Source organism: Streptomyces sp. NPDC049879, from assembly GCF_044461265.1.
In the GTDB taxonomy this organism is placed as follows: Bacteria; Actinomycetota; Actinomycetes; order Streptomycetales; family Streptomycetaceae; genus Streptomyces.
The window spans coordinates 51571-107165 of the sequence record NZ_JBITKT010000010.1; the positions used below are offsets into that span (position 1 = coordinate 51571).

A 55595-nucleotide genomic window follows, 5' to 3' on the forward strand; every position below is an offset into this window, starting at 1 on the left:
GGCCTGACGGCGGCGCTCGTCGTGTACGGCCTCGGCCTGGCGGTCAGCGCGTTCGTGGGGCGCGTCGGGGGCGGGACGGTCGTCATGGCGGGCCTGACGGCGGTGCTGCTCGCCGGTGCCTCGGCGCTGCCCGACAACATCGCGACGGGCTGGACCGAGCCCGTGTGGCGCGTCGAGTCGGCGGACGCGCTGCGGCCCGCGTACAGCATGGGCACGGGCGACGCGCGGCTGAACCTGACCGGGCTCGACCTGGCGGCCGGCGAGCGCGTCACCACCTCGGTGGACGCGGGCGCCGGGCAGGTGACGGTCCTGGTGCCGCCGGACGTCACGGTGGAGGTGCACGCGGAGATCGACGTGGGCGCGTTCTCCTACGACCCGCTGACGACCGTGGACGACCCAGGGCCGGTCCGTTCGTTCGGCGGCGTGAGCCAGGAGCGGACCATCACCTACGGGCCGCAGGACGGGGACACGGCGGGCGGGACGGTCGAGTTGTGGCTGGACATGGGCATCGGGCACCTGGCGGTGCGGCGGGTCGCGGAGGGGGCGGCATGAGCGGCGGGAGCAGCGGGATGCGGAGGCACCGTTTCGAGCCCTGGCGGCTCGTGCTGGGCCTGACGATGATCGGGATCGCCGTCGTGCACCTGGTGCGGCTGCGGGGCGACGGGGACGGGGTGCCGCTGATCGCGGTGTTCGTGCTGGCGCCCGCGGCGCTGCTGCTGAGCGGGGCCGTGGCCGCGGTGACGTTCACGGCCCGGCGTACGGCCTATGCGTGGCGCGTGCGGCGCGGTTACGTCGCGGCGGTCAGCTCGGACGGGCGAAAAGGCGCTGGCTCCGGCGGTCCTGGCGGCGGCTGAGGGCGGGCCCGAGGGCGTGGGTCCCGGCGCCGGTGAGCAGCAGGGTGACGAAGCCCAGCGCGTACGGCAGGTCGTGGCCGAAGTAGTACGGGTCGGTGTGCCAGCCCGTCGTCAGCCAGAACGCGAGCGTCAGCAGCACCCCCGCGGCCGCCGCCCAGCGGGTCAGCAGCCCGAGGAGCACGGCGACGCCGATGGTGATCTCGGCCGCGCCCAGGCAGCCGGCGACGAGGTCGGGGCGGTCGAGCACGAGGTCGGTGAGGCGCGGGACGGCGGCGTCGCCGCGGGTGAACGACACCATCCGCGCGATGGCGTCCCCGTTCATCGCCGCGCTGAACGGGCGGACGTCGGCGAACGTGTCGATCCCGGCGTACAGGAACGTCGTCCCCAGGAACAGGCGCAGGGGGAGCGGTGCCCAGCGCGCCGTGCTCTCGCGCGCCTGCTCCTGCCGCCCAGGGACGGGGACGCCGGGCAAGTGGGTGTGGACGGGGGGCGGGCCGCCGATTCGGGGCGTGACAGACATGGCGGGAACCTTCCGTGATGTCGCCCTTGGGGCATCTGTGAAGGCGGTCAGTCTGCCACGGTGATCACATAGCGTCCCGACTCCGTACCGGCCGCGGTGATCACCCGTACCTCAACAGGGCCCGCGTCAAGCTCCACCGGGACCGGCACGCGCAGCCGCGTATCACCCGGATTGCTGAACCCGCCCGTCACCGGCACGAGGGGTACGGGCACCTCCACGCCGCCGATGCGCACCACCGTCTCGGCCAGCCGGTCGGGGGCGGCGGCGCCCGCCGGGACGAAGCCGGAGCCGCGGATCTCCAGCTCGTCGCCGTGCCGGATCGGGGCGTGCAGGTCGCCCGGCTCGCGGACGCGCACGATCGACTGGATGACGGGCCTGCCGCCCTCGGTGTAGCGGGCGGCGGCGTACGCGAGCGCCGAGGCGGCGCCGAGCAGCACCAGCGGCCAGGGCGGCGCGGGGATGTGGCCGGGGTCGCGGGCGAGGGCGGCCGCCGTCCAGACGACGCCGGTGGCGGCGACGGCCGCGTACTGGGTCTCGGTGAAGCTGCCGCGTCCGCCGTCGTCCGTCAGCAGGTCGGCGGCGCGGGGGCGGTCGGCGCGGATCTTCTGCATGCGGAAGCCGCGTACGCGCGTGGCCACCGTGTGCCGCACCCAGACGGTGACGGCGAGGGCGACGGCGGCGGCGGTCAGCAGGCCCGCGCCGTCCGCGAACCCGGCGGCGCCGCCGGTGAGGGCGAGCGCGAGCAGGCTGTGGCAGGCGACCAGCAGCCAGGCGGCGGCGACGGCGCGCGAGGTGGACAGCCGGTTGTCGTCGCCGATCAGGGGCGCGAGGACGCCGCCGCGCGCCCGTTGCCGCCGCCCGAGCGCGGCGTACGCGACGGCCGCGCCCGGCGGGAGCAGCGCGACGAGGGCGGCGGTGCGGCCGGTGGACCAGCCGTCGCCGAGGAGCGCGGCGACGGGCTGGGCCAGGGCGAGGAGCGCGAGCAGCGCGGCGGCCGTCCAGGCGGCCCGCGCCGCGAGCCCGGCGAGGCGGGCGGCGTCACCGGCGCGGTCGCGGGCCGCCGCGTCGCGGGCGGCGCGGGTCAGCTCGTCGGACACCCACTGCCGCGATGCCTCGGGCGAGTGGGCCAGGGCGTCCGGTATGCCGCGCCCGGCCGCCAGTTCGTCCCGCAGGCGCGCGAACTCCCGTGCCGCCGCTTCCTCCCCGCTCACGACACTCCCGGCTCCTCCCGCGTACGGTGACGCGACCCGTGCCGCCCGTCCTGGTACCGGCGGCTGCTGCTGGGGGGATTGTGCCCTACGGAGCGGGCGGGGTGGTGATTTCCGGGCAGCGGCGGCCGGGGAGGCGGTCGCTCAGGCGTACTCGCCCGAGGAGATGCTGATCGGGCCCGCCTCGGCGCTGCACCGCTGGTCGGTGCCGTTCTCCCCCTTGCGGACGCACACCCTGATGTAGATGTAGTCGTTCTCGGGGAAGTTGTAGTCGCAGATGACGGTGAAGTTGTTTGCTCCCATGGCGTTGTGGCAGGTGCCGCTGCGGAGGTTGGTGGTCTGCCACTTGACGACGACGCGCATGCCGTCCGCCTTGAGGTCCTGCACGGTGATGTCGTCGCCGTAGCCGACGAAACAGCCGCGGCCGATGGCCGCGCCGGACGCGGCGTACACGGTGCGGCACGTCTCGCCCATGGCGGCGCTCGCCTGCGGGGCGGACAGACCGCCCACGACGAGGGTGCTGGCGCCGGCGAGGGTGGCTATGCGGGTGGAGGTTCTCATGACTGTCCTTCTGCGGAGAGAGGGGTTACGGGGAGGGGTGGCGGAGCGCTGTGGGGGCGGTCCTGATCAGGAGTAGTCGCCCGTGGAGACGCTGATCCAGGCGCTCCAGAAGGTGCAGCGGTGGTTGGCGCCGTTCTCCCCGTTGCGCGTGCAGACGCGGAAGCTGATGCGGTCGCTCTCCGGGAGGTTGTAGTCGCAGATGACGGTGAAGTTGCCGGCTCCCATGGCGTTGTGGCACTCGCCGGTGCGGCCGTTGACCGTCTTCCAGTCGACGACGACGCGCATGCCGTCGGCGGCGCGGTCGTCGACGGTGATCTTGTCGCCGTGGCCGACGAAGCAGCCGGTGCCCGCGACCGGGCCGGGGTTCGAGACGTAGACGGACTGGCAGGTGGAGCCGTCGGCGCTCGCCTGCGGCACGGACATGCCGCCCACGATCAGGGCGCTGACACCGGCGACGGTGGCCATGCGGGTGGTGGTCCTCACAAGTGTCCTTTCTGCGAAGGGATATGACGCGGTGATGATAGCCGTCGCAGATCACTGAGGCGGATAAGGGCCGTTCACCCGTTCCGGAGAGCGAAGACGCGAACGCGGGGCGGAGTTGGCGGACGGCCGGGGGCGCCCGTTCACCACCGCTCGATGAGCGGCGTGTCCGGCACGTGCCGCCGCCAGGCCCCGGCGAGGCGGGCGAGGCGGGCGGGGGCGGCGATCCCGCGCAGGGTCGCGACCCTGCCGTCCGCGAGGTCGAACGTCACGGCGCCCGCGACCCCGCCGGCCGGCACGAAGAGGAGGGCGGGGGCGCCGTTGACGACCGCGTAGTGGATGGCGGAGGTCCCGCCGACGAGCCGCTGTTTCACGGGTGTGGACTGGAAGCCGGCCCGCACGAAGGTGGCGACGCGCGGCGCGGAGTCGTACCGCACCAGCCTCCTGGCCAGTCCCGCGCCGTCGGAGAGCGCGGTCGCGTCGTCGGTCAGCAGCGCCACCAGGCGTTCGGTGCGGCCCGACGCGGCGGCCGCGAGGAACTCCTCGACGATCCTGCGCGCGGCCGCCGGGTCGGCCTCGCCGCCGCCGCGGCGCGCGGCGGCGAGGTGCCGCCTGGCGCGGTGGAGGTGCTGCTGGCTCGCGGCGTCGGTGATGCCGAGGATCGCGGCGATCTCGGCGTGGCGGTGGGAGAACGCCTCGCGCAGGACGTAGACGGCCCGTTCCAGCGGTGACAGGCGTTCCATCAGGGTCAGCACGGCCAGGGAGACCGACTCGCGCTGCTCGAACGTGTCGGCGGGGCCGAGCATCGGGTCGCCGTCGAGGAGCGGTTCGGGCAGCCAGGCGCCGACGGCCCGTTCGCGGCGGGCCTGTGCCGAGCGGAGCCGGTCGAGGCACAGGCGGGTGACGACCGTGGTCAGCCATGCCTCCGGCACCTCGATCCGCCGCCGGTCGGCGGCCTGCCAGCGCAGGAACGCGTCCTGCACGGCGTCCTCCGCGTCGGCGGCGGACCCGAGCAGCCGGTACGCCAGCGAGGCGAGCCGGTCGCGGCTCGCCTCGAACCGTCCGGCGTCGAAGCGGTCGGCGGCGGCGCTGTCCACGCGGGCCACTCTAACGGGACGGCCGCGCCGGGGAGTTCGCGGCGGACGCGTCCCGCGCGGCGGTCAGGCGGTGCGTGCGCCTCGGCAGGCCGAACGTCGGGTGCTCGGTGCCCCACAGCGACATCCTGACGATGCCCGCCTTGACGCGCGCCGCCTTCCGGCCGCCCACGTACCCCCGCTTCGCCCGCCCCTCGCCGTCCACCGGCTGCAGGATGCCGTCCCGCCGCCCGAGGCTGATGTGGTTGCCCACGTACCTCAGCCCGACGGTCGCGGGTTCGCGGCCGGTCAGGCGCCCCACGATCGCGTTCACGGCCACGCGGGCCGTGAAACCGGCCGAGGCGCAGGACATGGGCAGCGGCCTGCCGTTGTCGCCGATGACGAAGGCGCTGTCCCCGGCGGCGTGGACGTCCGGGTGCGTGACCGACCGCATCAGGCGGTCGACGACGATCCGGCCGCCCGCGGTGACCTCAAGTCCGCTCGCGGCGGCGACGGGACCGGCCGCGAACCCGGCCGCCCACACGGTCGCGTCGGACGCCAGGACGCCGCCGTCGGCGCACAGCGCCCCCGTCGCCTCGACGGCCTCGACGGTGGTGTGCTCCAGGACCGTGATGCCCAGCCGGTCGCAGGCCCGGCGCAGGTGGTCGCGCGCTCCGGGTGAGAGCGGCGCGGCCAGTTCGCCGCGCGCGACCAGCGTCACCGACAGGCGGGGCCGGGACTCGGCGATCTCGGTGGCGGTCTCGATGCCGGTCAGCCCGTCGCCGACGACGAGGACGTGCCCGTCCCCCGACCGCCTGCCCAGGCCGTCCAGGCGCTCGCGCAGGCGCAGCGCCGAGGGCCTGGAGGAGACGTCGAAGGCGTGCTCGGCCACGCCGGGGACGCCGTGGTCGGCGCCGTGGCTGCCGAGCGCGTGGAGGAGGGTGTCGTAGCCGAGGTCGGCAGGGGCGCCGGTGGCCGTGTCGGCCAGGGTGACGACGCGGCGGGCGGGGTCGAGGGCGGTGACGCGGGCCACGCGCAGCCGTATCCCCGTGCCCGCGAAGACGTCGGCGAGCGGCGGGGCCGCGATCGCCTGCCCGGCCGCGAGCTGGTGCAGCCGCAGGCGCTGGACGAAGTCGGGCTCGGCGTTGACGACGGTGATCCCGGTGTCCTCCGGGGAGAGGCGGTGTGCCAGGACCCCGGCCGCGTAGGCGCCGGCGTACCCCGCGCCGAGGACGACGATGCGGTGCTTCACGTGGTGCTCCTGTCGGTTCGCTGGTTCCCTGTCGGTGACTTGAGCGGGGCGGCGGGCCGATTCCTGACAGGAGCCGTGTGTGATGTGGGTCACGGGCTGACGGGTGGTCGGTTCGGTGAATTTCATTGGCTGATCGAGTTTTTGCGTGATGCTGCGCAGGTTATTGCTCGCCCGGGGGATCGGTGGTTGAGTGTGCGCCACTTCCCGGGTCCACCACCACGCCTCTCCCGTGCGCGCCGCGGCCATCGCGCCGTCCCCATCGGGGCGCAGCCAGTCCCCCGAGCGAAAGAACAGGTCGACGATGACACGCACCGGCGAACGGCCCCCCGCCGCGCCGCACCCCGGCAGACGCCTGGCCGCGGCGCTCCTGGCCGCGGCCACCTCCCTCACCCTGCTCGGCGGCGCCGCCGCCGGCACCGCCCAGGCGGCGGGCGGCCGCGCCCCGGCGCCCGCGCCCGTCGTGACGCGCGCGGCGCTCGACCCCGCGCTCGTCCAGGGCCGGGGCGCGGACGTGGACTTCCTGGAGCAGGAGGCGGAGCACGCGGTCACCACCGGCACGGCGATCGGCCCGGACCGCACCCCGTACACGCTGCCGTCCGAGGCGTCGGGACGGGAGGCCGTACGCCTGGAGCCGGGCGAGTACGTCGAGTTCACGCTCCCCGCCACCACGAACGCGATCACCGTGCGCTACAGCATCCCCGACGCACCCGGCGGCGGCGGGATCACGGCGCCGCTCGACGTCACCGTGCGCCGCGACGGCCAACGCACCGGGCCCGCCCGGCAGATGACGCTGACCTCCGAGTACTCCTGGCTCTACAACCAGTACCCGTTCACCAACGACCCCCAGGCCGACCTGCTGCACCCGGACTGGTGGATCACCGAGTGCGACTGCGTGCCCGCCGCCACCGACCCGGCGCCGGTCGTCGAGAAGCCCTTCAGGCCCACGCACATGTACGACGAGCAGCGGCTGCTCCTCGGCAGGACCTACCGCGCGGGCGACACCGTACGGCTCACCGCGCCCGCCGGGACGGACGCCGAGTGGACCGTCATCGACCTGATCGACACCGAGCAGGTCGCCCCGCCGCGCGTCCTGCTGCGCGCCGCCAACGTGCTGGCGTTCGGCGCCGATCCGACCGGGCGGCGCGACGCGGCGCCCGCCATCGAGCGCGCCATCGCCTTCGCGCAGCGCACCGATCTGCCGGTCTACCTCCCCCCGGGTGTCTTCCGGGTGGACCGGCACATCGTCGTGGACGACGTGACGATCCGCGGCGCGGGCAGCTGGTACACGGTCGTCCGCGGTGAGGAGGTCGAGCTGGACGAGCCCCTGCCGGACGGCTCGACGCACACCGGCGTCGGCTTCTACGGCCGGTACGCGGAGGACGGCGGCAGCAGCGACGTGCACCTGGCGGACTTCGCCATCGAGGGCGACGTGTCGGAGCGGATCGACACGGACCAGGTGAACGGCATCGGCGGCGTGCTCAGCGACTCCACCGTCCGCGGCCTGTACATCAGCCACACCAAGGTCGGCCTGTGGTTCGACGGGCCGATGGAGAACTTCCTGATCGAGGACACGGTCATCGTCAACCAGATCGCGGACGCCCTCAACTTCCACCGGGGCGTGACCGATTCGGTGGCGCGCGGCAACTTCGTCCGCAACACCGGGGACGACGGCCTCGCCATGTGGTCCGAGCCGGGGAACACCAACGCGCGCAACACGTTCGAGTCCAACACCGTCCAGAGCCCCACGCTGGCCAACGGCATCGCGATCTACGGCGGTACGGACACCACCGTCCGGGGCAACCTCGTCGCCGACCCGGTGCGGGAGGGGTCGGGGCTGCACGCGGGGTCACGCTTCGGCGCCGATCCGTTCGGCGGGCGGCTCGACTTCACGGACAACACGGTGGTGCGCGGCGGCACGCTCGACCTGAACTGGGACATCGGCCTCGGCGCGATCTGGTTCTACGCGCTGGAGCGCGACATCGACGCCGACATCCGCGTCACCGGCGACCACTACCTCGACTCGACGTACAACGCGATCATGCTCGTCACGGAGTTCGCGCAGCGCGACGAGCACGTGATCGAGAACGCGCGCTTCCGCGACATCCGGGTGGACGGGACCGGCACTTCGGTGCTGAGCGCGCGGACGGCGGGGTCCGCGACGTTCGAGAACGTGGACGCGCGGAACGTCGGCGCGGTCGGCATCAACAACTGCGGCGCCTTCCACTTCCCCGGCACCGGCTCGGAGTTCACCGTCCTGGACGGCGGCGGGAACGACGGCGGCGGCACGACGGGGCCGTGGTTCGGCGCCTGGCAGCTGCCCAACACGATCACCTGCGACGACCGCCCGCCCGTGGTGCCGCCCCCGGCGCCCGCCCCCTGGTGACGCCCCGCGCCACCCCCTGAGACGGCCCCCGCCGCCGGGACGCCCGAGCCCGGCCGCGGGGGCTTTTCCACGCCGTCTCGCTAGCGGCGCTAGACAAAGGAGCAATGTATTGGTTAGCATCGCCACATCAGCTAGCGGCGCTAGAAGAAGTGCCGGGGACCTGGGGAGTGGACATGGAGAACGTACTGGCCGCCGGCACCACGGTGATCGTCGGACTGCTGGTCGGGGTGGAGTTCGCGGTGGCGGTCTTCCTCAACGCGATATTCGGCCGGCTGCCGGGCGACGCCGGGCTCCGCGGCCGTATCGAGGGGGCGCGCATCCTCGGGTTCGTGATGCCGTTCTGGTACATCGGCTCGGTCGTGCTCGGCTCGGTGGTGACCTGGCAGTCCCGGGGCGACGGGGGGACGGGCGCGTTCGGCACGGCGACGGCGCTGCTCGCGCTGAGCGTGCTGATGTCGGTGACGCTGCTCGTCCCGATCAACTCGCGGGTGAAGCGCTGGACGTCGGAGAGCGTCCCGGCGGACTGGCACCAGCAGCTGGGGCGGTGGGACCGGTTCCACTACCTGCGCGTCGCGGTGCTGGTGGCGGCGTTCGCCCTGCTGGTCGCGGGGATCGCCTGACGGACGGGCCGCCTGACGGCCGGGATCAGCGCGCGGCGGGCGGAACGGGCCCGAGCGCGCTGATCGCGGCGTCGACGGCCGTGGCCAGCCGCGCCGGGTCGTGCCCGGCGCGCTCCCGTACGCGCAGGCCGAGCACCGTCGTGAACAGCAGCTCGACGGCGGCCTCGATGTCGAGACCGGCGGGCAGTTCACCGTTCTCGCGCGCCGCGTCCAGCCGGGAGCGCAGCGCCTCGCGCGTCACGTCGAACGCGGCCTCGGTCCTGCCGCTCACCTGGGCGTCGGCCGTGCCCAGCTCGGTGGCCGTGTTGACCACGAAGCAGCCGCGGCCCGGCTCGGCGCCGGGCGGGCAGGTGACCAGCTGGAGCAGCCACGCGCGCAGCGCCTCGCGGACGGGGCGGCCGTCGGCGCCCAGCGACTCCTCGGCCTGGGCGGACTCGGTGGCGCGGTAGTGGTCGAGGGCGCGCAGGAACAGCGTGTGCTTGTCGGTGAAGGTGCGGTAGAGGCTGCTCGGCGTGAGGTGCAGCTCGGCGCCGATGTCGCGGACCGAGGTGGCGTGGTAGCCGCGGCGCCGGAAGAGTCCGGTCGCCCGCTCGATCGCGTCCTGCTCGTCGAACTGCCGGGGGCGTGCCATGGGGGCCATCCTACCCGACTTGTGGAGCGATCGTTCCCATACTAGGGTCCGCCGTTGTGCGGGAGCGATCGCTCCCGAATGGTGGAGGAGGTACGTGGTGGCGACCACGGAACAGACGGCCGATCCGGCCGCCGGGCAGCGGAGTCACTGGCCGGCGGTGGGCGCCGTGGCCCTGGGGACGTTCCTGCTGGTGACGGCCGAGCAACTGCCGATCGGGCTGCTGACCGCCGTGGGGTCCGCGATGGACGTCTCGGAGGGCACGGCCGGGCTGATGGTGACGGTGCCGAGCCTGGTCGCGGCGGTCTCCGCGCCCGTCGTCCCGGTCCTCGTCGGCGCGCTGGACAGGCGGCTGCTGCTGCTCGGGCTGATGGCGCTGATGACGGTCGCGAACGTCGGCTCGGCCCTCGCGCCCGGCTTCGGCGTCCTGGTGGCGTCGCGCGTGCTGGTCGGGGTGGCGATCGGCGGCTTCTGGGCCGTCGCCAGCGGGCTGGCCGTCCGGCTCGTGGCACCCGCACACGTCCCGAAGGCCACGGCGGTCATCTTCGGCGGCGTCGGGGCCGCGAACGTCTTCGGCGTCCCCCTCGGCACCCTGCTCGGCGAGTTCACCACCTGGCGCATCGCCTTCGCGACGCTGAGCGGCCTCGCGCTCGTCGCGCTGCTCGGCCTGCTGACGGTGCTCCCGCCGCTGGCCGCGTCCCAGCCGGTACGGCCCCGCCTGCTCGCCGCGCAGCTCCGCAACCCGGGCGTGCGCGTCGGTATCCTCGCCACGTTCTTGCTGGTCACGGGCCATTTCTCGGCCTACACCTTCGTCAGCCCGCTCCTCCAGGACCTCTCGGGGATCGACGAGCGGTACGTCGGCCCGCTGCTGCTGTGCTTCGGCGTCGCGGGCATGGCGGGCAACTTCGCCGTCGGCGCCCTCCTGGCGCGCGGCGTGCACCGGACCGTGCTCGTCATCGCCCTGACGCTGACGGCCGCCATGCCGCTGTGGGCGCTGCTCGGCGGGGGAGCGGCCGGCGGGATCGTGCTGCTGATCGTCTGGGGCCTGGCCTTCGGCGGGGTGTCGGTCGGCCTCCAGACGTGGATGATCAAGACGGCGCCCGACGCGGTGGAGGCGGCCTCGTCCCTGTGGGTCGCGGTCTTCAACCTGTCGATCGGCCTCGGCGCACTGACCGGCGGCCTCGTCGTGGACTCCCTCAGCCTCCAGGCCGTCCTGTGCCTCGGCGGCGTCTGCGCGCTGGCCGCGGCACTGGCGATCCTCCCCTCACGCACACACCCGCACCTGCGCTGAGGACACCCCACGGCACCGGCCCGGACACGGAGACACATCCGGGCCGGTGCGGCCCACGGTCCGTGCCGCCGGTGAGCGCATCGCCGTCCGGGCTCGGGGCCCGGGTGGAAGACGTTGTCGTGGACAGCGCGGCGCGAGGGGCGAACCGGCTGTACGAGCGGCTGGGTTTCCGCGCCCGGGAGCCGACGGTCCACCGGTTCGCCGTGGACGGACGGCGGCTCCCGCCATGCGCGCCCGGTCTACGCGGGGCGGGTCGCCGCGACCAGGGGCATGGAGTCCACGGGGGCCATGCGTACCGGGGTGCCGGAGCGTGCCGCGTGGATGATCTGGCCGTCTCCGACGTAGATGCCGACGTGGCTCACGCCCGAGTAGTAGAAGACCAGGTCGCCGGGCGCCAGTTGGTCGCGGGAGACGCGGGTGCCCGCGCTCACCTGGCTGTAGCTCGTGCGGGGGAGCGAGACGCCCGCGGTGCGCCACGCCGCCTGGGTCAGGCCCGAGCAGTCGAACGCGTCGGGGCCCGTGGCGCCCCAGCCGTACGGCTTGCCCAGCTGCGCGTAGGCGAACGCGACGGCCGCTGCGGCGCGTGCGCTCGGCGAGGCGTCCTGCGCGGCGGCCAGCGGCACGGCGCCGGTCGCGGCGTCGGCGGGTTCGGCGGGTTCGGCCAGCGCCGCGGCGCGCTCCTGCGCGGTCAGCCCGGCGAGCAGCTCCTCGGCCTCGGCGAGCCTGCGTTCGATCGTCTCGCGGTGCTCCGCCGCCTCGGACCGCGCGTCGGCGAGGACGTCCGACTCCTCCTCGGCCTCGGCCCTGAGGCGCTCGACGGCCAGCAGCTCGTTGCCGAGGACGGCGACGGCGTCGGCCCGGCGGCTGCCCGCGCGGTCGAGGGCGGCGGCGCGCTCCAGGTACTCGTCCGGGTCGGCGGCGAGGGCGAGCTGGAGGGAGGCCGGTAATCCGGCGGCACGGTACTCGGCCGCGGCCTGGGCGCCGAGGTCGCGGCGCAGGGCGTTGAGCTCGTCGGTGCGGCGGGCGGCCTGGTCGCGCAGCCGGTCGAGGTGCTCCTCGGCGCGCCCGGCGGTCTCCGTCGCCGCGTTGTACGCCTCGGTGGCCTCCTCGGCCTCGTGGTGCAGCTCGTCCACCTGCTGCCTGACCTCGGCCGCGGTGGTGCCCGGAGCGGCGACCGCCGCGCCGCCCGCGGCCAGCGGCGCCCCGGCGAGCGTCAGGGTCGCGGCCGCCGTGCGCAGCGACACGGTCCGCTGCGCGACGCTCCGCGGTCTCTTGCGATGTTGAGCCATGGGCCGGAACGCTAAACCGTGACGAGGCGGGCACTTGACCGCCCGACCGGGATTGGTGGCAATCCCCCGCACGGTGAGAGAAGCTGATCGGCCCGGTGACGGATTGTCCGATGGTTGTGACGGTTTGTTTCCGGCGGGGTCAGCCTGGCCCGCCGGGTCAGTCCGTCGCCGCCTCGTACGCCTCGTCGAGCACGTCGCGGAACGCGTCCTGGTCCTGCGCGCTGCCGACGAACGCGCCGTTCGCCAGGAACGCGGGCACCTGCGTGACCCCGGCCGACAGCGCCTCCTCGGCGTCCCGGCCCACCGCCTCGCCCGCCGCCGTCGAGTCCAGGTCCCGGCGGAACGCGTCCAGGTCGGGCACGCCCGCCTCCTCCGCCAGCGCCAGCACGCCCTCGTCGGAGAACCGGCCGCTGTCCATGTCGAACTCCTCGTCCATGGCGGCCGAGTAGAACTCCCAGAAGCGGTCCTGCCGCCCGGCCGCCCACGCGGCCCGCGCGGCGGTGTCCGACTCGGGGCCGTAGATCGGGAAGTTGCGGAACTCGATGCGGACCTTGCCGGTGTCCACGTACTCGTCCACCAGCCACGGGTGCGTCTCGCGCGCGTGGATGCCGCAGTAGGCGCACTGGAAGTCGAGGAACTCGACGAGCACCACGGGCGCGTCCACGTCCCCGACCGCCAGCGGGTCGTCCGGGTCGCGGTGCGCGACGTCGGCCAGCGCCGGATCGCCGAACTCCTCCTGGCTCGCGTCGTCACCCCCGCCCCCGCCCCCGCCCCCGCCCGCGCTGCCGAGCGCGGCGAGCACGCCCGCGCCCAGCGCGCAGACCAGCAGCACGGCGATCACGACCGCCCAGGGGCGCCGCCGGTCGGCGCTCCGCGTGGGCGCGCGCCCCCCGCCGGAGGGGCGGCCGCCGCCACGCTGCGGCGTGCGGCCGGACTTCTTCTGCGGCTTCCTGGTGCGCGACACGGGCATGTGGCCAAGCGTAGGCGGCGTCCCGCGCGCCCGGTCCGGGGGTGCCGCGCCCCCGCGCGCTCCCGTGCCCCGGCTCAGTCCGCCAAGGGCTCACCCCCCATCCCCCGCCGCCGCGCGTGCCGGGCGCGGGCCGCCTCGTGGGCGCCGCGCAGCAGCCCGAGGACGGTGACCGTCGTCAGCGGTCCTGGGGTGACGACGCAGATCCAGCCCAGGGCCCCGTACACCGGGTGCGGCACCACCTGGTCGGCCGCCGCGTGGTCGCGGGGGAGGGCGAGGGCGCGCGGCTCCTCGCCGGTGAGCCGCCGGAAGGTGTCGCGGTCCACATGGACGTTGACACGCCAGCGTCCCGGCGGATCGAGGTCGGACGCGGTGTCGTCGGGGTAGTCCTTGGTGACGATCGTCCCGTACGGCTGCCCGGTGCGGGGCAGCCGGCCGTCGGGGGCGTAGTAGAAGAAGGAGTCGCCCCACGTCAGCTCGGGGAAGGCCGGCTCCTGGGACGTGCCGCCGGGCCCGGGGGCGACCACGAGCGCGCCGTCGAAGCCGCGCACCGCCGCGATGATCTGCTCCATACTCATGGTTCAAGCGTCACCTTCAAGTGCTTCTGTGGGGTTGGACGATGGGTGAACCGGCCGGGGGAGCGGGAGAGACGTCCCTGCGGACCGCGCAGGTCGCCAGGGCGACCGGGTATTCGGTGCAGCAGGTGCGGGACCTGGAGGTGCTCGGCGTCATCCCGCCCGCCGCCCGCTCGGCCGGCGGCTACCGCTCCTACACCCCTCTCCACGTGCGCGCCCTGGCGGCGTACCGGGGGATCGCCGGGGCGGTCGGGCCGGTGGAGGCGCGGCGGCTGCTCAGGGAGGCGTGGTCGGGGACGCGGGCGGACGCGGCGGCGGTGATCGGAGGGGTGCACGTCCGGCTGGCGCGGGAACGGGAGGAGGTGCTCGCCGCCCAGGCCGCCGTCCGCGCCGTCCGCGCCGAGGTGCGGACGGCGGGGGCCGTCGTCCGGGAGGCGGACGCCATGACCGTCACACAGCTCGCGGAAGCGCTCGGCGTGCGGGCGTCCACCCTGCGCTTCTGGGAGGACGAGGGGCTCGTCCACCCCGAGCGGGTGACGTCCCTGCGCGCCCGCCGCTACGGGACGGCCGCCATCGGGGAGGCCCGTATCGTCGCCGCGCTCCGGGCCGGGGGATACGGCGTTCCCGCCGTGCGCGAGGTCATGGGCTCCCTCCGGACCTTCGAGGGCCTGGAGGAGGCCGAGCGCGTCCTGCGGCGGCGTCTCGACCGGATCGCCGCGCGGTCCGTGGCACTGCTCACGGCGGGCGCGGACCTGGCGGCGGTCATCGCGACCCTCGCGACACCGGGGGAATGACCCCACCCGCTCCGGCACCTGTCGTCCGAGCGGCCGGGAAGGGGGCTGAACCCGGCCAGGGCCGGAGCGTCCCCGGGCGGGCGGGGGGCGCGTACCGGGGTACCCCGCTCCGGCACCTGTCGTCTCCCCTCCTTGCGGTCCTCGTGCCCGACAGGGGAGGGGGAGCGGCCGTACCTTGCGCCGGGGCAGAAGTGTCCCCGGGCGGGCGGAGGGAGTGGGCGACCGAGCCGGGGCGCGTACCGGGGTACCCCGCTCCGGCACCCGTCGCCCTCCCCTGTCGGCCCGGTGGGCGAGGGCCGGAAGTTCCGCCGAATGGTGGGACTCGTCGCTCGGACGGACGGGCCGTCCGGTCCGGGTGCGGCTGTTCGTGCCTCGGACGCGGTCGTACGGAGAGGCGGTCCCGACCCGATGCCTCGTGACGGGTGGTGGGCCGGAAGGTCGAGCCGCCGGATTCGTGACACTGAGTAGCCGTTCATGGAGCCACCGTAAGCGCTCCGTAGTCGGCCCGGTATCGCTCGTACGGGTGAATCCCGGCGCCCGTCAGGGAGCGGCCGACGGTTCCACGTCGAGGACGACCTTGCCCGCTATACGGCGGTCGAGCAGGGCCCCGGCCGCGTCGGCGACGTCGGCCCAGCCCGCGCGGCGGTCCACCTCCGCCGACAGGCGGCCGGAGGCGACGAAGCCGAGCAGCACCGCCAGATCGGGCCCCACCTCCCGCGTGTCCCCGAACGAGGCCAGGGTCTTGGCCGGCCCCGGCGAGAACAGCGAGTGCGGCGGGAACACCGCCGGTTCGCCCGACGCCCAGCCGATGTGCTGGATGCCGCCCCCCGGCGCGAGCAGCGACCAGGCCGCCACCAGCTGCGCCCCGCCCACCGTGTCCAGGACGAGATCCACCGGCCGGTCCACGCCGTCGAGGCCGATCACCACCTCGTCGGCCCCCAGCGCGGCCAGCCCCTCGCCCCGCGCCGCCGACCCCACCGACGCGATCACGTACGCCCCGCCAAGCGCCGCCAGCTGCACCGCGTACCGCCCCACGCCCCCCGCCGCGCCCGTGACCAGCACGCGGCTGCCCAGGATCGGCCGCGAACGCAGCGTCCGCAGCGCGGTGAGCCCCGCCATCGGCAGCGCGGCGGCGTCCGCCAGCCCGACCCCCTCCGGCACCTCGGCCACCGCGCCCGTGTCCACGGCCATCCGCTGCGCCCACGCCGCCTCGCCGAAGGCCGCGACCCGCGCGCCCACCGCCGGGCCGCTGCCGTCCGCCGCCGCCCGGACGACGACACCGGCCGCGTCGTACCCGTGCACCGTCCCGGCCGGGCGCTGTCCGGCGAACGCCACCTCGCCGCGGTTGAGCGAGATGTGCCGGACGTCCAGCAGCAGTTGATGCCGCTCGGGCCGCGGTTCCGGCACGGTGCCCAGGCGCAGGGAGCCGGGGGCGGCGGGGTCGACGACGAGCGCGCGTATGTCCATCGGGTGTCTCCTCGCAAGATATCCGGACCGGCGGTCCGGATGCTGCACGGTAGTATCCGGACCGTCAGTCCGTCCAGTCCCGAGGGGAGGCGCGATGCCCGGGCAGCGCCCCGAGCGCGCCGACGCCGCCCGCAACCGCGGCGCCGTCCTCCGCGCCGCCGAGCAGCTCCTCGCCGAGGGCGGCGGCGACCATGTCTCCCTCGACCGCGTCGCCGCGCTCGCCGGAGTCGGCAAGGGCACCGTCTTCCGCCGCTTCGGCAGCCGCGCCGGACTCCTCCAGGCGCTCCTGGAGGAACGGTCCAGCGCCCTGCGCGCCGCCATCGCCGACGGCCCCCCGCCCCTCGGCCCCGGCGCGCCCGCCCCCGAGCGGATGCTCGCGTTCCTCGACCGGCTCGGCGCCATCGCCGAGGGCAACGCCGCGCTCCTGTCCGCCCACGACGCCGCCTGCGCCGACGAGCGCTACGACGACCCCAGCTACCGGCTCTGGCACGGCCACCTCGCCGCGCTGTTCGCCGAGGAACGCCCCGACCTCGACGCCGCGTTCCTCGCCCACACCCTGCTCGCGGTCTTCGACGGCGCCCTGATCCGCCACATCACCCCGCCCGGCGACCCGCGCCGCTTCACCCGCTCCGTGCAGCGCACCGCCATGGCGCTGCTCGGCCGGGACGACTTCAGCCCCGGCGTCTGAACGCGACCGGGCCCCGGGGGAAGTCCCCCCGGGGCCCGGACCGTTCTGCCCGTGCGACGTCAGCCGACGTCGCACGCCTGACCGTTGAGCGTGAACGCGGTCGGGTCGGCCGCCGCGCCCGTGACCGTCCCGTTGAATCCGAAGTTCACCGAACCGCCGGGCGGGATCGACCCGTTCCACGCCGCCGGGCGCGCCGTCACATCACGCCCGTTCTGGGTGACGGCCGAGTTCCAGTGCTGGGTGATCCGCTGCGCGTCCGCGAAGGACCAGCGCAGCTCCCACGGACTGACCGCCGCGGAACCGGTGTTGGCGACCGTCACCTGCGTCGAGAAGCCGCCCTGCCAGCGGTTGGTGGTGTACGACACCTCGCACTCGGCCGGGTCGCCCGGCTCGCCCGGGCCCTCCCCGTCGTCGCCCGCGACGCTGTCCGCCCAGGCGGCGGCCCAGGCCAGCGGCGCGTTCCAGTTCACCGTGACCTCGTTCGTCGCGTACGACTCGATGTGGTCGACGTAGCACATCGCCGGGGCGCAGCCCTGGAGCAGGTCCTCGGCGATCGGGTCCTGGAGCGCGCTGTTCGGGCCGCCGGCCAGGGACCCGGCGGGCGGGTGCGGCAGCGACGCGTTCAGCTGGTTGGCCCAGAAGCGGTGGTGCTGGTTCTCGACGTCGCGCTCGCCGTAGCCGGTCACGTACGAGAGGTTGAGCGGGTTGCGGCCCAGGATGTAGTCCAGGCCGGTCAGCGCCGCGTCGCGGTAGGCGGCGTCCTCCGTCAGGTCGTACGCCGTCGCGAGGACCACGACGTTGTTCAGCACCTGGCTGTTGGAGCCCCACACGAAGTCGTCCTCCGGCGCGAGCGGCAGACCGTACGCCGCGCCCTGCGCCGAGTCCGCGAAGCCGTCGGCCGCGCCGGTCACCGCCGAGCGTACGGAGGCCAGTTCGGACGCCGACAGGCCGTTGTCGACCGTCGCCAGGTCGAGCGCGCCGAGCGCCGCCGTCGAGCCCCACGAGAAGCCGCCGGACGGGAACAGCGCGTCGCCGTCGCCCCACAGTTCCGAACCCGTCACCGCCTGGCGGTAGTCGGCGCCGCCGGTCGTGATGAACAGCTCGGCCGCGGCCCAGAAGAACTCGTCCGAGACGTCGTTGTCGCTGTAGGCGCCGCCGCCCGTCGCGTCGTTCGGGTCCGCGTAGACCGCCGGGTGGGCCACCGCCGCGTCCCAGGCCGTCTCCGCCGCGTCGAGCAGCTCGGCCGCGTACGCCGCGTCGTACGGCTCGAACAGGCGGGCGCCCTGGGCGGCCGCCGCCGCCAGGTTCAGCGTCGCCGCCGTGGACGGCGGGTGCAGCTCGCGGAGCTGGGTGTCCTGGTCGGGGCGCGTCGGCAGCGCGGTCCACTGCCGGTCGTGCAGCTTGTGGTGCGCCATCCCGGCCAGTTCCTCACCGGCGGGCACCTGCATGGCGGTCAGGAAGTCCAGCTCCCAGCGCGCCTCGTCCAGCAGGTCGGGGACGCCGTTGCCGCGCTCGGGGACGGCGAGGGAGCTGTCGCCCAGCTCGGCGCCGTCGCGCTCGAAGGCGGACAGCAGCTGCGCGACGGAGATGCCGCCGTTGACCACGTACTTGCCGTGGTCGCCCGCGTCGTACCAGCCGCCCGCCGCGTCGAGGCGGTAGTCGCAGACGCCGGGCTGGCAGGGCACGTTGTCGTCGCCCTGGTTCGGCGCGACGTTGGCGTGCCCGGCGGGCCGCGCGTACTCCTGGCCGACGAGGGCGGCGTCGATCGCGATGCCGCTGCGCTGGTGGTAGAAGAACGCGAGGGCGTCGTCGCGCAGGCCGTCGTAGAGGCCGTCGCCGATGGAGAACGGCTCGCTCACCGCGTCGCCGATCACCACGGTGTAGCCGTCACCGGCTTCAGTGACCGAGCTGAAGTCGAACGTGTGGACGTTCTGCTCGGAGATCGGGTCCACGCCGCGCGGCGTGGTCGTGCCGGTGGCGACCTGGGTGCCGTCCGCGTCGCGCAGCGACCAGCCCTGGGCGGCGGTCGCCTCGGTGACGAACGTGCCCTCCTTCGGGCCGGTCGTGAGGTAGCCGACCTGGTTGACGCGCACCGGGGAGCCGGTGTCCGGCTCGTACACCGGCGGTTCCGCGCCGCCGGTCAGCGACACGTCGTCCACGCAGAAGGTGTACGCGCCCGCGTTGCCGCCGATCTGGAAGGCCAGCTGCGCGGCGGTGTTGTCGGCGCTCGCGGTGAACGTGTGGGAGACGGTCTCCGGGGCGGTGCCGATCTGGTCGGGCGAGGCCAGCTCGGTCGTCCACGGGTCCACGGCCAGCTGGACGTTCGTCCTGATGGTGATCGGCGCGGTCGAGGAGGCGGTGTACGACAGCTCGTAGCTCTCGCCGGCGGTGAGCGGCAGGCCGTCCTGGCCGAGGATGGCGTCCCAGGGGTTGGCGGTGCCCGCCGGGACGTCCACGCACAGCCGTCCGTCCACGACGGTGGCGGGGCTGCCCTCGGTCCACCACCAGGAGTCGGTGCCGCCGGAGAAGTCGCCGTTGTCGATCAGTTCGGGGCCCTCGGCGGCGGCCGGGGTGGCGAGCGCCGGGACGGCGAGCGCCCCGGCGGCGAGGCCGGTGCTGAGGACGATGCCCAGCAGGCGGGAACGGGAGCGGGGTCGGGAGCGAGGGGGGTGGGCGTGCGCGGAGCGGGAAGGACGTGGTGTCACGGCTCGATCCTTCTTCGGCAGGGCGGACGGTGGGTGTGGGAGCGCTCCCAAAGCATCCTGTGGGCATGGCAGGGACCCGTCAACCCCTGCGTACCCCCCAACAGCGCCGGATTTCCCCGTCGCTAGGCTCATGTCCCATGGACGTCCTCATCAACATCCTGGTCGCCTTCCACATCATCGGGATCGCCGCGCTGCTCGGCGGGTTCCTGACCCAGATGAAGGCCCTGCGCACGGGCGGCGCCCGGATGACGCCCGCGATGCTGCACGGCGCCCTCACCATGCTGGTGACGGGCGTGGCGCTCGTCGGGCTCAACGAGGCGGACGACCAGTCGGTCAACCACGTCAAGATCGGCGTCAAGCTGGCCGTCCTGGTCGTGATCCTCGTGCCCGTCTACCTCAAGCGGGACGACGAGAAGGTCTCCAACGGGCTGTTCGGCATGGTGGGCGCGCTGACCATCGCCAACATCTTCATCGCCACCGTCTGGACCTGATCCCGCGCTCCGGCGCCCGGGAGGACGGGGTGCCCCCCGTCCCGGAACGGCGCGGGCGCGGGGGGTGTGGCCCGCCTGTCCACCGGTGCGCCGGTTGACGGCGGTTGACGGCGGAGGGTGTGCGTACCGTGTCTCAGCGGGCGCCGGACTCCTTCAGCACGCCGATGAATTCCCGCCACGCGGACGAGGTGAACACCACGGGGGCTGCCGCGGGATTCTTGGAATCCCGGACCGGGGCCGCCCCGGGAAAGCCGAAAGCCAACTCGACGCAATCGCCGTTCTCCGAACCGCTGTGGCTCGACTTGCGCCAGTCGCCGCCGCATTCCGCGGGCGCGGCACGATCAACTGTCATCGCTGAACTCTTTCAGGTATGTGCGGATCAGTTCGAGAGACTCGTGTACCGGGGACGCCAGGGACCTGGCCGTGTCGAATCGCTGCGCGAGGCTGATGACCCGCTCCGGCGACTCTCCCTCGTCGCCCGAATTGAAACTCTCGACCAGCGCGTCGGTCCGTCCGTCCTTCGAGGTGAGCAGTGTCAGGCTGCCGCCCAGCATCGGGTGGAATCCCTGGTCGAAGGGGAGGATCTGCACGGTCACCCGGGGATGGGCCGCGAACTGCAGTATGTGCTCCAACTGCCGCCGCATCACCGCCTTGTCGCGCGGCGGCCGCTTCAGCGACGCCTCGTCGATGACGGCCCAGTAGTACGGCGGGTCGGGGCGTTCGAAGATCCGCTGCCGTTCCATCCGCGCTTCCACGCGGGCCTCGATCTGGTGCTGCGACGGCGCCAGCAGCCCCGTCCTGAACAGTTCCGTCGCGTATTCCCGCGTCTGCAGCAGCCCCGGGATCAGGCTGCTGGTGAACACCTGGATGCGCACCGCGTCCCGTTCCTTGCGGACGAAGTTGCGGCTGTACCTGGCGATCAGCGCGTCCTGTGCGAGGCCGTGCAGTTCGGCCAGCGCGCCGTCCGTCTCGAAATAGGTGTCGAGCGCGGTGATGAGCGCCGCCGACGCCGGCTGCTTCCCGAGTTCGACCCGTCCGAGGTAGCTGTGGGAGTAGCCCGTGACCGCCGCGGACAGCCCGCGCAGGGAGAGTCCCCGCGCCGTACGGAAGCCCCTGATGCGCCGCCCGAGGCGCGCGTCCGGGCTCAGCTCCCCCTCTTCACCGGTCAGCTCCACGGCAGTTACCCGTTCCCTTCGTGAACCCCTCGTCACCGACAGTGATGTGGTGACACCCGGGATGTGTACCCCACCCGGTCGGAGGGTCATGCCTGGGAACATGCACACGGACGGCATCCGGCCGCGTGCGCGCCGTCACCGGCCGGTGCGGCCGCCGGCCGGGGTCAGCGCGGTGTCAGCACGCTGTCGCGCAGCGCGGCCCACTGGAGCGAGTGGCGGATGCCGTCGGTCAGCGAGTACCGCGCCTCCCAGCCGAGGAGGTCGCGCGCCCGGTCCGTACGGGTCCAGGCCCCGGCCACGTCGCCGGGGCGCGCGGGCGCCTCGACCGCCTCCACGGGCGTGTCGAGCAGGCTGTTGAAGGCGGCGAACAGCTCGCGGACGGTGGTGCCCCGGCCCGTGCCCAGGTTGACGACGAGGTGGGGCCGCTCGTCCGTGAGGTTCTCGTCGAAGGAGCGCAGCGCCGCCACGTGCGCCGTCGCGAGGTCCCAGACGTGGACGTAGTCGCGGATGCCGGAACCGTCCCTGGTCGGCCAGTCGGTGCCGGTGATCTCGAACGGGACGCCGTCCTCCGCCGCCTGGATCATCTTGCCCAGCGCGTGGCTGGGGCGCGGGTGCTGGATGCCGGTGCGCATCCGCGGGTCGGCGCCGATGGGGTTGAAGTAGCGCAGGGACAGGACGCGCAGCGGCTGGGTGGCGGCGATGTCGGCGAACATGCCCTCGCACACGGCCTTCGTCCGCGCGTACGGGCTCTGCGGGTCGAGCGCCGAGTCCTCGTCCACGGTCAGGTCGTCGTTCGCGCGGTAGATGGAGGCGGAGGAGCTGAAGACGAGGCGGTCGCAGCCGTTGCGCAGGAGGTGGCCCGCCAGGTCGAGGCTCTTCACGACGTTCGCCCGGTAGTAGCCCACCGGGTCCGCCACCGACTCGGGGACGACGATCAGCGCGGCGCAGTGGACGACCGCGTGGATGTCCGGGTGCTCGGCGAAGATCCGGTCGACCAGCGCGCCGTCGGAGATGTCGCCCTCGTAGAACGCGCGGTCCGCCGTGAACTCGCGGCGGCCCGTCACCAGGCTGTCCAGGACGACCGGGGTGATGCCCGCGTCCAGGCAGGCCTGCGCGACCGTGCTTCCGATGTACCCCGCGCCGCCTGTGATCAGGACCTTCATGCCCGCTCCTTCAACGTGCCGAGCCAGTCAGCCTACCCGGCGGCCCCGACGGCGGGCCGGGGGTGGTGGGCGGGCGCGTGGGGCCGCCAGCCGGTCGCGGCGGCCCATGGCTCGGCGACGGTGACGACGAGGTCCACCACCGGGTCCTTCACCTCGACGTACGGGCGCAGTTCGCCGACCGTGGCCGCGAGGGTCTGCTTGAAGCGCGCGTAGGCCGGGACGGCCTCGGGGTGTGCCCTGAACCAGTCGCGGAAGAGCAGGGCGAGGCGTTCGTTCGGCGAACCGGTGCGGCGGACGTGCAGGTTCACGTCGGGCCCGGGGTGGTCGCGGCGCAGCCACAGGCGCTTGGACCACAGCGCCGGGTCGTCGTCGCTCCCGGCGGGCACGTGGTCCTGGCGGTAGGGGGAGGGCGTGAAGCCGCGTGCGGCGAGCGGCTCCGCGAACGCCTCGGCGGCGGCGTCGAGGTCGGGGACGCTCAGCTGGAGGTCGAGCACGGGCTTGGCCGCCATGCCGGGGATGGAGGTGCTGCCCATGTGCTCGGCGTACTGGACGTGCGGGGCCAGGGCCCGCGTGAGGTCGTCCGTCAGGTCGCGCGCGAGCGCGGGCCATTCCGGATCGGCGGGAACGACGAGGAGGTCGGGCTGGGAGGGCATGGGCACGATGCTAGGGGCGGGCTGCGGCGGCCGTCCTGGCAGGTCAGGCTTCGGAAGGCGGGGGACGAGGGGACGCGGTTCACGGCGTGCCCGGGGTCGTTGCCACTGCCGTTCCGGTGGTGGGTTCCGCTGCCGTGGTCGGCTCATGGCGGTACGGCGCCTGCCCGGTCCGGTCGGGTGGGACGCCGGTGAACGGCGGCCTGATGCGTGCGCGGGGGAGCGGCCGAGGCGGTCTTCGAGTGCGGCCAGGGTCCACGCGAGGTGAACTCGCCTGCCCTGGCGCCATCCCGCAGTGGGTCAACGGGCACGGCCCCCTCCCAGGCCGCACAGACCGGTGACCTCCACGGTGGGCGTTCCCGCCGCTGACGCGGGCGCGTCACATGTCTTCCGGAGGCGCTCCCTCCGCCGTGTCCCGCAGCAGTTCCGCCCGCCAGCGGGGTGTGGGGGGTATGGCGAAGACGTGGTCCGCCGCCTCGCGCGGCGGGAGCGCGGCCGCGGCGAGCAGCGCCTTCGCGGCCGTGCCGCGCTGCTGCCAGGCCAGGCGCTCCCGCCCCGTCGGCATCCGTTCCACGTCGCGCCGGTCCACGTGGCGCGGTGCCGCCGCCTCCGCCAGCACGCGCCGCAGCCGCAGCCCGAGGGGCGAGTCGTCGGAGACCGGCACGGGCCGCCCCGCCCGCAGGTCCGTGAGCGCGTCCGCCACCTCCCGGTGGCCCCCGAGCCCCGTCGCCTCCGCCAGCCGCGCCGTCGCGGTGACCAGCGCCGGGCCGAGCCGCTCGCCGGGTATGCCGTCCACGACCTCGGCGACCAGCGGCATGGGACGCGGCACCGGCGCGATGTCCGGCAGCACCGGCAGCACCGGCACGGGCGGGGCGGCGGCCATCGTCCCGGCCAGCACCCCGGGGGTGATCCCCGCATCGACCGGCAGGGCCGCGAGCCGCTCGCACAGCGCCGACAGCTCGGCCCGCTCGGACGGCACGCGCATGTCCGGCGCCCCGGGCGGCAGCGTCCCGGCGCCGCCCGCTATCAACCGGAGCCCGCCGTGCCGTTCCGGCGCCTCCGGTCCGGCGGGCGCGGGCGGCGGCGGGACCCGGTGCCCGTCCTCGTAGATCAGCGGCGCGATCCTGTCGTTCGGCGTGACGGCCACCGCCACCGTGCCCCGCGACACCCGCCGCAGCACCTCGGGGCGTACCGCCTCCCAGTGCCCCTGCGCCACCGCGAACGCCCACTCGCCCTCCCGGCCGACCCGCACCTGCGGCAGCGCCGCGTTCGGCTCGGGCACGGGACCGCCCGCCGGGGCGGCGGGCGCGCCCATGCGCCCGAGCAGGGCGGTGGGCGTCAGACCGCGCGCCACGATCAGCGTGCGCACGCCCCACGAGGGCTCGGTGGGCGCGATCCCCGCCGCCAGGTCGAGCAGCGACCCGGGATCGGGATGGGGCGTCCACACCTTCTCCCACAGCAGCCGCCCTGCGAAGGCGACGGGCAGCGACTCGCCCAGACCGCGCAGCGGCCGGTCCGCCTCCAGGGCGTCCGCCAGCGCGCCGAGCATCGCCGCGAACGGCAGTCGCGGTCCGAAGTACGGCTCCCCGCCCTTGATGTGCCAGCCCACGACCCCGTACCGCTCGCCGGGGCGGCAGTCCACGAACATCGCGTCCGCCGCGTTCGTCCCCGCGACCGTCAGGAACGACGGGTGCCAGTACGAGCCGTCCCGCAGGTTGGTCGCGTCCTCCCGCTCCGCGAGCCGACGCCACATCGCGCAGTGCTCCCGTATCGCCGCGACGTCCAGCAGGTAGAAGCGCCCCGGCAGCGCGAACGCCGCCTGCCCCGGCCACGTCACCCCGTCGTGCCGCAGCAGCGACGCGACGAGGTCCCCCGGCAGCCGTATGCCGAACTCCTCCTCCAGCGCCGCCACATCGTCCCGCGCGGCGGGCGGGCGCAGCGTGGCGTACGTCGCCGGTGCGTGCCGTGCGAGCCAGCGTTCGATCCTGTCCCAGGTCCGGCCGACCCCGCCCTCGTTCACCTTTTCGACCATGACCCTAGGAGAGCACACGCCACTGACAGTGACGCCTGGCATCGCCCGGGGCGGCCCCGTCACAGCCGTCGCGCGTCCGCCAGCCAGGCCGTCCAGCGCTCCGCCGACCGCAGCACCCGCCGCAGTTCCGCCAGGTACTCCAGCACGTGCCCGTACGAGGCGGCCCGCTCCGCCGCCGACACCGGCCGGTGCCCCAACGCGCGCCACAGCAGCCACGCCGCCCCGCCCACCCGCCGGTCCACCTCCCCGGCGAACGTTGCCGGCGCCGCCTCCACCGGCGCCCCGCCCGCCTCCCGGTACGCGCCCAGCACGTCGAGGAACCCCGCCCGCCCCGGCCCCCGCGCCGTCCGCCCGAACGCCAGCCCGGCCCGCACCACTTCCCAGGCCGCCAGGTCGGCCCTCGCCCCGTCCCAGTCGAGCAGCACGGGCCCGCCCGCCGTCACCAGCACGTTGTCCGGCTTCACATCGGCGTGCGTGAACACCGGCGCCGCCCCCGGCCGTTCCAGCGCCGCGCCGACCAGCCCGACCGCCCGCGCCACGTCCGGCAGGAACCGCCGCACCGCCCCGACGAAGCCGTCCGGCACGTCCCCCGGCGCCCCGTCCAGCGCCTCCCGCCACTCCGCCACCGCGTGCGGCCGCCGCAGCACCGGCGCGCCGCCGACCCCCGGGGGCGCGGGCAGCGCGTGGAGCGCCGCGAGCGTACGCCCCGCCCACCGCCGTACGGCCCGCGGCACGCCCGTCTCGGGGACCTGCGCGCCGTCGCACCAGGCGTGCACGAGGAAGCTGCGCAACTCCCCTTCCCCGTCCCGCAGATCCGCCAGCAGCGGCGCCGCCGGACGCAGCGGGTGCACGGGCCGCGGCATCGCGATCCCATGGCGGAACGCGTTCTCCTGCACCGCCGCCGCCACCGCGTACTCCGCGTCCCACCACGCCTCACGCGGCCGGTTCAGCCGCTTCACCGCCCACACCCCCGAGCCGGTCCGCAGCCGCCACAGCGGGTGCGACCGCCCGCCGGGCACGGGCACGGGCGGCTCCCGCACGTCCCCCAGACCGAAAGCAGCGGCCACCGCCGCGGCGTCGAGCCGCGGGGTGGCCGGTGTCACATCCATGCCGCGTGTGGTGAACGCCATACAGTCATACGCGGCAGGGTACGGGCGGGGGCCCGCCTCAGTCGCGCGGGATCTTCGCCGCCATGTCCAGGTAGAACGCGTCGATGCTGCGCACCGCGTCGGTGAAGTCGTCCAGGTTGACCGGCTTGGTCACATACGCGTTCGCGTGCCGCCGGTACGCCGCCGACACGTCGTCCGGCGCGGCCGACGTGGTGAGGACCACGACCGGGATCATCTTCAGGTCGTCCTCCTGCTTGAGGACGGTCAGCAGCTCGCGCCCGTTCATCCGCGGCATGTTCAGATCGAGGACGATCAGGTCGGGGCGCGGATTGGCCGGGTTCTGGAGGTAGTCGAGCGCCGCGACACCGTCGTCGACCTGCGCGAGCGCCCGTGTGGCGCCCCGTTCGCGCAGCGCGTCCTCGATGAGCATGGCGTCGGCCGGGTCGTCCTCGACGAGGAGGATGTCGTAGGGCGGGGCGGGGGTTGCCATGGGGGTGGTCATTCCGAATCAACTCCGGTCGCTGACGGGTCGATGTGGCGCGGGCCGGTGGCGGGATGCGCACCGGTCGCGGGGGACGCACACACCGGGCTCGGGGTGGTGGCCGCCGTCGACGGGAGCGCGCGCGTCCCCGTGTCCGCCGTCCTGTCCACCGCGCACCGGGACTGTGCCTGGCGTGCCGGCCCGTTGATCATCGCACCCGCGCCGACCGCGCCGTCCCCCGAGGGACGACGTGAAGCGGAACGGATACCGGGCATGGGTACGAGCGTAAGGTTCCCGGTCACAGGCTGACAACCGCCGTCCCGCGTTCCCCCTGTATCGTGACTGGGCGCGCCGGAACCGGAAGGTCATCCCAGACCCCCGGACCGGCGCAGTGTCGTGGGGGGACAGGAGGACTCTCATGCAGGCCGTTGCCGCAAACCGGTCAGCGCGGTGGACCACGCGCCGCTGGCTGCTCGTCGGAGTGACGACCACACTGGCCGTCTTCACCGTGCTCGGGGCCATCGGCACCTGGGCACTGGTCCGCACCTCCGACTCGACCCGGCAGCTGACCGAGGTCTCGTCCCCCGCGCTGGTGCAGGCGGTACGCCTGGAGAGCGCCCTGATCGACCAGGAGACCGGCCTGCGGGGCTACGCGCTCTCCGGCCGTGACGACTTCCTCGACCCCTACCGCCAGGGCCGTGAGGACGAGGAGGCCACCGCGGAACGCCTCCTCGGCCTCGTCGCCGGGAACCGGAAGGCCGAGGACGACCTGGCGACCGTTCTCGACCGGGCGGACGAGTGGCGCGAGGATCTCGCCGAGCCGATCGTGAACGCCCCGCGCGCCGACCTCGCCCAGCTCACCGCCGACTACACGGAACGCGGCAAGGCGACGTTCGACGCCGTGCGCGCCGCGCTCACCGACCAGCAGCGGTACCTGTCGGACACGCGCGCCGCCGCCCGCGAGGACCTGCACGACGCCGAGGTCGTCCGCAACGTCGTCTTCGCCGCCATCGCCCTGCTGATCGTGACCGTGACCGTCCTGGCGTTCGACGCCATGCGGCGCAGCGTCACGCGCCCCCTGGAGCTGCTGTCCCGGGACGCCCGCCAGGTCGCCGAGGGTGATTTCGGCCACGCCATCACCACCCCCGCCGGGCCCGCCGACCTGGAGCAGCTCGGGAAGGACGTGGAGGACATGCGCCGCCGCCTCGCCGACGAGCTGGACTTCACCGAGCGCGCCAGGATGCGCCTCGACGAGCAGGCGATGGAGCTGCGGCGCTCCAACGACGAGCTGGAGCAGTTCGCGTACGTCGCCTCCCACGACCTGCAGGAGCCGCTGCGCAAGGTCGCGAGCTTCTGCCAGCTGCTGCAGCGCCGGTACGGCGGGCAGCTGGACGAGCGCGCCGACCAGTACATCGGCTTCGCGGTGGACGGCGCCAACCGGATGCAGGTCCTCATCAACGACCTGCTGCTGTTCTCGCGCGTCGGCCGGATGAACACCGAGTCCCGCGCCATCGACCTGAACGAGACGCTGGCCTCCGTGCTCGACGCGATCAGCGTCGGCCTGGAGGAGACCGGCGCCGAGATCACGCACGACCCGCTGCCGCACGTGACCGGTGACGCGAGCCAGTTCGTGATGCTGTTCCAGAACCTCATCACGAACGCCGTGAAGTTCCGCGCGCCCGACCGCGCGCCCCGGGTCCACATCGGGGCGGAGCGCGACGGCGACCGGTGGCGGCTGTCCGTCACGGACAACGGCATCGGGATCGAGCCCGAGTACGCGGAGCGTGTCTTCGTGATCTTCCAGCGCCTGCACACCCGCGACGCCTACCCGGGCAGCGGCATCGGCCTGGCGATGTGCAAGAAGATCGTGGAGTACCTCGGCGGCACCATCTCCGTGGACCAGGCGCACACCGGCGGCGCGCGCATCGTCTTCACGCTGCCGGGCGCGCCGGGACACGACGATCCGCCGGAACCGGAGGCCACGGACACAGCCGGCGCCGCGGACGCGGCGGACGGCACCGAGGACGGCACCGAGGACGCGCCCCGCACGGACGGCGCGGAGGACAGCACGGCAGGCACGGACGACGTGGACGGCGCGGACGCCGGAAAGGTGCCGCTGAGATGACCACCCCTGCGCCGCGCGGCCCCGTCCCGCCGTCCGAGAGCACCGTCCCCCTGCGCCTGCTCCTCGTCGAGGACGACGACGGGGACGCACTCCTCGTCGAGGAGATGCTGCTCGACACGGGCCTCCCCCACGACCTGCGGCGCTGCAAGACGCTCGGCGAAGCCCTCGGCCACATCGGCCCAGGCCGCCCGCCCGGCTCGGGCGGCGCGCCCGAGTGCGTCCTGCTGGACCTGCACCTGCCCGACGCGTCCGGCGTGGACGCCGTCAGGTCCCTGCGCCAGACCAGCCCGGGGACGGCCGTCATCGTCCTCACCGGCCTCGCCGAGTCCGACGCGGGCGCCGAGGCCGTCGCGGCGGGCGCGCAGGACTACCTGGTCAAGGGCAAGGTCGAGGCCGAGCTGCTGCGCCGCGCCCTGCGCTACGCCATCCACCGCAAGCAGGCCGAGCGCGCCAACGCCGAGCTGCGCGAGAACCGCATCCTCGCCGCCGAGAACGCCCGCCTGGAGCACAGCCTCCTCCCCACGCCCCTGCTGGAGGCGCCCTCCGTCGGCGTGCTGAGCCGCTACGTCCCCGGCCGCGAGCGCGCGCTGCTGTCCGGCGACTTCCTGGACGTCGTCCAGACCGGCGACGGCCTGATCCACGCCGTCATCGGCGACGTCAGCGGCCACGGCCCCGACCAGGCGGCCCTCGGCGTGTGCCTGCGCATCACCTGGCGCGCCCTCACGCTCGCCGGGACCGACGGCATCGCCCTGCTCGACCTCCTCGAACGCATGCTGGTCGCGGAGCGCACCGGCGGCGACCTGTTCGCCACCTGCACGCTGCTCACCGTGGACCCGGCCGCCCGCCGCGCCACGCTGTACCTGGCCGGTCACCACGAGCCCCTGCTGCTCACGGGCGAGGGCGCCGGCCGGCGGACACGGGAGGTCCCCGGGCAGCACGGCCTCGCCCTGGGCATCGTGCCGGGCCTGCGGCGCTGGTTCCCGACGACGTTCGACCTGCCGCCCGAGGGCACCCTGCTGCTCTACACGGACGGCCTCATCGAGGGCCACCGCGACGCGAGCGGCGAGCGGCTCGGCGCCGAGGGCCTGATCGAGCTGATCGAGGCCTCCCGCGCCGCCGACCCCGACGCGCGGCTCGACGAGCTGCTGGCGACCGTGCGCAGCATGGACGCCGGGCGGCACACCGACGACATCGCGATCCTCCAGCTCAGCTGGCCGTTCGGCGCGCACGGCGCGATGACACCCACCGGCGTCGTCGGGTCACGGCGGGTCACGGGCCCCGGGGGCGCCTGACCGGTACGCCTGGCATGTCCCGTCCCCGGGCGGGTACTCCGGAAGGTCCGTGCCCGCGCCCCGGCGGGCAGGGGACCCGAGGAGGACGGCGTGACCCAGGCAGCCCGTACGGACACGGCGGACGCGACGACGACGGCGGCGGACGGCCGCGTCGCGGACGTCTTCGTCATCGGCATGGACGAGGCGAACGAGGCGGCGCTGCGGGAGGTCCCGGACGCGTCCTCGTACCGGCTGCACCCCCTGCTGACGATCGAGGAGCTGCAGCACGGCGAGGTGGACTTCCCGGCCCTCGTGCGCGAGGCGGAACGGCAGCTCGACGCGTTCGACGGCACGGTGGACGCGATCGTCGGCTACTGGGACTTCCCGGTCTCCACGCTGGTGCCGATCCTCGCCCGCCGCTACGGGCTGCGGAGCACCAGCCTGGAGTCGATCGTGAAATGTGAGCACAAATATTGGACGCGTCTGGAGCAGCGAAATGTTACAGACGCCGTGCCGCCCTTCGCCCTCGTGGACCTGTCGGCGGACGACCCCGAGCCCCCGGAGGGCGTGCGCTTCCCCATGTGGCTGAAGCCGGTGACGGCCTACTCGTCCGAGCTGGCCTTCGGGGTGAAGGACCGCGAGGAGTTCCGCGCGGCGGTGGAGGAGATACGTGCGGGGATCGGCCGCGTGGGCCGCCCCTTCGAGTTCGTGCTGGAACGGCTCGACCTGCCGCCGGAGATAGCCGAGGCGGGCGGCGCGGCCTGCCTGGCGGAGGAGGCGATACGCGGCGAGCAGGTCGCCGTGGAGGGCTACGTCCGGGACGGCGAGGTGACGGTCTACGGGACGCTCGACTCGCTGACGTACGAGGACAGCCCGTGCTTCCTGCGGCACCAGTACCCCTCGCGGCTGCCGCGCGACGTCGTGGACCGGCTGGAGGACATCTCGCGGCGCGTGATCAAGCAGATCGGAATGGATCACGCGACGTTCAGCATCGAGTTCTTCTACGACCCGGAAACGGACAGGATCAATATCCTGGAGGTCAATCCGCGTCACTCCCAGTCGCACGCGGAACTCTTCGCCTACGTCGACGGCGCGCCCAACCACCACGCGATGCTCGCCCTCGCCCTCGGCCGCGATCCCCGCCTGCCCCACGGCGAGGGCCCGTACAAGCTCGCCGCCAAGTGGTACCTGCGCCGCTTCGAGGACGGCATCGTCACCCGCGCCCCCAGCGACGAGGAACTCGCCGAACTGGCCCGCCGCGTCCCCGGCACCGCCGTCAACCACACCCCGCCCGCCGGCGCCCGCCTCTCCGAACTGCCCGAGCAGGACAGCTACAGCCACGAACTGGCCCACATCTTCACCGCCGCCGACACCGAGGCGGAACTGATCGCGAAGTACGAGGAGTGCGTACGCTCCCTCCCCTTCGCGTTCGAGGAGCCGCCCGGCGCCGCCCCGGAGGGAGGCACCGCCTGATGCGCGTCACGGACGACCTGCCGTACGAGATCCGGCGCGAGGAGCACGTCACCGTCCGCGCCTCGGACGGCATCCGGCTGTCCGCCCGGATCTGGCGCCCCGTCTCCTCCGACGCCGAGCCCGTCCCGGCCGTGCTGGAGTACATCCCCTACCGCAAGCGCGACCTCACCTCCGTCCGCGACTCCGTGCACCACCCCTACATCGCCGGCCACGGCTACGCCTGCGTCCGCGTGGACCTGCGCGGCACCGGCGACTCCGAGGGCGTGCTGCGCGACGAGTACCTGGAACGCGAGCAGACCGACGCCGAGGACATCCTCGCCTGGCTGTCGCACCAGCCCTGGTGCGACGGGCGCACCGGCATGATGGGCCTGTCCTGGGGCGCCTTCAGCGCGCTCCAGGTCGCCGCGCGCCGCCCGCCGAGCCTGCGCGCCATCGCCATCGCGTCGTTCACGGACGACCGGTACGCCGACGACATGCACTACATGAACGGCTGCATGCTGTCCGACAACCTCGCCGAGGCCGGCACCATGTTCGCCTACGCCACCTGCCCGCCCGACCCGCAGGTCGTCGGCGACGAGTGGCGCCCCATGTGGTTCGAACGCCTCTCCGCCGCCCGCCCCTGGGTCGAACGCTGGCTGCGCCACCAGCGCCGCGACGCGTACTGGCGCCACGCCTCCGTCTGCGAGGACTACGCCGCCGTGCAGGTCCCCGTCCTCGCCTCCAGCGGCTGGGCCGACGGGTACTCCAACGCCGTCACGCGCCTGCTGCAGCACCTGGACGTGCCGCGCAAGGGCCTCATCGGCCCGTGGTCCCACAAGTTCCCCCACCAGGGCGAGCCGGGACCCGCCATCGGCTACCTCCAGGAGGTCGTCCGCTGGTGGGACCACTGGCTGAAGGACGCCGACAACGGCGTGATGGACGGCCCGATGCTCCGCGCCTGGATGCAGGAGAGCGTGCCGCCCTCCACCGCGTACGAGGAACGCCCCGGCCGGTGGGTCGGCGAGCCGTCCTGGCCGTCCCCGCACATCGAGGAGACGGCGTACCCGCTGCTCGGCCCGCGCATCGGCGCGCCGGGCGACGAGCCGCTGCGCGCGCACCCGGAGCCGACGGTGCGCTCGCCGCTGTCGGTGGGCCAGTTCGCCGGGAAGTGGGCGTCGTACAACGCGCCGCCCGACCTGCCGTACGACCAGCGCGAGGAGGACGGCGGCTCGATCGTCCACGACAGCGACCCGCTGGAGGAGCGCCTGGAGATCCTCGGGTCGCCGCTGGTCGATCTGGAGGTGTCGGTCAACCGCCCGGTCGCCATGGTCGCGGCGCGCCTGTCCGACGTCGCCGAGGACGGCAGCGCCACCCGCGTCACCTACGGCCTGCTGAACCTCACCCGCCGCGACAGCCACGACGCGCCCCAGCCGCTGGAGCCGGGCCGCCGCTACCGGGTCCAGCTGCGGCTGAACGGGGTGGCGCAGGCGTTCCCGCCCGGCCACCGCGTACGCCTGTCGCTGTCCACGTCCTACTGGCCGCTGGCGTGGCCGCCGCCCGAGCCGGTCCTGATGACGGTGCACCGCGGGGGCCGCCTCGTCCTGCCGGTCCGCCCGGCGGCGGAGCCGGACAACGTGGGCGAGCGCCCGTTCGGCGAGCCGGAGGGCGCCAGGCCGCTGGAGACGACGCTGCTGGAGCCGGGGGAGCAGCGCTGGGAGGTTTCGCGTGACCTGGTGGACTACCGGTCGTCGCTGGAGATCGTGAAGGACCTGGGCGTGCAGCGCTTCGAGGAGCACGGGATGGAGGTGCGGCGCCGGGCGTACGAGCGGTACGACTCGGTGGCGGACCGTTTCTGCTCGGTGCGGGGCGAGTCGGCGTGGACGATGGGCTTCCGGCGCGGGGACTGGGAGACGCGCACGGAGACGCGGACCGTCCTGGAGTGCTCGGAGACGGACTTCCTGCTGCACGCGACCCTCGACGCGTACGAGGGCCCGCACCGGGTCTTCTCCCAGACCTGGACGGAGAAGGTCCCCCGCGACCTGCTGTGACGCGGGGCTGCCGTGCCACCCGGGCGGGTGGTGCGGCAGCGCTTTGTCGCGCGTCACGGCGCACGCGACGCCACGCGCGCCGCACGAAGGACCGGCCACACCCCGGCACCCGGCCCGGCTGCCCCACCCGCCGCCGGGCTGCAGGGGCGGCGCCTCCGTGCCGGTCCCCGATGCCTGCGGCACGGCGTCCTGCGCCGGGAGCGCCCGCCGCCGGGCTGGGATCCCGTTGCCCTGACTCGCCCGCCGGGCTGTGGCCCCGCTCGGTGGGGCACCTGCGGCACGGCGTCCTGCGCCAAGCGTTCACGCCGCCGGACTGCACGGGCGGCGCCTCCGTGCCGGGGCGCCGTCCTGTGCGGGCGGCGTCACTCCCGCCTGGTCGCCGGGCGGCTCTGGTGCCCGGCGACGGCGGGGGTGCCTGCGCAGGACGCACGGGGGCGCGCCGCCGTCCTGTGCGCGCGTCCCCCCGTGGCCCTGGGAGGCCCGTTCCCGGCGTGGTCAGTCCGCCGGGAGTGCGCCGATGCCCTCGGCGGCCGTGCGGAGGACGGCGCGCGCCAGGGCCTCGGCGTCCCGGTCGTCGCCCGCCGCCGCCTCCGGGAACGCGCCGTCGAGCCACAGCGCGGCGAAGCCGTGCGCGAGCGACCAGGCGGCGAGCATCACGGGCCGCTCCCGCTCCGGCGACCCGGCGGTGTCCTGGGCGCCCCGGACCAGCACCGCGCGGGAACGGGTCCGCGCCGCGACCAGGTCCGCGTCGTCCGCCCGGTACAGCTCGGGCCGGAACATCACCGCCCAGTACGCCCGGCGCGTCACCGCGAAGCGCACGTAGGCGATGCCCGCCTCGGCGAAGTCGTCGCCCGCCCGCTCCAGCTCGTCCGCGAGCGCCGCGTACCCCTCGGCGGCGACGGCGGTGAGCAGGCCCGCCTTGTCGCCGAAGTGGTGCGCGGGCGCGGCGTGCGAGACGCCCGCGCGGCGCGCCAGTTCGCGCAGGCTCCAGCCGGTCGGCCCCGATTCCTCGATCGCCCGCAGCGCGGCGTCCATGACGGTACGGCGCAGGTTCCCGTGGTGATAACCCGTCTGACCGATCGTCCCCACCTCCAGATTCCGGGTCGGTCGCTGTGCGCCCCATCTTGTCACCGACAGACTTGTCATTGACAAGACGCGGCCGCATGCGGCACAGTGGCGGCGCAAGAACTTGTCACTGGAAAGACCGGGGGAGCCATGATCCCGTTCCTCGCCATGGTGATCGGCTTCGCCGTGCTGCGGCTGGCGGGCCTCGCCGGTGTGGACGCGCTGGACGCCTGGCAGCCCGCGCTGCGCGGCGGCGTGGCGCTGCTGTTCGTCACCGGCGGCGTGCCGCACTTCCTGCCGTCGTGGCGCCGCGACATGGCGGCCATGGTCCCGCCGTCGCTGCCGCGCCCCGAGCTGCTGGTGACGCTCACCGGCGTGCTCGAACTCGCAGGCGCCGCCGGACTGCTGATCCCGCCCCTCGCGCCGTACGCCGCCATCGGGCTCGCCGTGCTGCTGCTGGCGCTCTTCCCGGCGAACGTCCATGCCGCCCGTCAGCACCTGACGCTCGGCGGACGCCCCGCGACACCCCTGCCGCTGCGCACGGTGCTCCAGGTGGTCTTCCTCGCCGCCACCGTCGCCTGTGCGCTGTGACGGCCCCGACCCCTCAGCGCCCCAGACGCCGCCGCAGCCGGGCGCGGAGGCCCCAGGGAGTCACCACGTCGGAGCGCCACAGAAAGGGCACGGTGCAGAAGCACAGCAGTGACGGCAACACGAGCAGGTTCCTCTCGTCCACCGCCATGACAGCGAGCTGCGACACGACCAGGCAGCCCGCGAGCGGCAGCCGCCACCACGGGGTATCCCCTTCGGTCGCCGTGCTCCACGAGCGGTGGTTGTCCCAGGACAGGAGGCTCACCACCGTGAGATAGCAGCCCCACGCGACGGCCTCGCCCGCGTACCCGTCCACGGCGAGCAGCACCGTCACGCCGAGGGTCCACGCGATCCACAGGCCGGGCAGGACGAAGACCCGGAGCAGGGAGCGGCGGTCCAGCGCCGGCGGCGAGGCGGGCGGTGAGGCGGGCGGCGGCGCGGGCAGGTCCGGCGGCGCCTGGAGGTTCGCCGTCAGCGCGGCCCGCTCGTCCCGCAGTCGGCGGGCCTCCCCGGCCCGCCCCCGCGCCTCTCGCCAGGTGGCCTCGACCGCCAGCAGCCCGGCCTGGTCCGCCGGCAGATGGTGCGCCCTGGCCAGGGACAGCGCCTCGTCCAGCAGACGCCCCGCTTCCTCCGAGCCGTCCGGGGACGCCAGGACGTCAAGCAGCGTGCGCAGCGCGTCCACCGTGCGGCGCACGTCTCCCGACCGCCGCGCGTGGTCCAGTGCCGCGCGTGCCCACTGTTCGGCCCGGCCGGGGTCGTCCGCGTCGTGCCACAGGCGCGCCTGCCGGGTCAGCGCCTGTGCCAGGCCGCCCGTGTCGCCGCCGCGTTCGGCGATCTCGGCGGCGCGGCGCCAGGCGGCCACGGCCTCGGCGGGCCGGCCCAGCGCGCGGTGGCTGTCGCCGAGGCCGATGAGCGCGCGCACCAGCCGGGCGTCGTCACGGCGCTGCTCCGCCTCCCGCGCGGCCCACCGGAAGTGGGACAGGGCATCGGCCCAACGGCCGACCCGCTGGGCGACGATGGCGTTCCCCTCCATCATGTGGCGTGGAAAGGAACCTGCGCGCCGGAAGAGCGTCAGGGCGGCTTGGCGGCACGCGACGGCGTGCGCGAGGTTGTCAAGGCCGAAGTACTGCTCGGCGAGTTCGACGAACAGCCCCGCCTCGGCCAGCCGGTCGCGGCGGTGCTGCGCGGCGGTGATCAGGTGGCGGCGTACGAGGATGGCCTCGCGGTGCCGCGCGCGGCGCAGGAAGTGGGCGGCGAGCGGCGGGCCGAGGGTCTCGACGTGGGCGAACGCGCCGGTCTCCGCCGCCGTTCCGGTGAGCGCGAGCAGCGCGTCCTCCTCCCGGGCCAGCCAGGCGGCGTCCGCCGACGCGGCCAGCTCTCCGGCGCGGGTCAGCAACCGGCCGAGCGCCGCCGCCCGTTCCTCCTCGGACCCGCCCGCCAGCAGCTCGTCGGCGTACGCGCGCAGCAGGTCGTGCAGCCGGAACCGGCCCTCGCCGTCCGCCCGTTGCAGCAGCTCGGCCCGGTGCAGCCGCCGCAGCACGCCGCCCGCGTCCGGCACGCCCAGCAGCGCGGCGGCCGACCAGCCGCCGAAGGCGCCGCCCGGGTGCAGCGCCAACAGACGGAACAGCCGGGCGGCTTCGGCGTCCAGCGCCTCGTACGTCGCCGCGTACACCCGGTGCATGTCCAGCTCGGACAGCCGCTCCCGGCGCTGCCTGAGCACGGCGAGCAGCGGCCCGGCGCCGTGCCCCGCGTCGTCGCGCAGCCGCCCGGCGGCCATGGCGAGCGGCAGCGGCAGGTCCTCGCAGGCCGCCGCGATCTCCGCGAGATCGTCCTCCGTGATGCCGTCGAGCGGTACGCGCGCGCCGCGCAGGAGCGCGGTGAGCAGGGCGCGTGACGCGTCGCGGGCCAGCGGGCCGAGGCGCAGCAGGGGCAGTGCGGCCGGCCAGTCGCGGGCCGTCCGCGCGGTGAGCAGCAGCCGGTGCGGGCCGTCGCCCGGCATGAACAGCCGTACGGGGAAGCCGGGCGGCGCGTTGTCGAGCAGGACGAGGACGGGCCCGCGCCGGTCGCCGCGCTCGCGCAGCGCGTCGCGGTAGAGGGCGGCCAGGCCGCTGAGGTTGTACGCCTCCCAGCCGCCGCCGGTGCCGCCGCCGGGCAGGAGGGTGCGCAGCAGGGTGAGCAGGGTGGCCTCCGCCGTCAACGGGCCGTTGCCGCCCGGCTCTTCGGGGCGGTGCCCGCGCAGGTCGGCGTAGAGGAAGCCGCCGGGGAACCAGCCCTCCCGCCGCGCCTCGTGCGCCGCCTGCGCCGTGAGCGATGTCTTGCCGACACCGGCGGGGCCCGTCACCGCCAGCGCGTGCCCAGGGCCGGGACGCAACGTGTCGAGGACGGTGGCCAGTTCCTCGTCGCGGAAGCCGAACACGGCGGGCGGTGGCGGCGGATCGGCCAAGGTGTCGGGCATGGCGGCCGTCCGCGCGGCGGCGTCGGGCAGCGCCGAGGGCGCGAGGTCCGTGCCCAGCAACTCCTGGAGTGCGGCCAGTGGTTCCGGCTCCTCGCGCAGCCGCTCCGCCCAGCGGTCCACACGCGTCGCCGTCAGCCGTTCCTCGCCCGGCGAGCGATGTGCCGCCACGACCACGCCGATCAGCAGCCCCCGGCTGAACACCGGCGCGCCCGACATCCCCTCCCACGCCGAATCCCCGGGACCGCCGGACAGGTCGCGGGCGACGGGCCGCGCGCCCAGGTCGAACGTGCCCTCCCGCCGGTTGGACAGCGGCAGGAGCGTGGCGGCGAGCTGGTGCGAGTCGCGGTAGCGGCGGCCCGAGCCGTCCCGCCGCAGGGCGAGCAGCGGGAAACCCAGTGCGGAGAACGGCACTTCGGCGTCCGTGTCCCCGACGCGGCCAGGGACGGCCGGTGCGAGCCCGGCCTCGGCGGCGTCCGGCGGGTGGGCGAGGACGGCGATGTCGAGCCCCGCGTGCCGCCAGGCGACGGTGGCGGCGGCCGTGCGTTCGCCGGGCAGGTCGGCGTCGAAGCGGACCGTGACCGCCGTCGCGCCCGGCGGGACGACATGGGCGGCGGTCAGGACGCGGCCGGGCGCGACCAGGTAGCCGGAGCCCCGCGCGGACCCGCCCCCGGCGCGTACGGCGACGACCTCGGCGACGCGGGCGGCCGCCAGGCCGTTCCCGCCGCCGCCGTCAGCGCTCGCCGTCGAGCGAGTCACCGGCGATCAGCGCGCTTCCGTACCCGCCGTCCGGCTCGCGCAGGCGGGGCTGCAGGGTGAGGGTGATCCGCTGGGTCTCGCCGTGCGCCGCGCGGGCGCCGCCGCCCGTCTCGACCACCCAGAAGCGGACCCTGCCGTCCGCCGTCGCCTCGCGGTCCACCGTCACGGTCGCCTCGACCTCGACGCTGCCCAGCTCGAACCGCAGCGGCTCACCGTCGCCCTCCGCCACCGCGTCCGCCAGCTCGCGCCGCAATTGCGCTATCAGCTCAGCCAGTTGGATCACCCGCGCCCCCCTCGTCGCGCCCCGACTGTACCAACGGGCGCTCCCCGGGCGTCCGTACGCGTCAGTGCTGCCGCCCGTCGCCGAGGATGCCCCGCTCGTACGCCGCCGCCACCGCCGCCGCGCGGTCGTTGACCCCCAGCTTGCCGTACAGGTGCGTGAGATGGGTCTTCACCGTCGCCTCGCTGATGAACAGCGTGCGGGCGATCTCGCGGTTCCCGGTGCCCCTGGCGACCAGCGCGAGGACCTCGCGCTCCCTGGCGCTCAGCGGCGTACGGTCGGGCCCCGGCGCGCGCACCCGCGACACCAGCCGCGACGCGACGGCGGGGGAGAGGACCGTACGGCCCTCGGCGGCCGCCCGTACCGCCCCGAACAGCTCGTCGCGCGGCGCGTCCTTGAGCAGGTAGCCGGTGGCGCCCGCCTCGATCGCGGGCAGCGTGTCGGAGTCCGTGTCGTACGTCGTCAGGACGAGGACCTTGCAGCGCGCGCCCCTGCGGGTCAGCTCGGCGATCGCGTCGACCCCGCCGCCGCCCGGCATCCGCAGGTCCATCAGCACCACGTCGGGGTCGAGGCGCCCGGCCAGTTCCACGGCCTGCACGCCGTCCGACGCCTCGCCCAGCACCGCGAAGTCCGGCGCGGACTCGAACATGCCGCGCAGCCCGTCCCGCACCACGGGGTGGTCGTCGGCGAGGAGGAGGGTGATCTTCCGCTCAGCCGTGTCAGCCATGTCAGCCATGGCGCACCAGCGGCACGCGCGCCGATATCGCCGTGCCGCCCCCCGGCTCCGACTCGACGTCCACGGTCCCCGCCAGGCGTTCGGCGCGCGACCGCATCCCGGCGAGCCCGAAGCCGCCCGCCGCGCCGCGCACCGGGACGGCGAGCGGGTCGAAGCCGCGGCCGTCGTCCCGTACGTCCAGGGTCACTTCGTCCTCCATATAAGAGAGGGTGACGCCGACGCGGTCCGCGCCGGCGTGCCGCGCCGCGTTCGCCAGGGCCTCCTGGACGATGCGCAGGAACGTCGCCTCGATCTCGTCGTGCAGCGGCTCGACGGTCCCGGTGGCCGTGAACTCGGCCCGCACGCCCGTCCGTTCCGACCACTCCGCGACGGTCTTGCCCAGCGCCTCGTGCAGCGCGTCGTGCTCCAGGGCGCGGGGGCCGAGGGCGTGGACCGTGCGGCGCGCCTCGCCGAGGCTCTCGCGGGCCAGGGCCTGGGCGCGCTCCACGTGCACGCGGGCGGCGGCCGGGTCGCCGCCCACGAGGACCACTTCGAGCTGGGTGACGATCCCGGCGAGGCCCTGCGCGATGGTGTCGTGGATCTCGGCGGCGAGGCGGCGGCGCTCCTCGTCCACCCCCGCCTCCCGCGCCTGCACGAGCAGCTGCGTCTGGAGGCCCGCGTTCTCCGCGAGCGCCTGCTCCAGGCGGGCGTTGGCGCGCTCCAGCGCGGCCATGGTCGCGGCCTTGGCCCTGCTCTCCTCGGCCTGCTTCTCGTCGATCCGGCCGAAGACCATGACCAGCGTGGCGTTCAGCGCGAGGAGCGCGCCGAAGAGGAGCAGCTCGGCCGCGGAGCCGGGCGGCAGCCCGCCCGCCTGCGCGCCCGCCATGGTCACGGCCGTCACCAGCAGCCCGGCCCTGGCCAGGCGCGGCGGCAGCAGCGGCACCGCGTCGAAGTAGCCGATCACCGCGTAGATCGAGAAGAACGGGTTCAGCCACGCCAGGACGGCGGCGAGCACGGTGCGCGCGGCGTAGTAGCCGATCCCCGCCGGAGCGCGCCGCGGCGAGTCCCGGCGTTTCACGGCCCACCACGCCTGGAGCGCCAGCGCCGCCGCGACGAGCACCCCGGCCGCGTACACCTCGCCGCGCGACATCAGGGCGGGCGCGGTGGCGGCGCAGACCAGCGTGCCGAGGGCGAGCAGCCCGAACGGGCCCCAGCGGAAGAACGTCTCCCACCCGTCCTCGGCGCTCGGCGGTTCCTGGTTCGGCATGGTGTCCAGCATGCACGGCACCAGGCCGCCCGCCTGCGGCCAGGGGGTCACTCCCACCGGAACCAGCGGACCGCCGCGCCGATCAGCAGCGCCGCCCACAGGCCCGTGACGCCGAGGTGCGCCCAGTCGGGCCAGGCCCCCGTCGCCGCCTGGTCGAGCGCCTGGGCGGCGGCGCCGAGCGGCGTCAGCTCGACGACGGTCCGCAGCGCGTCGGGCATGGTCTGCACGGGCGCCCACACACCGGCGGTGAACATCATCGGGAAGAACACGATCGTGCCGATCGTCTGCGCGATCTTCGTCGTGCGGGAGAGCGCCGAGACCGTCGCGCCGAGCGCGAGACCGGCGAGCGCGGTGACGATCAGCGCGAGCCCGTACCCGGCGAGCTGCTCGGGCAGTGCCACGTCGAACGCGAGCCTGCCGACCGTGATCGCCAGCAGCACCGAGACGAGGATCGCCGCGCCGTGCAGCGCGATCTGCGCGCCGAGCAGGGACCCCGGACCGGCGGGGGTGGTGGACAGGCGGCGCAGGATGCCGCGTTCGCGGTAGCCGGTGAGGACGTTCGGCATGGTCTGCACACCGGCGACGATCACCGACAGCAGCACCGCTATTGGGACGTACAGGTCGATCACGCGGCGGCCGTCCAGCGCCTCGTCCGCCTCCCGGAAGGCCGGGACGAGGCCGAGGATCGTGAGCAGCAGGGCCGGGAAGAGGATGATCCAGAAGAGCGCGCCCGGTTCGCGCAGGAAGAGCCGGGCCTCCGTCCTGAGGACGGAGGACGTGGTGCTGGTGCCGGTGCTGGTGGCGGTGGTCATCTCAGGACTCCTGCGCGGTGAGGTCGAGGAACGCGTCGTCGAGGGTGGCGTCCACGACGCGGAGCCGTTCCGCCGTGACGCGGCGCCCGGCGAGGAGGGAGAGGACGGCGGTCACGGTCTCGTCCGTCCCGCTGATGAGGACGCGGCGGTCCTCCTCCCGCACGGACGCGGCGCCCGGCAGCGCGGCCAGCTCGCGCGCGTCGAGCGGGGCGGAGGGGGTGAACGAGATGAGGGTCGAGCCGTTCGCCCGCCCGATCAGGCCCGCCGGGGTGTCGATCGCGGCGACCCTGCCCTTGTCGAGCACGGCGATCCGGTCGCAGAGGCGCTGCGCCTCCTCCATGAAGTGGGTGACCAGCAGGACGGTGACGCCCGAGTCCCTGACCTCCTCGATCAGCCGCCACGTGTCGCGGCGGGCGCGCGGGTCGAGTCCGGTGGTCAGCTCGTCCAGGACGACGACCCTCGGGTCGCCGACGAGCGCGAGCGCGATGAACAGGCGCTGCTTCTGGCCGCCGCTCAGCTTCCCGAACCGCGCGCCGAGCCGGTCCTCCAGGCCGAGGCGCGCCGCGAGCGGGCGCCAGTCGGCGGGCGCGCGGTAGAAGGAGCTGTACAGCTCCAGCGCCTCGCGCACGGTGAGCTTGGCCTGCAGCTCGCTCTGCTGGAGCTGGGCGCCGAGCAGCTGGGTGACCCGGTCGTGGTCCGCGACCGGGTCGAGCCCCGCGACCCGCACCGTGCCGCCGTCGGGGACGCGCAGCCCCTCGACGCACTCGACGGTGGTGGTCTTGCCCGCGCCGTTGGGGCCGAGGACGCCGAAGATCTCGCCCTCCTCGACCGTGAAGTCCACCCCGTCCACGACCGTCCTGCCCCCGTAGGCCTTCCGCAGGCCTCTGACCTCGATGACTGACATGCCCCGATGCTCGCCCGCGGCGGGGTCGCGGGACATCGCCCATCGCGCTCGAAGGGCCATCAGCCGATCGGCTGATGGCGGGGCCGTCCGTACGGACGGGGGAGCGCGTGCTCAGAAGGCCAGGGCGATCTTCCCCGCCAGGCCGCCGCGCAGGTACCGCTCGTGCGCGGCTACGACCTCCCGCACGCTGTAGGTGCCGTGCAGGCGCAGCTTCAACGCGCCCTCGTCCACGAGCCGCGACAGTTCGGCGAGGCCCGCGCCGTCCTCGCGCACCTGGTGGACGGTCGTGCGGACGCCGCGCGCCGACAGGTCGGGGACGGGGCCCGCCTGGGTCGCGATCGACGCGTACCGGCCGCCGTCGGCCACCGCGCCGGTCACGAAGGCGCCGAACGTGTCGAACACCGCGTCGTACCGCCCCTCCGGCAGCGCGGCGGGATCGGTCGTGACGAACCCGGCGCCGTGCCCGCGCGCGAAGGCGGCCTGCGCCTCCCGGGACACCAGCGCGTCCACCTCCACGCCGCGCGCGCGGGCGATCTGGAGCGCCAGCCCGCCGACCGCGCCCGCCGCGCCCGCGACCAGCAGCCGTTCGCCCGCCGACACCGCCAGCCACTCCAAGGTCTGCCAGGCGGTGAGCCCGGGGAGCGGCAGCGTGGCCGCCTGCGGCAGGCTGACCGACGCGGGCGCGGGGGCGACCGCGCCCGCCGGCAGCGCGACGAGGTCGGCCCAGGTGCCGCGCGCCGAGCCGAGCTGGTGCGACATCGCGATGACACGCGCCCCGGTGTCCAGGCCGCTGTCGCCGCCGTCCACGACGATCCCGGCGAGGTCCCAGCCGAGCGTCAGCGGCAGCGGCGGCGTGCCCTCGCCGATGGCGCCCTCGCGCGTCTTGTCGTCCACGGGGTTGAGGGCCGTCGCGACGGTGCGGACGAGCACCTCACCGGCGGCGGGGACGGGCTCGGGGACGTCGGCGACGCGCAGGACGTCGGGGGTGCCGAAGCGGTCGATCTGTATGGCGCGCACGGAAGATCCTTCTCCGGGGGGCGGTGACAGCGGTCCAACGTGCGCCGACGCCCGCGCCATTCCCCCGCGCCGGGGGGCGGGCGCGCGCCCGCCCCCCGGCCTCACGCGGCCGTGCCGTCAGGACGCCGTGGCGACGGCGAACTCCAGGTCGGTGATGGTGCGTTCGCACTGCCCGCCGGTGGTGCGGGCGGCGCCGATCGCGGCCGTGCCGAGGGTGCCGTCGGGGGCGTCGGCCGTCACCTTGATCCGCACGCGCGCCGTGGCCGACTCGCCGGGCTCCAGCGGGTCGGTGGTGCCGAACCAGTCGTACCAGCCCGTCGCGTCGAGCGGCGTCCAGGCGCCGTCCGCGCGCCACTGGGCGGTGAGCGGCACGTCCGAGCCGTCGGCGGTGTCGTACGCGGTGATGTCCGCGAGGGTGAGCAGGCTGTCCACCGGCTCGTCGTAGGTGTTGGTGACGCGGTAGGTGAACGTCGCCCACTGCCCGGCGACGACCGGCTCGGGGATGTTCACCAGCCGCACGTCCAGCTCGCCGCCGTCGTTCCACCACAGGCAGCCGGAGTCGTCGGCCCCGGGGTGGATCGCACCGGTGGCGGCGGCCGTGGCGGGCGCGGCGCCGAGGAGGGCGGCGGAGAGCAGGGCCGCCGACAGGGCGGCCGTGGCGGTGACGGTACGACGGATGTGCATGTGACCTCTCAGGGTTGTACGGATGAACGGGGTCCTCCGTTCGCCAGTACGACCGTTCACCTGGGCGGCTGGTTGTGCGTTCACCGTGTGCGTCACGGAATGGGCACATCGCACACACGAACGGACTGCCTTGCTCAGGACGGCACTTGCCCGGCCGACGGCACGAAAGGATGTGTTCGTGCGCGCGAACGGCCGGGCAGGCGCCTCCCGTTACGTCAGGCTCCGAGCGACATGTACAGGCGGGTGCCGCCCGGCCGGTAGCCGACCCGCTCGTACACCCGGCGCGAGCCGTCGCCCGAGTACTCCAGCCAGACCGACGCCGCGCCCCGGGCGAACATCGCCCCGGTCAGCGCGGCCGTCACGGCTCCGGCGACGCCCTGGCCGCGGAACGCGGGCCTGGTGCCGACGCCGGCCAGCTCCGACGTCCCCTCCGCCGTCGCCGACGCGGACCCCGCCCCGGCGCAGCCGCCGTCCGGCGTCCGTACGAGGCGGACCGCGCCGCCGTCCGACAGCGTGCGGCGCAGCCTGTCCGCGCCCTCGGCGGACGGTGGGAAGACGCCGCCGAACGCCTCGGACAGCGCCTCGTCCATGGCGGTGAAGTCGGCCTCGGCGGACGGCTCCTCGGCGAGGGGGGCGGCCGGTACGGCGTGGGTGGCCGGGGTGCAGACGAGGTACTCGTGCGCGGCCTCGGTGGTGAACCCGTGGCGCAGCAGCGCCTCTTCGACGGCGGGCGCCGCGTCGGGCGCGAACTCCAGGCGCGGAAGGAGCCCGCGCCCGCGGAACGCGTCGATCAGCGCGCGGACGTCGGCGCCGGTGGGGTCGGCGCCGGGCAGGGGGGTGGCGTAGTTGAGGAACGGGCTGGTGGTCGAGGGGTCGAACCCCGCGACGAATCCGCCGGTCTCGGCCACCTCGGGGCGGCGGCGGAGGTGGGCGACGGCGAAGCGCTGGACGGTGGTGGTGTCCATGGTGATGGTGGTGACCTCACGTGACTGGCGTGACGCGGCACGCGTCCACGGCGCGGCGGCCGGGCGCGTACGGCGAGGGCAGGGGGAGCGGTGCGCGGGCACCGCGACGTGGGGCCGCCGCTGCCGGAGCAGGCGGGCGGACACGGTCCACCCGAGCCGGTACGCCGCCGGGAGGGGGCGTGGACGGCTCAGTGCCGGGGGCGGCCACTGGGGGCAGCCGGGATCACAGGCTTCAGTCCCTGAAGGTGAGGTGTGACGAATGCCGGGGAACCGTCTCACACCCCGGCGGCGCCGGGCAAGCGCTTTTCCGCGCGCCCCGCCCGGACACCCGACGCCACCGTATGTTCGACCGGGGTCGTACGATGGGAAGCGTCCCGTCCGTGCTGTCGCCGTCGCCGACCGAGGAGGTCACCGTGGCCCGTCCCCGCACCGCACCCCGCCGGGTGGACAACCCCGGGCCCGAGCAGTGGTCGCTCCAGGGCGTCCTCGACGCGCTCGCCGACCCGGTGCGGCGCGCCCTCGTCGTCCAACTGGCCGACGCCGGGGACGACATGGCGTGCGGCACGTTCGACGTGCGGGTGTCCGCCTCGACGCTGACGCACCACTTCACCGTGCTGCGCGAGGCCGGTCTCGTCCGGCAGTACTACGTCGGCACCGCCAAGATGAACGCGCTGCGCGGCGACGAGATGGAGGCCCGCTTCCCCGGCCTCCTGTCCGCGCTGCTCGCCGCCGAGCACCGCGAGCGCGACGCCGCCCTCAGTGCCGCACGGTGACGACGACCTTCCCCACCTGCGCGTTCGACTCCAGGTAGCGGTGCGCCTCGGCGATGTCCGCCAGGTCGAAGACGCGGTCGACCACCGGTGCGAACGACCCGTCCGCCAGTCCCGCGTTGACGAACGCGACGGCGCGGGCGAGGCGTCCGGGGTCGGTCGTCACCTCGTGCAGCGTGTAGGTGCGGGTGGTGAGCGCGGGGAGGGACAGGGCGTTCGGCAGCGGCGTGGGGCGCGGGTCGAGCGCGCCGTAGACGATCAGCCGCCCGCCGGGCGCGACGGCGCGGGCGAGCGCCTCGACGCCGGGCCCGGCGACCGCGTCGAACGCCGTGCGCACGCCCCGGCCGCTGGTCAGCTCCTTGACGCGCTCGCTGACGTCCTCCTCGCCGGTGACGACGACGTGCGCCGCGCCCGCGTCCAGCAACCGCTGCCGCTTGGCGGCGGTCCGCGTCGTCGCGACGGGGACGGCGCCGACGCGGCGGGCGGTCTGGATCGCGGCGAGCCCCACGCTGCTCGACGCGGCCGTGATCAGCACGTGGTCGCCGGGGCGCGTGTGCCCGTCCTCGGCGAGCGCGCCGTAGGCGGTGATGTACGCCATCCACGTCGCGGCGGCCGTCCGCGCCGGGACCCCGGCGGGGCGCGGGACGGTGACGGCGGCCGGGACGATCACGTGGTCGCCGTACGTGCCGTAGTCGGTCAGCAGGAAGCCGGGGACCACGCCGACCTCGTCGCCCGGCGCGAAGCCGGTGACGCCGGGGCCGACCGCCTCGACGGCACCGGCCGCCTCGTAGCCGAGGCGCGCGGGGAACACCGGGTCGTAGAGGTAGGTGCCGCGGCGGTACAGCGCCTCGGCCCGGTTGAGGCCGATCGCGTCCACGCGGATGCGCAGCTCGCCCGGCCCCGGCTCGCCCACCTCGACCTCGCGCAGCTCCAGCACCTCGGGGCCGCCGGTCCTGTCGAACATCACTGCTGTGGCCACGGTGTCTCCTGGGTCGCTCGGGCCGGTGCGCTGTTTCGATGATGATCGTACTACGGTCGTGGTCGAAACAGTGCACCGGCCCGCCGGGCGGCGCTACGGCCGGTGGAACGCCACCTCCGGGTAGCGCGCGGACGGCCCGTCCAGCAGCGGCGCGTACCGGCCGCGCAGGTGCCGGTCCACAAAGGCCGTGACGTACGCCCGGGTGATCGCGTCGCAGCGGGCGCCGTCCAGGTCCTGCATCGGGATGCCCAGCTGCGCGGCCAGCGGCGCGACGTCGCTGAACGACAGGTGCTCCATCCCCTCGACGGTCAACCAGCGCTTCCAGCCCGTCAGTTCACCCCACGTCTCGTCCCAGGTCGGGTCCTGGCCGCCCGGCGCGTGGCTCGGCTTGCCGAGCATCAGGACCGGCCGGTCCACCGGGATGTCGTTCGGCCAGCGGAAGTTGCCGTCCATGTTGACCGCCGCCGTCACGCGCCGGTCCGACAGCACGGCCGGGATCGTGCTGAAGCCGCCCGCGGAGTGCCCGACCATCGCGACGCGGCGCGGGTCGATGAGGCGCCCGTACGTGCCGAGTTCGTCCAGCACGAACGACACGTCGGCGGCGCGCACGTTGCCCACCCGCGCGTAGTCCGGGTCGTCGCACACGGCGCAGCCGGTGGTGTGCCCGTCGGGGAACGTGATGCCGTTCGCCTCGTGGTTGTGGCCGATCCCGGCGACGACGTAGCCGCGCGCCGCGAGTTCCTCGGCGAGCCCGGTCAGCGTCGCGCGCGGCATGCCGAAGCCGGGGGAGAGCACGACGAGCGGCCGCCCGCCCCTGGCCCGCAGCGGCTCGGCGCCGGCCGTCGAGTGGGTGACGACGGTGCTCAGCACGCCGGGCGGCAGCGGGATGCCGTCCGCCTCCAGGTACATGCGGGACTCCTCGGCCGTCATGTATGGCGACGGCGTGTCCGACGGCGCGGCCGCCGGGTACCAGAGGGAGACCATCAACTCCCGCCGCTCGCCCGGCACCCAGGGATCGGCGCGGTCCTCGTCCGTCAGGTGCAGCGTGACCATGCCGATCGCGTGGTCACCGCCCGGCTCCGGCAGCCGCGGCGCGTCCGCCCCCGCCTCCCCCGCCGCGGCGGGCGCCGTGAACAGCGCGCACGTCATCAGCGCCGCCCCCACGGCACCGGCCAGTCGTCCGAGTCTCATGGATGTCCTTCCGTCGAGCCACGTCACTGCACCCGACGCTAGGCAGGCGCACGACCGTCGACATCCCGCCACGGGTGACAACCGGCCCGCCCGCCTACACCCCCCGGTGACGCCCCCCGGACGTACCCCCGCCCGCCCACTCCTCCCACGCGTCACGCGGCCGACCGGCGCGCGCCCGCACCTCCGCCTCGTCCACCCCGAGCGCGGCGGCCAGGTGCCGCACCTGCCCTGGCCCGGCGGCGTACTCCCTCAGCACGGCGTCCACCACCGCCCGGACACGCGGCGGCAGCCGGTCGAGCCCCCGCACGGCCGCCACCCAGTCCCCGGGCACGGGCGCCCCGCCCCCGGGGTCCCGCGTGTTCCGCCCGGTCCTGAGCATGCCCAGCGCCCAGAAGCAGCTGTCGAGCAGCTCGGCCATCACGACGGCGTCCGGCCCCAACGCCTCCACCTCCGCCGCGGTGAGCACCAACCGCACCTCCCCGCCGCCCCCTTCGCCCGCCCGGAACTCAGCGCCCACGTGCCCCACCCCTTCCGATCCTTGCCCGCCCGGTCCGTACGCGGACGGCGGGCGGGACCGTGTCTCGTATAGCGTCGCCGGTGACATCCCCGTCACCTGATGGAGGCCCGGCGCATGCAGGAGCGCGCGCAGCAGACCCGTGAGCGACTGCTGATCTCGGCCGCGGAGGTCTTCGACGAGTACGGGTACGCCGGGGCCAGCATCGCGAAGATCGTCGAGCGGTCGGCCTCCACGAGCGGCGCGATCTACTTCCACTTCGGCTCGAAGGAGAAGCTCGCGCGTGAGGTGATGGACCACCAGCCCGAGACGGTCATGCCGTTCGTCGGGTCGCGGGGCGTGCAGCGGGTGGTCGACGTCTGCCTGGTCTGGGCGCGGCAGCTCCAGTCGGATCCCGTGCTGCGCGCCGGGGTCCGACTGGCCGTCGAACAGAGCGCGTTCGGCGGTCGTGACGCCGCCTCCTTCCTGACCTGGGTCGAGATCATCCGGCAGTCGCTGCAGGACGCGGCGGAGGCGGGGGAGTTGCTCGACGGGGTGGTCCCCGAGGACGTCGCCGAGTACGTCGTCGGGGCGAGCACGGGCGTGCAGATCCTCTCCGACCTGGTCAGCGGGCGCCGCGACCTGCCCGAGCGGGTGGCGCGGATGTGGCGCTACCTGCTCCCCGTCGTCGTACGGGCCGAACTGCTCCCCGCCATCCGCCTGGACATCGAGTCGCCGCGGCCGGAGGGCCCCGGCGGCGTCTGAGCCGTCCCGCCCGCGAGCGGCCGCCGGTCCGCGGACGTCAGGAAGTCCCACGACGTCTCTTGGCCCGCCGCCGGACCGGCCCCGAAGCTGTCCGGGGCGAGGGTCGGGGGACCGGACGCACACCTTCCCGTCGGCGTCGGCGTCGCCGCCGCCGGGCGGTCCCGTCCCCGTCCCCCGTCCCCGTCGACGTTTCAGCATCAGAGGAGGGGCCCGTCATGGCCATCGACATCCCGCCGGGAGCCGGCCGGAGCCGGAGCACGTACGCGCTGGCCGCGCTCGGACTCGGCGCGTTCGCGATCGGCACCGCGGAACTCGTCGTCGTCGGCGTGCTCAGCCTGATCGCCGGCGACCTGGACGTCTCCGAGGGCACCGCCGGTCTCCTGGTGACCGCCTACGCGCTCGGCATCTCCCTCGGCGGCCCGCTCATGACCGCGGCGACGATCCGGCTGCCCCGGCGCCTCCTGCTGTGGCTCGCGCTCGCGGTGTTCGTGCTGGGCAACCTGTCCGCCGTGTTCGCCGGGGCCTTCGGGATGCTGCTCGTCGCCCGGGTCGTCACCGGCGCGGTCCACGGGCTGTTCATCGGCGTCGCGTCCGCGGTGGCCGCCGGGCTCGTGCCCGCCGAACGGCGCGGCCAGGCCGTCTCCATGGTGTTCGGCGGCATCGCGGTGTCCACCGTGGTGGGGGTGCCGCTCGGCACGCTGATCGGGCAGAGCGCCGGCTGGCAGGCCGCCTTCGCCGGGGTCGTCGTGCTCGGTGCCCTCGCCCTGGTCGCGACCCTCGCGGCGGTCCCGCCGGTGGGCGGCAGCGGCTCGGGCGGGCTCGGCGCGCAGGCGCGGTACGCCTTCGCGCCACCGGTGCTCGCGATGCTCGCCACCGGACTGCTCCTCATGGGCGGCCAGTTCACCGCGTTCACGTTCCTCGCCCCGCTGCTTGAGGACGTCACCGGCGTCTCCGGCGGCACGATCAGCGGCTTCCTGCTGGTCTTCGGGGTGGCGAGCGCGGTGGGCACCTTCCTCGGCGGCAGGTTCGCCGACAGGAACGCCGACGCCACGCTGCTCGTCGGCAACGCCGTGCTGGTGCTCGCTCTCGGCGCGCTGTACCTGGTCGGCCCGCACCCGGTGCCGGCCGCCCTGGCGCTCGCGGGCTGGGGGCTCGTCGGCTTCGGCGTCGTGCCCGCGCTGCAGCTGCGGGTGATCTCCCTCGCCGGGCCCGGCGGCGACCTCGCCGCCACCCTGGGGGCCTCCGCCGTCAACGCCGGCATCGCGGCAGGCGCCGCCGTCGGCGGCTGGGCCGTGAGCGCGTACGGGGTGGAGAACGTGCCCCTGGTTGCGCTCGTCATCTGCCTCGTCGCCCTGCCCGCCACCTGGTTCACGCGTCACCTCAAGGCGCCGGCGACCGGCGAGCCCGCGCCGCGGCCGGGCGCTGCCCCGGTGCCGACGGGCGGCTGAGGACAGCGGCTATGGCTGTCCGGAAACACACATCGATCACAAGGAGTTGACATGATTCTGGTGACAGGCTCGACCGGTCACGTGGGACGGGAACTGGTCGCGCGGTGCGCCGAGGCCGGGCGGCCCGTGCGCGCGCTGGTCAGGAAGGCGCCCGCGGACGCCCTCCCGGACTCCGTCGAGGCGGTCGTCGGCGACCTGGACCGCCCCGAGTTGCTCCGCCCGGCGCTCGCGGGTGTGCGCGGCGTCTTCCTGCTGCCGGGCTACGCGGACATGCCGGGCGTGCTCGCCGAGATCGGCCGGGCCGGTGTCGGGCACGTCGTCCTGCTGTCCAGCGTCGCGGCGGCGGACGGCGTCATGGAGAACGCCATCACCCGGATGATGATCGAGTCCGAGACCGCGGTGCGCGGATCGGGCGTGCCCTGGACGATCCTGCGGCCCAGCGGGTTCATGTCCAACACCTTCCAGTGGGCGGGCGGGCTGGCCGTGTCGGACGTCGTGGAGGCGGAGTTCCCCGACGTGCCGGTGGCGATGATCGATCCGTACGACATCGCGGCCGTCGCCGCCCATGTGCTGCTCGACGAGGCACACTTCGGGCTCACCCACGCCCTCAGCGGGCCCGAGCCGCTGCGCCCGGCGGACCGGGTGGACATCCTTGCCAGGACCCTCGGCCGGGACCTCCGCTTCCGGGGCCTGTCCGACGAGGAGGCCAGGGCCCGTATGGAGGGCGCGGTGCCGCCGCAGTACATCGACGCCTTCTTCCGCTACTACGCGGACGGTGAGCTGGACGACTCGATCGTGCGGCCCACCGTGCGCGACCTGCTGGGACGGGCGCCGCGCACCTTCCAGCAGTGGGCGACCGCGCACGCGGCCGCGTTCAGCTGACGGCATGACCGGAAGGTCTTCCGCGGCGGGGACGGCGGCCCCGAAAACAAAAAGAACGTTCGCTATGTTTTTGGCGCCGGTCCGGCTATCGTCGGGGGCAGAGGCCGGACCACGCGGGCTCCCCGGAGCGGGGATCGCCGCTGTGGCGCCGATGGGGAGGACGGGGCGCACCGTGTCCGCAGCAGACCTTCAGCCGTTCCAGCCGTTTCAGCCGTCTCGATTGCCCCGGCCGCTTCCCGCCGCCGCCGTACCGGGCGGCACCGGCGAGGTGCTCTCGGCGCTGCGCTCCCTCCCCCGCAGCGATCAGCGGCGGTGGGGGGAGCTGTACGTACGCGGGCTGCTCGCCGTCCGCGAGAAGAAGACCATGCGCGCGCTCGCCCAGGGCGCGGGCAGCGGCGCTGAGCAGAGCCTCTACCAGTTCATCAGCAGGTCACCGTGGCACGACGCTCCGGTACGCGGTGACCTGGCCCGGCTGCTCGACGAGCGCGCCCGGCCCCGCGCCTGGGTGGTGCAGCCCCTGGTGATCCCGAAGGTGGGCCGGCACTCCGTCGGCGTGGAGCGCCAGTGGGTCCCCCAGGCCGGGCGGACCGTCAACTGCCAGAAGGCGGCGAGCGTCTGGCTGGTCTGGGACCGGGGCAGCTGCCCCGTGGAGTGGCAACTGGCGCTGCCCGAGTGCTGGACGGACCGGATGGACCTGCGCCGCCGCGCGTCGATCCCCCCGCACGTCGGGCCCCTCCCGGTCGAGCAGTGCGCGGTCGACTCGGTGAGCACGATGGCCCGGGAGTGGGGCCTGCGGGGCGGGCCGGTGCTGATGGACCTGCGGGAGACGGCGCCCGAGCCGGTCTGCGCGGACCTCGTGGCACGCCGCATCCCGTTCGTCGTGCGCGTCCATCCGTCCTCCCTCGCGGCGGCGCTGCCGGGCCCGGCCGAGCTGCTGCCCCGGCTCCACGGGCGGCGCGTGCCGGTGGAGTGGTTCGACCACGCGACCGGGACCATGCGCGCCACCGCGGTGGGCGCCGCGCCCGTCGCCCTGTGCGGGGTTTCCGCCCGCACAGGGCCGCCGGTGCGGCTCGACCTCGTGCTGCTCGCGGCCTGGGCCGCTCCCGGCCCGCGGACCCCGAGCGCGTACTGGCTCTCCAACCTCGCGCGGGCACCGCTCGGCAGCGTGTACCGCACCGCGATGCTCCGGCGGCGCGTGGAACGCGATCTGGCGGAGGTCGGCGACGGCCTCGGCGTGCGCGACTTCGAGGGCCGCTCGTACCGCGGCTGGCACCACCACATGACGATGGTGTCCCTCGCACACGCCGTGACCGCGCTGTCGCCGCGCCGCGCCGAGGACGCGGCGTGACGACCGGCCGGTTCAGGTGTGGCCCACCGTGATGCGGGTGCGGTGGTGCCGGGGGGTCTCGGCCTCGTCGAGCAGGGCCACCGCCATGTCCTCCATCGACAGGGACGAGCCGCCCGCCGCGTCCACGAGGAGTTCGTCCTTACCGACGGTGTAGCGGCCCGTGCGCACGCCGGGCGCGAAGTGCGCGGACGGGCTGACGTACAGCCAGTCCACGTCGTCCGGCGCGTCCGCGAAGGCGGCGAAGTGCGCGTTGCTCGCCAGGGCGATGGTCCGCCACTGCGGCGGGACGAAGCGCGGGTCGTCCACCGCGAGGCGTCCGTCCGTGCCCGGGACCGTCAGGCTGCCCGCGCCGCCGACGACCAGCAGGCGTACGCCCGTTCCTGTCATACCGTCGAGCAACGCGCGGGCGGCCGCCGCGTGTTGGTCCTCCGCGTCGGGGGCCGGGCGGGTGGCGGAGACGACGACGTCCTGCCCCGCCGCGAGGCGCGCGACGGTGGCCGGGTCGGTCGCGTCGCCGTCGCGGCGCGTGGCGGCGGTGACGTCGTGGCGGCGGCGCAGGGCCTCGGCGACGACGCGGCTGCCGGTCTCGCCCGACGCGCCGATGACGGTGATACGCACGGGGGTCACCGCGCCTTTCCGGTACGCGGCTCGTACTGCGCGGCGGCGACGGACGCCATCGCGACGGAGAAGCCGACGAGTTGCAGGGGAGTGAGCGACTGGTCGAGGGCGAGCCAGCCGAGGAGCGTCGCGACGGCGGGCGAGAGCAGCGGCAGGAACGACAGCGCCCCCACCGGCAGCCGGCCCACCCCGTTGAACCACAGCGCGTACGCCAGCAGCGTCCCCACCAGGCTCAGCCATGCGTAACCGCCCAGCGCGGGCAGGTCGATGGACGGCGGCGCGCCCTCGCCGATCAGCGCCACCGGCACCAGCAGCAGGCCGCCCGCCGTCAACTGCCAGCCGGTGAACGACAGGACACCGACCCCCTCGGGGCGGCCCCACCGCTTCGTCAGCAGGACGCCGACCGCCATCACTGCCGTGCCGCCGAGCCCCGCGGCCACGCCCAGCGCGTCGAACGCGACCTGCCCGCGCAGCACCATCAGCGCCACCCCCGCCGTGCCCGCGACGGCCGCGACGAGGCGGCGGCGGGTGGTCCGTTCGCCGAGGAACGCGAAGGCCAGCGCCGCGACGATCAGCGGCTGCACGGCGCTCAGCGTCGCGCCGACGCCGCCGGGGAGGCGGTAGGCGGCGAGGAAGAGGAGGACGAAGAAGGCGCCGATGTTGAGCGTCCCGAGGACGGCGGCCCGCCACCACCAGTCGCCGCGCGGCAGCCGGCGGCCGAGCGCGAGGGCGAGCAGCCCGGCGGGCAGGGCCCGTATCGCGCCGGAGAGGAGGGGGCGTTCGGGCGGGAGCCACTCGGTGGTGACGAGGTAGGTCGTGCCCCAGGTGACGGGGGCGAGGGCGGTGAGGCCGGTGACGCCCAGGGTGGAGGAGGAGGCGGACGGGGTGGCGCGGACGGGACGGGCGGGGGCGGTGATGGCGGCCACGGCGACCTCTCAACGTTGAACTGTTTGACGTTGAGGAGACTAGATCACGTGATAGCTTCACGTCAAACAGTTCAACGTTGAGGAGTCAGGGTGGACGACGCGCTCGACTGGATGATCGGCCAGTGGCGGGCCGAGCGGCCCGACCTCGACGCCTCGCCGATGGGCGTGGTCGGCCGCCTGCAACGCGCCTCCCGCCTGCTCGAACGCGGCCTCGCCGACCACTTCGCCCCGCACGGGATCCAGCGCTGGGAGTTCGACCTGCTCGCCACGCTGCTCCGCGCGGGACCCCCCTACCGCCTCAGCGCGGGCGCGCTCGGCCGCGCCGCCATGGTCACGTCGGGCGCGGTCACCAACCGCGTGGACCGCCTCGCCGCCCGCGGCTTCGTCACCCGCGAACCCGACCCGGCCAGCCGCCGCAGCATCCTCGTCGCCCTCACCGACGAGGGGCGCGCCACCATCGGCGCCATGCTGGAGGGCCACTTCGCGAACGAGATCCGCCTCCTCGCCGCCCTCACCCCCGCCGAACGCGACCAGCTCGCCGGCCTCCTGCGCAAGCTGCTCCTCGGCCTCGGCGACCTGCCGCCCGCACAGTAGGCTCACCTTTCATGCCCGAACTTCTCACCCCCCGCCTGCTCCTGCGCGAATGGCGGGACGACGACCTCACCCCGCTCGCCGCCATCGACGCCGACCCCGAGGTCATGCGCCACATCGGCGACGGCTCACCCCGTACGCGCGAGCAGACCGTCACGTCCCTGGTGAACATGCGGCTCGGCTGGCGGGAGCGCCCCTGGGGTATTTTCGCCGTCGAACTGCGCGACACCGGTGAACTCGCGGGCTGGACCGGCTTCGCCACCCCCCGCTTCCTGCCCGAGATCCTGCCCGCCGTCGAGATCGGCTGGCGCCTCGCCCGCGCCCACTGGGGCCGCGGCATCGCCACCGAGGCCGCCGCGGCGGCGCTGCGCTTCGGCTTCCACGACGCCGGACTCGACCGCGTCGTCAGCATCTGCCACGCCGACAACCACGGCTCCGCCCGCGTGATGGCGAAGCTGGGCATGCACGTGGACCGCCGCACGACAGTCCCCGCCACCGGCGCACCGGTGATCGTCCAGGCACTCACACGCGCCGACCACGAGACGCACACCACCCCCGAAGCCTGACCCCCGCCGCCCGGGGACGAGCGGGCCGCGTCCCTGGGGCGCGCATGCCGAAGGCCCCCGTGGTGTGCGGGGGCTTCCGGGGGAGGGGTGGAGTGGCCGCCGTGCGGGGGCGGCTTCGTGGAGGGTGCTCTCCCGTCCTACGAGGCGTCCTCGACGAA

55 protein-coding genes (2 of these 55 only partly in view) are annotated in these 55595 nt (G+C 74.7%); 20 read left to right on the forward strand and 35 right to left on the reverse strand.

Annotation, left to right across the window (positions count from 1 at the left end; genetic code table 11):
- Positions 1-552, forward strand: the 3' end of a protein-coding gene (locus ACIBPC_RS28135) for a PspC domain-containing protein (RefSeq protein WP_398848507.1). 795 nt of this gene lie to the left of the window's left edge; the window shows 552 of its 1347 coding nt (coding positions 796-1347); its start codon lies off the left edge, out of view; the stop codon is at positions 550-552.
- 17 nt (positions 553-569) lie between these two features.
- Positions 570-854 carry a hypothetical protein gene (locus tag ACIBPC_RS28140; RefSeq protein ID WP_362964244.1) on the forward strand — a complete coding sequence of 95 codons (285 nt, stop codon included), beginning with the start codon at positions 570-572 and terminating at the stop codon, positions 852-854.
- On the opposite strand, the gene ACIBPC_RS28145 is transcribed toward ACIBPC_RS28140, so the two are convergent.
- The 6 genes from ACIBPC_RS28145 to ACIBPC_RS28170 form a co-directional block, all read right to left on the reverse strand.
- The gene (locus ACIBPC_RS28145) at positions 802-1374 is read right to left on the reverse strand and encodes a DoxX family protein (RefSeq protein WP_362964242.1); all 573 of its coding nucleotides are present in this window, start codon (positions 1372-1374) and stop codon (positions 802-804) included. The two genes, ACIBPC_RS28140 and ACIBPC_RS28145, sit on opposite strands and share 53 nt — an antisense overlap.
- Before the next feature lie 47 nt (positions 1375-1421).
- Entirely contained in the window at positions 1422-2585 is a 1164-nt protein-coding gene (locus ACIBPC_RS28150; protein WP_362964240.1) for a hypothetical protein, read from the reverse strand.
- A gap of 141 nt (positions 2586-2726) precedes the next feature.
- Complete coding sequence (locus ACIBPC_RS28155) at positions 2727-3143, reverse strand: hypothetical protein (RefSeq protein WP_398848509.1); 417 nt, start codon at positions 3141-3143, stop codon at positions 2727-2729.
- 66 nt (positions 3144-3209) lie between these two features.
- The gene (locus tag ACIBPC_RS28160) at positions 3210-3626 is read right to left on the reverse strand and encodes a hypothetical protein (protein WP_362964236.1); all 417 of its coding nucleotides are present in this window, start codon (positions 3624-3626) and stop codon (positions 3210-3212) included.
- 140 nt (positions 3627-3766) lie between these two features.
- On the reverse strand, positions 3767-4720 hold the full coding sequence (locus ACIBPC_RS28165; protein ID WP_398848511.1) for a sigma-70 family RNA polymerase sigma factor: 954 nt from the start codon (positions 4718-4720) through the stop codon (positions 3767-3769).
- 10 nt (positions 4721-4730) lie between these two features.
- Positions 4731-5948: an NAD(P)/FAD-dependent oxidoreductase gene (locus ACIBPC_RS28170; protein WP_398848513.1), complete on the reverse strand. Its 1218-nt coding sequence runs from the start codon at positions 5946-5948 to the stop codon at positions 4731-4733.
- 301 nt (positions 5949-6249) lie between these two features.
- Between ACIBPC_RS28170 and ACIBPC_RS28175 the strand changes: the two genes are divergently transcribed.
- Together ACIBPC_RS28175 and ACIBPC_RS28180 are read left to right on the forward strand one after the other, a co-directional pair.
- A complete protein-coding gene (locus ACIBPC_RS28175; protein WP_398848515.1) occupies positions 6250-8331 on the forward strand; it encodes a glycosyl hydrolase family 28-related protein in 2082 nt (693 codons plus the stop codon).
- A gap of 173 nt (positions 8332-8504) precedes the next feature.
- Complete coding sequence (locus ACIBPC_RS28180; protein ID WP_398848517.1) at positions 8505-8951, forward strand: anthrone oxygenase family protein; 447 nt, start codon at positions 8505-8507, stop codon at positions 8949-8951.
- Positions 8952-8976: 25 nt separating this feature from the next.
- On the opposite strand, the gene ACIBPC_RS28185 is transcribed toward ACIBPC_RS28180, so the two are convergent.
- A complete protein-coding gene (locus tag ACIBPC_RS28185) occupies positions 8977-9582 on the reverse strand; it encodes a TetR/AcrR family transcriptional regulator (protein WP_398848519.1) in 606 nt (201 codons plus the stop codon).
- Between the two features lie 97 nt (positions 9583-9679).
- Between ACIBPC_RS28185 and ACIBPC_RS28190 the strand changes: the two genes are divergently transcribed.
- The gene (locus ACIBPC_RS28190) at positions 9680-10870 is read left to right on the forward strand and encodes an MFS transporter (RefSeq protein ID WP_398848521.1); all 1191 of its coding nucleotides are present in this window, start codon (positions 9680-9682) and stop codon (positions 10868-10870) included.
- Positions 10871-11109: 239 nt separating this feature from the next.
- Here ACIBPC_RS28190 and ACIBPC_RS28195 read toward each other — a convergent pair whose 3' ends face one another.
- The 3 genes from ACIBPC_RS28195 to ACIBPC_RS28205 form a co-directional block, all read right to left on the reverse strand.
- Positions 11110-12159: an NlpC/P60 family protein gene (locus ACIBPC_RS28195; RefSeq protein WP_398848523.1), complete on the reverse strand. Its 1050-nt coding sequence runs from the start codon at positions 12157-12159 to the stop codon at positions 11110-11112.
- A gap of 157 nt (positions 12160-12316) precedes the next feature.
- Complete coding sequence (locus tag ACIBPC_RS28200; RefSeq protein ID WP_398848525.1) at positions 12317-13129, reverse strand: DsbA family protein; 813 nt, start codon at positions 13127-13129, stop codon at positions 12317-12319.
- 74 nt (positions 13130-13203) lie between these two features.
- On the reverse strand, positions 13204-13698 hold the full coding sequence (locus tag ACIBPC_RS28205; protein WP_398848728.1) for a DUF6194 family protein: 495 nt from the start codon (positions 13696-13698) through the stop codon (positions 13204-13206).
- Positions 13699-13745: 47 nt separating this feature from the next.
- Between ACIBPC_RS28205 and ACIBPC_RS28210 the strand changes: the two genes are divergently transcribed.
- Entirely contained in the window at positions 13746-14495 is a 750-nt protein-coding gene (locus tag ACIBPC_RS28210; protein WP_362964217.1) for a MerR family transcriptional regulator, read from the forward strand.
- A gap of 540 nt (positions 14496-15035) precedes the next feature.
- On the opposite strand, the gene ACIBPC_RS28215 is transcribed toward ACIBPC_RS28210, so the two are convergent.
- A complete protein-coding gene (locus ACIBPC_RS28215; RefSeq protein WP_398848729.1) occupies positions 15036-15956 on the reverse strand; it encodes a zinc-binding dehydrogenase in 921 nt (306 codons plus the stop codon).
- Between the two features lie 100 nt (positions 15957-16056).
- Here ACIBPC_RS28215 and ACIBPC_RS28220 point away from each other — a divergent pair, with 100 nt between their 5' ends.
- Positions 16057-16650: a TetR/AcrR family transcriptional regulator gene (locus ACIBPC_RS28220; RefSeq protein ID WP_398848526.1), complete on the forward strand. Its 594-nt coding sequence runs from the start codon at positions 16057-16059 to the stop codon at positions 16648-16650.
- Positions 16651-16709: 59 nt separating this feature from the next.
- On the opposite strand, the gene ACIBPC_RS28225 is transcribed toward ACIBPC_RS28220, so the two are convergent.
- On the reverse strand, positions 16710-19286 hold the full coding sequence (locus ACIBPC_RS28225; protein ID WP_398848730.1) for a glycoside hydrolase family 9 protein: 2577 nt from the start codon (positions 19284-19286) through the stop codon (positions 16710-16712).
- Positions 19287-19492: 206 nt separating this feature from the next.
- Between ACIBPC_RS28225 and ACIBPC_RS28230 the strand changes: the two genes are divergently transcribed.
- Positions 19493-19846 carry a hypothetical protein gene (locus tag ACIBPC_RS28230; protein ID WP_362964213.1) on the forward strand — a complete coding sequence of 118 codons (354 nt, stop codon included), beginning with the start codon at positions 19493-19495 and terminating at the stop codon, positions 19844-19846.
- 133 nt (positions 19847-19979) lie between these two features.
- Here the strand turns inward: ACIBPC_RS28230 and ACIBPC_RS28235 are convergent, their stop codons facing one another.
- The 7 genes from ACIBPC_RS28235 to ACIBPC_RS28265 form a co-directional block, all read right to left on the reverse strand.
- Positions 19980-20198, reverse strand: coding sequence for a DUF397 domain-containing protein (locus ACIBPC_RS28235; protein WP_398848528.1), 219 nt, complete (start codon positions 20196-20198; stop codon positions 19980-19982).
- Positions 20188-21021 (reverse strand): helix-turn-helix domain-containing protein, encoded by an 834-nt coding sequence (locus ACIBPC_RS28240; RefSeq protein ID WP_398848530.1) that lies wholly within the window; start codon positions 21019-21021, stop codon positions 20188-20190. The genes ACIBPC_RS28235 and ACIBPC_RS28240 overlap by 11 nt, the downstream gene beginning before the upstream one ends.
- A gap of 164 nt (positions 21022-21185) precedes the next feature.
- Entirely contained in the window at positions 21186-22184 is a 999-nt protein-coding gene (galE, locus tag ACIBPC_RS28245; protein ID WP_362964207.1) for a UDP-glucose 4-epimerase GalE, read from the reverse strand.
- A gap of 32 nt (positions 22185-22216) precedes the next feature.
- Positions 22217-22837 (reverse strand): GrpB family protein, encoded by a 621-nt coding sequence (locus tag ACIBPC_RS28250; RefSeq protein WP_398848532.1) that lies wholly within the window; start codon positions 22835-22837, stop codon positions 22217-22219.
- Between the two features lie 376 nt (positions 22838-23213).
- Positions 23214-24866 carry an SMI1/KNR4 family protein gene (locus tag ACIBPC_RS28255; protein WP_398848534.1) on the reverse strand — a complete coding sequence of 551 codons (1653 nt, stop codon included), beginning with the start codon at positions 24864-24866 and terminating at the stop codon, positions 23214-23216.
- Between the two features lie 59 nt (positions 24867-24925).
- A complete protein-coding gene (locus ACIBPC_RS28260; protein WP_398848536.1) occupies positions 24926-25975 on the reverse strand; it encodes an aminoglycoside phosphotransferase family protein in 1050 nt (349 codons plus the stop codon).
- A gap of 58 nt (positions 25976-26033) precedes the next feature.
- Positions 26034-26465: a response regulator gene (locus ACIBPC_RS28265; protein WP_362964199.1), complete on the reverse strand. Its 432-nt coding sequence runs from the start codon at positions 26463-26465 to the stop codon at positions 26034-26036.
- Positions 26466-26874: 409 nt separating this feature from the next.
- Between ACIBPC_RS28265 and ACIBPC_RS28270 the strand changes: the two genes are divergently transcribed.
- The 4 genes from ACIBPC_RS28270 to ACIBPC_RS28285 all read left to right on the forward strand — a co-directional run bounded on the left by ACIBPC_RS28270 (position 26875) and on the right by ACIBPC_RS28285 (position 33352).
- Complete coding sequence (locus ACIBPC_RS28270; protein ID WP_398848538.1) at positions 26875-28581, forward strand: ATP-binding protein; 1707 nt, start codon at positions 26875-26877, stop codon at positions 28579-28581.
- Positions 28578-29873 carry a PP2C family protein-serine/threonine phosphatase gene (locus tag ACIBPC_RS28275; protein WP_398848540.1) on the forward strand — a complete coding sequence of 432 codons (1296 nt, stop codon included), beginning with the start codon at positions 28578-28580 and terminating at the stop codon, positions 29871-29873. Before ACIBPC_RS28270 ends, ACIBPC_RS28275 begins: the two co-directional genes overlap by 4 nt.
- Positions 29874-30047: 174 nt before the next feature.
- A complete protein-coding gene (locus ACIBPC_RS28280) occupies positions 30048-31325 on the forward strand; it encodes an acetyl-CoA carboxylase biotin carboxylase subunit family protein (RefSeq protein ID WP_398848732.1) in 1278 nt (425 codons plus the stop codon).
- Positions 31325-33352 carry a CocE/NonD family hydrolase gene (locus ACIBPC_RS28285; protein WP_398848541.1) on the forward strand — a complete coding sequence of 676 codons (2028 nt, stop codon included), beginning with the start codon at positions 31325-31327 and terminating at the stop codon, positions 33350-33352. Before ACIBPC_RS28280 ends, ACIBPC_RS28285 begins: the two co-directional genes overlap by 1 nt.
- A gap of 495 nt (positions 33353-33847) precedes the next feature.
- On the opposite strand, the gene ACIBPC_RS28290 is transcribed toward ACIBPC_RS28285, so the two are convergent.
- Positions 33848-34432 carry a TetR/AcrR family transcriptional regulator gene (locus ACIBPC_RS28290; protein WP_398848733.1) on the reverse strand — a complete coding sequence of 195 codons (585 nt, stop codon included), beginning with the start codon at positions 34430-34432 and terminating at the stop codon, positions 33848-33850.
- A gap of 135 nt (positions 34433-34567) precedes the next feature.
- Between ACIBPC_RS28290 and ACIBPC_RS28295 the strand changes: the two genes are divergently transcribed.
- Positions 34568-35008 carry a DoxX family protein gene (locus ACIBPC_RS28295; RefSeq protein ID WP_398848542.1) on the forward strand — a complete coding sequence of 147 codons (441 nt, stop codon included), beginning with the start codon at positions 34568-34570 and terminating at the stop codon, positions 35006-35008.
- 13 nt (positions 35009-35021) lie between these two features.
- On the opposite strand, the gene ACIBPC_RS28300 is transcribed toward ACIBPC_RS28295, so the two are convergent.
- From ACIBPC_RS28300 to ACIBPC_RS28340, 9 genes are all read right to left on the reverse strand, one after another.
- Positions 35022-38216, reverse strand: coding sequence for a trypsin-like peptidase domain-containing protein (locus ACIBPC_RS28300; protein ID WP_398848543.1), 3195 nt, complete (start codon positions 38214-38216; stop codon positions 35022-35024).
- The gene (locus ACIBPC_RS28305) at positions 38191-38499 is read right to left on the reverse strand and encodes a trypco2 family protein (RefSeq protein ID WP_362964185.1); all 309 of its coding nucleotides are present in this window, start codon (positions 38497-38499) and stop codon (positions 38191-38193) included. The genes ACIBPC_RS28300 and ACIBPC_RS28305 overlap by 26 nt, the downstream gene beginning before the upstream one ends.
- Before the next feature lie 61 nt (positions 38500-38560).
- A complete protein-coding gene (locus ACIBPC_RS28310; RefSeq protein WP_398848546.1) occupies positions 38561-39223 on the reverse strand; it encodes a response regulator in 663 nt (220 codons plus the stop codon).
- A 1-nt stretch (position 39224) separates the two neighbouring features.
- The gene (locus ACIBPC_RS28315; protein WP_398848735.1) at positions 39225-40490 is read right to left on the reverse strand and encodes a sensor histidine kinase; all 1266 of its coding nucleotides are present in this window, start codon (positions 40488-40490) and stop codon (positions 39225-39227) included.
- Positions 40491-40525: 35 nt separating this feature from the next.
- A complete protein-coding gene (locus ACIBPC_RS28320; RefSeq protein ID WP_398848548.1) occupies positions 40526-41290 on the reverse strand; it encodes an ABC transporter permease in 765 nt (254 codons plus the stop codon).
- A gap of 1 nt (position 41291) precedes the next feature.
- Entirely contained in the window at positions 41292-42194 is a 903-nt protein-coding gene (locus tag ACIBPC_RS28325; protein ID WP_398848550.1) for an ABC transporter ATP-binding protein, read from the reverse strand.
- A gap of 111 nt (positions 42195-42305) precedes the next feature.
- On the reverse strand, positions 42306-43211 hold the full coding sequence (locus ACIBPC_RS28330; RefSeq protein WP_398848552.1) for an NADP-dependent oxidoreductase: 906 nt from the start codon (positions 43209-43211) through the stop codon (positions 42306-42308).
- A gap of 117 nt (positions 43212-43328) precedes the next feature.
- A complete protein-coding gene (locus tag ACIBPC_RS28335; RefSeq protein ID WP_398848554.1) occupies positions 43329-43895 on the reverse strand; it encodes a hypothetical protein in 567 nt (188 codons plus the stop codon).
- A 215-nt stretch (positions 43896-44110) separates the two neighbouring features.
- Positions 44111-44860, reverse strand: a complete 750-nt coding sequence (locus ACIBPC_RS28340; RefSeq protein WP_398848556.1) for a GNAT family N-acetyltransferase — start codon at positions 44858-44860, stop codon at positions 44111-44113.
- A gap of 413 nt (positions 44861-45273) precedes the next feature.
- On the opposite strand from ACIBPC_RS28340, the gene ACIBPC_RS28345 reads away from it, so the two are divergent.
- Positions 45274-45633, forward strand: coding sequence for a helix-turn-helix transcriptional regulator (locus ACIBPC_RS28345; RefSeq protein WP_362964171.1), 360 nt, complete (start codon positions 45274-45276; stop codon positions 45631-45633).
- Here the strand turns inward: ACIBPC_RS28345 and ACIBPC_RS28350 are convergent.
- From ACIBPC_RS28350 to ACIBPC_RS28360, 3 genes are all read right to left on the reverse strand, one after another.
- Complete coding sequence (locus ACIBPC_RS28350; protein WP_398848558.1) at positions 45617-46609, reverse strand: zinc-dependent alcohol dehydrogenase family protein; 993 nt, start codon at positions 46607-46609, stop codon at positions 45617-45619. The genes ACIBPC_RS28345 and ACIBPC_RS28350 overlap by 17 nt on opposite strands.
- Before the next feature lie 93 nt (positions 46610-46702).
- A complete protein-coding gene (locus ACIBPC_RS28355; RefSeq protein WP_398848560.1) occupies positions 46703-47800 on the reverse strand; it encodes an alpha/beta hydrolase family protein in 1098 nt (365 codons plus the stop codon).
- 94 nt (positions 47801-47894) lie between these two features.
- Positions 47895-48317: a hypothetical protein gene (locus ACIBPC_RS28360; RefSeq protein WP_398848562.1), complete on the reverse strand. Its 423-nt coding sequence runs from the start codon at positions 48315-48317 to the stop codon at positions 47895-47897.
- A 114-nt stretch (positions 48318-48431) separates the two neighbouring features.
- On the opposite strand from ACIBPC_RS28360, the gene ACIBPC_RS28365 reads away from it, so the two are divergent.
- The 4 genes from ACIBPC_RS28365 to ACIBPC_RS28380 all read left to right on the forward strand — a co-directional run bounded on the left by ACIBPC_RS28365 (position 48432) and on the right by ACIBPC_RS28380 (position 52736).
- Positions 48432-49058 (forward strand): ScbR family autoregulator-binding transcription factor, encoded by a 627-nt coding sequence (locus tag ACIBPC_RS28365; RefSeq protein ID WP_398848564.1) that lies wholly within the window; start codon positions 48432-48434, stop codon positions 49056-49058.
- Between the two features lie 215 nt (positions 49059-49273).
- Entirely contained in the window at positions 49274-50506 is a 1233-nt protein-coding gene (locus ACIBPC_RS28370; protein WP_398848566.1) for an MFS transporter, read from the forward strand.
- A gap of 51 nt (positions 50507-50557) precedes the next feature.
- Positions 50558-51388 (forward strand): NAD(P)H-binding protein, encoded by an 831-nt coding sequence (locus tag ACIBPC_RS28375; protein ID WP_398848567.1) that lies wholly within the window; start codon positions 50558-50560, stop codon positions 51386-51388.
- 172 nt (positions 51389-51560) lie between these two features.
- On the forward strand, positions 51561-52736 hold the full coding sequence (locus tag ACIBPC_RS28380; RefSeq protein WP_398848569.1) for an IS701 family transposase: 1176 nt from the start codon (positions 51561-51563) through the stop codon (positions 52734-52736).
- A gap of 12 nt (positions 52737-52748) precedes the next feature.
- Here ACIBPC_RS28380 and ACIBPC_RS28385 read toward each other — a convergent pair whose 3' ends face one another.
- Both ACIBPC_RS28385 and ACIBPC_RS28390 read right to left on the reverse strand, forming a co-directional pair.
- Positions 52749-53354: an NAD(P)-dependent oxidoreductase gene (locus tag ACIBPC_RS28385; RefSeq protein ID WP_398848571.1), complete on the reverse strand. Its 606-nt coding sequence runs from the start codon at positions 53352-53354 to the stop codon at positions 52749-52751.
- A 5-nt stretch (positions 53355-53359) separates the two neighbouring features.
- Positions 53360-54280, reverse strand: coding sequence for an EamA family transporter (locus tag ACIBPC_RS28390; RefSeq protein WP_398848572.1), 921 nt, complete (start codon positions 54278-54280; stop codon positions 53360-53362).
- 90 nt (positions 54281-54370) lie between these two features.
- Between ACIBPC_RS28390 and ACIBPC_RS28395 the strand changes: the two genes are divergently transcribed.
- Positions 54371-54874 carry a MarR family transcriptional regulator gene (locus tag ACIBPC_RS28395; protein WP_362964153.1) on the forward strand — a complete coding sequence of 168 codons (504 nt, stop codon included), beginning with the start codon at positions 54371-54373 and terminating at the stop codon, positions 54872-54874.
- 11 nt (positions 54875-54885) lie between these two features.
- Positions 54886-55437 carry a GNAT family N-acetyltransferase gene (locus ACIBPC_RS28400; protein WP_398848574.1) on the forward strand — a complete coding sequence of 184 codons (552 nt, stop codon included), beginning with the start codon at positions 54886-54888 and terminating at the stop codon, positions 55435-55437.
- Between the two features lie 137 nt (positions 55438-55574).
- Here ACIBPC_RS28400 and ACIBPC_RS28405 read toward each other — a convergent pair whose 3' ends face one another.
- Positions 55575-55595, reverse strand: the 3' end of a protein-coding gene (locus ACIBPC_RS28405) for a hypothetical protein (RefSeq protein WP_398848576.1). 411 nt of this gene lie beyond the right edge of the window; the window shows 21 of its 432 coding nt (coding positions 412-432); the start codon falls outside the window, past its right edge — the gene reads right to left on this strand; the stop codon is at positions 55575-55577.

Excerpts from the sequence above, each read along its gene's own strand:
- ACIBPC_RS28140 (WP_362964244.1), top strand. The coding sequence starts at position 570 with ATGCGGAGGCACCGTTTCGAGCCCTGGCGGCTCGTGCTGGGCCTGACG.
- ACIBPC_RS28145 (WP_362964242.1), bottom strand. The coding sequence starts at position 1,374 with ATGTCTGTCACGCCCCGAATCGGCGGCCCGCCCCCCGTCCACACCCAC.
- ACIBPC_RS28155 (WP_398848509.1), bottom strand. The coding sequence starts at position 3,143 with ATGAGAACCTCCACCCGCATAGCCACCCTCGCCGGCGCCAGCACCCTC.
- ACIBPC_RS28175 (WP_398848515.1), top strand. The coding sequence starts at position 6,250 with ATGACACGCACCGGCGAACGGCCCCCCGCCGCGCCGCACCCCGGCAGA.
- ACIBPC_RS28180 (WP_398848517.1), top strand. The coding sequence starts at position 8,505 with ATGGAGAACGTACTGGCCGCCGGCACCACGGTGATCGTCGGACTGCTG.
- ACIBPC_RS28185 (WP_398848519.1), bottom strand. The coding sequence starts at position 9,582 with ATGGCACGCCCCCGGCAGTTCGACGAGCAGGACGCGATCGAGCGGGCG.
- ACIBPC_RS28195 (WP_398848523.1), bottom strand. The coding sequence starts at position 12,159 with ATGGCTCAACATCGCAAGAGACCGCGGAGCGTCGCGCAGCGGACCGTG.
- ACIBPC_RS28200 (WP_398848525.1), bottom strand. The coding sequence starts at position 13,129 with ATGCCCGTGTCGCGCACCAGGAAGCCGCAGAAGAAGTCCGGCCGCACG.
- ACIBPC_RS28205 (WP_398848728.1), bottom strand. The coding sequence starts at position 13,698 with ATGGAGCAGATCATCGCGGCGGTGCGCGGCTTCGACGGCGCGCTCGTG.
- ACIBPC_RS28210 (WP_362964217.1), top strand. The coding sequence starts at position 13,746 with ATGGGTGAACCGGCCGGGGGAGCGGGAGAGACGTCCCTGCGGACCGCG.
- ACIBPC_RS28220 (WP_398848526.1), top strand. The coding sequence starts at position 16,057 with ATGCCCGGGCAGCGCCCCGAGCGCGCCGACGCCGCCCGCAACCGCGGC.
- ACIBPC_RS28230 (WP_362964213.1), top strand. The coding sequence starts at position 19,493 with ATGGACGTCCTCATCAACATCCTGGTCGCCTTCCACATCATCGGGATC.
- ACIBPC_RS28235 (WP_398848528.1), bottom strand. The coding sequence starts at position 20,198 with ATGACAGTTGATCGTGCCGCGCCCGCGGAATGCGGCGGCGACTGGCGC.
- galE (WP_362964207.1), bottom strand. The coding sequence starts at position 22,184 with ATGAAGGTCCTGATCACAGGCGGCGCGGGGTACATCGGAAGCACGGTC.
- ACIBPC_RS28250 (WP_398848532.1), bottom strand. The coding sequence starts at position 22,837 with ATGCCCTCCCAGCCCGACCTCCTCGTCGTTCCCGCCGATCCGGAATGG.
- ACIBPC_RS28255 (WP_398848534.1), bottom strand. The coding sequence starts at position 24,866 with ATGGTCGAAAAGGTGAACGAGGGCGGGGTCGGCCGGACCTGGGACAGG.
- ACIBPC_RS28260 (WP_398848536.1), bottom strand. The coding sequence starts at position 25,975 with ATGGATGTGACACCGGCCACCCCGCGGCTCGACGCCGCGGCGGTGGCC.
- ACIBPC_RS28265 (WP_362964199.1), bottom strand. The coding sequence starts at position 26,465 with ATGGCAACCCCCGCCCCGCCCTACGACATCCTCCTCGTCGAGGACGAC.
- ACIBPC_RS28270 (WP_398848538.1), top strand. The coding sequence starts at position 26,875 with ATGCAGGCCGTTGCCGCAAACCGGTCAGCGCGGTGGACCACGCGCCGC.
- ACIBPC_RS28275 (WP_398848540.1), top strand. The coding sequence starts at position 28,578 with ATGACCACCCCTGCGCCGCGCGGCCCCGTCCCGCCGTCCGAGAGCACC.
- ACIBPC_RS28280 (WP_398848732.1), top strand. The coding sequence starts at position 30,048 with ATGGACGAGGCGAACGAGGCGGCGCTGCGGGAGGTCCCGGACGCGTCC.
- ACIBPC_RS28285 (WP_398848541.1), top strand. The coding sequence starts at position 31,325 with ATGCGCGTCACGGACGACCTGCCGTACGAGATCCGGCGCGAGGAGCAC.
- ACIBPC_RS28295 (WP_398848542.1), top strand. The coding sequence starts at position 34,568 with ATGATCCCGTTCCTCGCCATGGTGATCGGCTTCGCCGTGCTGCGGCTG.
- ACIBPC_RS28310 (WP_398848546.1), bottom strand. The coding sequence starts at position 39,223 with ATGGCTGACACGGCTGAGCGGAAGATCACCCTCCTCCTCGCCGACGAC.
- ACIBPC_RS28315 (WP_398848735.1), bottom strand. The coding sequence starts at position 40,490 with ATGCTGGACACCATGCCGAACCAGGAACCGCCGAGCGCCGAGGACGGG.
- ACIBPC_RS28320 (WP_398848548.1), bottom strand. The coding sequence starts at position 41,290 with ATGACCACCGCCACCAGCACCGGCACCAGCACCACGTCCTCCGTCCTC.
- ACIBPC_RS28325 (WP_398848550.1), bottom strand. The coding sequence starts at position 42,194 with ATGTCAGTCATCGAGGTCAGAGGCCTGCGGAAGGCCTACGGGGGCAGG.
- ACIBPC_RS28335 (WP_398848554.1), bottom strand. The coding sequence starts at position 43,895 with ATGCACATCCGTCGTACCGTCACCGCCACGGCCGCCCTGTCGGCGGCC.
- ACIBPC_RS28340 (WP_398848556.1), bottom strand. The coding sequence starts at position 44,860 with ATGGACACCACCACCGTCCAGCGCTTCGCCGTCGCCCACCTCCGCCGC.
- ACIBPC_RS28355 (WP_398848560.1), bottom strand. The coding sequence starts at position 47,800 with ATGAGACTCGGACGACTGGCCGGTGCCGTGGGGGCGGCGCTGATGACG.
- ACIBPC_RS28365 (WP_398848564.1), top strand. The coding sequence starts at position 48,432 with ATGCAGGAGCGCGCGCAGCAGACCCGTGAGCGACTGCTGATCTCGGCC.
- ACIBPC_RS28370 (WP_398848566.1), top strand. The coding sequence starts at position 49,274 with ATGGCCATCGACATCCCGCCGGGAGCCGGCCGGAGCCGGAGCACGTAC.
- ACIBPC_RS28375 (WP_398848567.1), top strand. The coding sequence starts at position 50,558 with ATGATTCTGGTGACAGGCTCGACCGGTCACGTGGGACGGGAACTGGTC.
- ACIBPC_RS28400 (WP_398848574.1), top strand. The coding sequence starts at position 54,886 with ATGCCCGAACTTCTCACCCCCCGCCTGCTCCTGCGCGAATGGCGGGAC.